Annotated in this window: 42 protein-coding genes and 3 tRNA genes; 29 read left to right on the top strand and 16 right to left on the bottom strand. The window is 38.6% G+C overall.

Going from position 1 to position 49,860, the window contains the following annotated elements:
- Positions 1 to 23: 23 nt before the first annotated feature.
- Together ACHWSC_RS04645 and ACHWSC_RS04640 are read right to left on the bottom strand one after the other, a co-directional pair.
- Positions 24 to 108 (bottom strand) — tRNA-Ser (locus tag ACHWSC_RS04645).
- Between the two features lie 95 nt (positions 109 to 203).
- Positions 204 to 1,088, bottom strand: a complete 885-nt coding sequence (locus tag ACHWSC_RS04640) for a bestrophin family protein (RefSeq protein WP_075994039.1) — start codon at positions 1,086 to 1,088, stop codon at positions 204 to 206.
- A 67-nt stretch (positions 1,089 to 1,155) separates the two neighbouring features.
- Between ACHWSC_RS04640 and ACHWSC_RS04635 the strand changes: the two genes are divergently transcribed.
- The 3 genes from ACHWSC_RS04635 to trxA are packed head-to-tail and all read left to right on the top strand — an operon-like array spanning position 1,156 to position 3,040.
- Complete coding sequence (locus ACHWSC_RS04635; RefSeq protein ID WP_394675928.1) at positions 1,156 to 2,004, top strand: GH25 family lysozyme; 849 nt, start codon at positions 1,156 to 1,158, stop codon at positions 2,002 to 2,004.
- Between the two features lie 8 nt (positions 2,005 to 2,012).
- The gene (locus ACHWSC_RS04630) at positions 2,013 to 2,744 is read left to right on the top strand and encodes a rhodanese-like domain-containing protein (RefSeq protein WP_394675927.1); all 732 of its coding nucleotides are present in this window, start codon (positions 2,013 to 2,015) and stop codon (positions 2,742 to 2,744) included.
- A complete protein-coding gene (gene trxA / locus ACHWSC_RS04625) occupies positions 2,744 to 3,040 on the top strand; it encodes a thioredoxin (RefSeq protein ID WP_075994036.1) in 297 nt (98 codons plus the stop codon). The genes ACHWSC_RS04630 and trxA overlap by 1 nt, the downstream gene beginning before the upstream one ends.
- 104 nt (positions 3,041 to 3,144) lie before the next feature.
- On the opposite strand, the gene ACHWSC_RS04620 is transcribed toward trxA, so the two are convergent.
- The 3 genes from ACHWSC_RS04620 to mqnC all read right to left on the bottom strand — a co-directional run bounded on the left by ACHWSC_RS04620 (position 3,145) and on the right by mqnC (position 5,154).
- Positions 3,145 to 3,306, bottom strand: a complete 162-nt coding sequence (locus tag ACHWSC_RS04620; RefSeq protein ID WP_167450446.1) for a hypothetical protein — start codon at positions 3,304 to 3,306, stop codon at positions 3,145 to 3,147.
- A 153-nt stretch (positions 3,307 to 3,459) separates the two neighbouring features.
- On the bottom strand, positions 3,460 to 4,020 hold the full coding sequence (gene scpB / locus ACHWSC_RS04615; RefSeq protein ID WP_120333330.1) for an SMC-Scp complex subunit ScpB: 561 nt from the start codon (positions 4,018 to 4,020) through the stop codon (positions 3,460 to 3,462).
- 9 nt (positions 4,021 to 4,029) lie between these two features.
- On the bottom strand, positions 4,030 to 5,154 hold the full coding sequence (mqnC, locus tag ACHWSC_RS04610; RefSeq protein WP_075994034.1) for a cyclic dehypoxanthinyl futalosine synthase: 1,125 nt from the start codon (positions 5,152 to 5,154) through the stop codon (positions 4,030 to 4,032).
- Between the two features lie 431 nt (positions 5,155 to 5,585).
- On the opposite strand from mqnC, the gene ACHWSC_RS04605 reads away from it, so the two are divergent.
- From ACHWSC_RS04605 to ACHWSC_RS04570, 8 genes are all read left to right on the top strand, one after another.
- Positions 5,586 to 8,888 carry a SusC/RagA family TonB-linked outer membrane protein gene (locus ACHWSC_RS04605; RefSeq protein ID WP_394675926.1) on the top strand — a complete coding sequence of 1,101 codons (3,303 nt, stop codon included), beginning with the start codon at positions 5,586 to 5,588 and terminating at the stop codon, positions 8,886 to 8,888.
- A gap of 33 nt (positions 8,889 to 8,921) precedes the next feature.
- Positions 8,922 to 10,637 (top strand): RagB/SusD family nutrient uptake outer membrane protein, encoded by a 1,716-nt coding sequence (locus tag ACHWSC_RS04600; RefSeq protein ID WP_394675925.1) that lies wholly within the window; start codon positions 8,922 to 8,924, stop codon positions 10,635 to 10,637.
- A gap of 122 nt (positions 10,638 to 10,759) precedes the next feature.
- Entirely contained in the window at positions 10,760 to 12,079 is a 1,320-nt protein-coding gene (locus tag ACHWSC_RS04595) for a D-alanyl-D-alanine carboxypeptidase (protein WP_394675924.1), read from the top strand.
- Between the two features lie 10 nt (positions 12,080 to 12,089).
- Positions 12,090 to 13,388: an MFS transporter gene (locus tag ACHWSC_RS04590; protein WP_120333333.1), complete on the top strand. Its 1,299-nt coding sequence runs from the start codon at positions 12,090 to 12,092 to the stop codon at positions 13,386 to 13,388.
- Positions 13,389 to 13,408: 20 nt separating this feature from the next.
- On the top strand, positions 13,409 to 14,137 hold the full coding sequence (locus tag ACHWSC_RS04585; RefSeq protein ID WP_394675923.1) for a (Fe-S)-binding protein: 729 nt from the start codon (positions 13,409 to 13,411) through the stop codon (positions 14,135 to 14,137).
- A 22-nt stretch (positions 14,138 to 14,159) separates the two neighbouring features.
- Entirely contained in the window at positions 14,160 to 15,050 is an 891-nt protein-coding gene (locus ACHWSC_RS04580) for a TIM barrel protein (protein WP_394675922.1), read from the top strand.
- A 275-nt stretch (positions 15,051 to 15,325) separates the two neighbouring features.
- Positions 15,326 to 16,900, top strand: coding sequence for a peptide MFS transporter (locus ACHWSC_RS04575; protein WP_394675921.1), 1,575 nt, complete (start codon positions 15,326 to 15,328; stop codon positions 16,898 to 16,900).
- An 83-nt stretch (positions 16,901 to 16,983) separates the two neighbouring features.
- On the top strand, positions 16,984 to 18,573 hold the full coding sequence (locus ACHWSC_RS04570) for a peptide MFS transporter (protein WP_075994030.1): 1,590 nt from the start codon (positions 16,984 to 16,986) through the stop codon (positions 18,571 to 18,573).
- Positions 18,574 to 18,663: 90 nt separating this feature from the next.
- On the opposite strand, the gene ACHWSC_RS04565 is transcribed toward ACHWSC_RS04570, so the two are convergent.
- Positions 18,664 to 19,956: a hemolysin family protein gene (locus tag ACHWSC_RS04565; protein ID WP_120333336.1), complete on the bottom strand. Its 1,293-nt coding sequence runs from the start codon at positions 19,954 to 19,956 to the stop codon at positions 18,664 to 18,666.
- A 144-nt stretch (positions 19,957 to 20,100) separates the two neighbouring features.
- The gene (locus ACHWSC_RS04560; RefSeq protein ID WP_394675920.1) at positions 20,101 to 21,447 is read right to left on the bottom strand and encodes a Gfo/Idh/MocA family protein; all 1,347 of its coding nucleotides are present in this window, start codon (positions 21,445 to 21,447) and stop codon (positions 20,101 to 20,103) included.
- 230 nt (positions 21,448 to 21,677) lie between these two features.
- On the opposite strand from ACHWSC_RS04560, the gene ACHWSC_RS04555 reads away from it, so the two are divergent.
- The gene (locus ACHWSC_RS04555) at positions 21,678 to 22,784 is read left to right on the top strand and encodes a phosphotransferase enzyme family protein (RefSeq protein ID WP_394675919.1); all 1,107 of its coding nucleotides are present in this window, start codon (positions 21,678 to 21,680) and stop codon (positions 22,782 to 22,784) included.
- A 79-nt stretch (positions 22,785 to 22,863) separates the two neighbouring features.
- Complete coding sequence (locus tag ACHWSC_RS04550) at positions 22,864 to 23,508, top strand: carbohydrate-binding family 9-like protein (protein ID WP_394675918.1); 645 nt, start codon at positions 22,864 to 22,866, stop codon at positions 23,506 to 23,508.
- 23 nt (positions 23,509 to 23,531) lie between these two features.
- On the opposite strand, the gene ACHWSC_RS04545 is transcribed toward ACHWSC_RS04550, so the two are convergent.
- Complete coding sequence (locus ACHWSC_RS04545; RefSeq protein ID WP_088162808.1) at positions 23,532 to 23,870, bottom strand: DUF2853 family protein; 339 nt, start codon at positions 23,868 to 23,870, stop codon at positions 23,532 to 23,534.
- 226 nt (positions 23,871 to 24,096) lie between these two features.
- Between ACHWSC_RS04545 and ACHWSC_RS04540 the strand changes: the two genes are divergently transcribed.
- From ACHWSC_RS04540 to ACHWSC_RS04505, 8 genes are all read left to right on the top strand, one after another.
- Complete coding sequence (locus ACHWSC_RS04540; protein WP_046671774.1) at positions 24,097 to 24,345, top strand: type B 50S ribosomal protein L31; 249 nt, start codon at positions 24,097 to 24,099, stop codon at positions 24,343 to 24,345.
- A 78-nt stretch (positions 24,346 to 24,423) separates the two neighbouring features.
- Positions 24,424 to 25,590: a putative sugar nucleotidyl transferase gene (locus tag ACHWSC_RS04535; RefSeq protein WP_394675917.1), complete on the top strand. Its 1,167-nt coding sequence runs from the start codon at positions 24,424 to 24,426 to the stop codon at positions 25,588 to 25,590.
- Positions 25,591 to 25,601: 11 nt separating this feature from the next.
- Positions 25,602 to 26,369: a triose-phosphate isomerase gene (gene tpiA / locus ACHWSC_RS04530; RefSeq protein WP_120333340.1), complete on the top strand. Its 768-nt coding sequence runs from the start codon at positions 25,602 to 25,604 to the stop codon at positions 26,367 to 26,369.
- A 9-nt stretch (positions 26,370 to 26,378) separates the two neighbouring features.
- Positions 26,379 to 27,218 carry a 50S ribosomal protein L11 methyltransferase gene (gene prmA, locus ACHWSC_RS04525; protein ID WP_394675916.1) on the top strand — a complete coding sequence of 280 codons (840 nt, stop codon included), beginning with the start codon at positions 26,379 to 26,381 and terminating at the stop codon, positions 27,216 to 27,218.
- 7 nt (positions 27,219 to 27,225) lie between these two features.
- Positions 27,226 to 28,596: a Mur ligase domain-containing protein gene (locus ACHWSC_RS04520; RefSeq protein ID WP_394675915.1), complete on the top strand. Its 1,371-nt coding sequence runs from the start codon at positions 27,226 to 27,228 to the stop codon at positions 28,594 to 28,596.
- A 66-nt stretch (positions 28,597 to 28,662) separates the two neighbouring features.
- Positions 28,663 to 28,992, top strand: coding sequence for a helix-turn-helix domain-containing protein (locus ACHWSC_RS04515; RefSeq protein ID WP_046671770.1), 330 nt, complete (start codon positions 28,663 to 28,665; stop codon positions 28,990 to 28,992).
- A 137-nt stretch (positions 28,993 to 29,129) separates the two neighbouring features.
- A complete protein-coding gene (locus tag ACHWSC_RS04510; protein WP_088162803.1) occupies positions 29,130 to 30,902 on the top strand; it encodes a peptide MFS transporter in 1,773 nt (590 codons plus the stop codon).
- A 54-nt stretch (positions 30,903 to 30,956) separates the two neighbouring features.
- Complete coding sequence (locus tag ACHWSC_RS04505; RefSeq protein ID WP_394675914.1) at positions 30,957 to 32,486, top strand: peptide MFS transporter; 1,530 nt, start codon at positions 30,957 to 30,959, stop codon at positions 32,484 to 32,486.
- A gap of 80 nt (positions 32,487 to 32,566) precedes the next feature.
- Here ACHWSC_RS04505 and ACHWSC_RS04500 read toward each other — a convergent pair whose 3' ends face one another.
- On the bottom strand, positions 32,567 to 33,559 hold the full coding sequence (locus ACHWSC_RS04500) for an acyl-ACP desaturase (RefSeq protein ID WP_075994021.1): 993 nt from the start codon (positions 33,557 to 33,559) through the stop codon (positions 32,567 to 32,569).
- A 190-nt stretch (positions 33,560 to 33,749) separates the two neighbouring features.
- Here ACHWSC_RS04500 and ACHWSC_RS04495 point away from each other — a divergent pair, with 190 nt between their 5' ends.
- Positions 33,750 to 34,973: a SufS family cysteine desulfurase gene (locus ACHWSC_RS04495; RefSeq protein WP_394675913.1), complete on the top strand. Its 1,224-nt coding sequence runs from the start codon at positions 33,750 to 33,752 to the stop codon at positions 34,971 to 34,973.
- Between the two features lie 13 nt (positions 34,974 to 34,986).
- Positions 34,987 to 35,406, top strand: coding sequence for a SufE family protein (locus ACHWSC_RS04490; protein WP_075994020.1), 420 nt, complete (start codon positions 34,987 to 34,989; stop codon positions 35,404 to 35,406).
- Positions 35,407 to 35,481: 75 nt separating this feature from the next.
- On the opposite strand, the gene ACHWSC_RS04485 is transcribed toward ACHWSC_RS04490, so the two are convergent.
- From ACHWSC_RS04485 to ACHWSC_RS04470, 4 genes are all read right to left on the bottom strand, one after another.
- Positions 35,482 to 36,306 carry a VOC family protein gene (locus ACHWSC_RS04485; RefSeq protein WP_394675912.1) on the bottom strand — a complete coding sequence of 275 codons (825 nt, stop codon included), beginning with the start codon at positions 36,304 to 36,306 and terminating at the stop codon, positions 35,482 to 35,484.
- A gap of 23 nt (positions 36,307 to 36,329) precedes the next feature.
- Complete coding sequence (locus ACHWSC_RS04480) at positions 36,330 to 37,259, bottom strand: DUF1801 domain-containing protein (RefSeq protein WP_394675911.1); 930 nt, start codon at positions 37,257 to 37,259, stop codon at positions 36,330 to 36,332.
- Positions 37,260 to 37,267: 8 nt separating this feature from the next.
- A complete protein-coding gene (locus ACHWSC_RS04475) occupies positions 37,268 to 37,696 on the bottom strand; it encodes a DUF1801 domain-containing protein (protein ID WP_088162799.1) in 429 nt (142 codons plus the stop codon).
- Between the two features lie 92 nt (positions 37,697 to 37,788).
- Positions 37,789 to 38,241: an SRPBCC domain-containing protein gene (locus tag ACHWSC_RS04470; RefSeq protein ID WP_394675910.1), complete on the bottom strand. Its 453-nt coding sequence runs from the start codon at positions 38,239 to 38,241 to the stop codon at positions 37,789 to 37,791.
- A gap of 380 nt (positions 38,242 to 38,621) precedes the next feature.
- Between ACHWSC_RS04470 and ACHWSC_RS04465 the strand changes: the two genes are divergently transcribed.
- The 4 genes from ACHWSC_RS04465 (at position 38,622) to ACHWSC_RS04450 (ending at position 44,774) form a co-directional block, all read left to right on the top strand.
- On the top strand, positions 38,622 to 40,520 hold the full coding sequence (locus ACHWSC_RS04465; protein ID WP_394675909.1) for an alpha-L-fucosidase: 1,899 nt from the start codon (positions 38,622 to 38,624) through the stop codon (positions 40,518 to 40,520).
- Between the two features lie 295 nt (positions 40,521 to 40,815).
- Entirely contained in the window at positions 40,816 to 42,453 is a 1,638-nt protein-coding gene (locus ACHWSC_RS04460) for a sensor histidine kinase (protein ID WP_394675908.1), read from the top strand.
- Between the two features lies 1 nt (position 42,454).
- Positions 42,455 to 43,204 carry a LytR/AlgR family response regulator transcription factor gene (locus ACHWSC_RS04455; RefSeq protein ID WP_394675907.1) on the top strand — a complete coding sequence of 250 codons (750 nt, stop codon included), beginning with the start codon at positions 42,455 to 42,457 and terminating at the stop codon, positions 43,202 to 43,204.
- Between the two features lie 217 nt (positions 43,205 to 43,421).
- The gene (locus ACHWSC_RS04450; RefSeq protein WP_394675906.1) at positions 43,422 to 44,774 is read left to right on the top strand and encodes an AcvB/VirJ family lysyl-phosphatidylglycerol hydrolase; all 1,353 of its coding nucleotides are present in this window, start codon (positions 43,422 to 43,424) and stop codon (positions 44,772 to 44,774) included.
- Between the two features lie 534 nt (positions 44,775 to 45,308).
- Here the strand turns inward: ACHWSC_RS04450 and ACHWSC_RS04445 are convergent.
- Both ACHWSC_RS04445 and ACHWSC_RS04440 read right to left on the bottom strand, forming a co-directional pair.
- Positions 45,309 to 45,381: transfer RNA gene (locus tag ACHWSC_RS04445), tRNA-Lys, on the bottom strand.
- A 267-nt stretch (positions 45,382 to 45,648) separates the two neighbouring features.
- Positions 45,649 to 46,602 (bottom strand): acetyl-CoA carboxylase carboxyltransferase subunit alpha, encoded by a 954-nt coding sequence (locus ACHWSC_RS04440; protein WP_394675905.1) that lies wholly within the window; start codon positions 46,600 to 46,602, stop codon positions 45,649 to 45,651.
- A 160-nt stretch (positions 46,603 to 46,762) separates the two neighbouring features.
- Here ACHWSC_RS04440 and ACHWSC_RS04435 point away from each other — a divergent pair, with 160 nt between their 5' ends.
- Together ACHWSC_RS04435 and ACHWSC_RS04430 are read left to right on the top strand one after the other, a co-directional pair.
- Entirely contained in the window at positions 46,763 to 48,949 is a 2,187-nt protein-coding gene (locus tag ACHWSC_RS04435) for a glucoamylase family protein (RefSeq protein WP_394675904.1), read from the top strand.
- 97 nt (positions 48,950 to 49,046) lie between these two features.
- Entirely contained in the window at positions 49,047 to 49,568 is a 522-nt protein-coding gene (locus ACHWSC_RS04430; protein ID WP_394675903.1) for an OmpA family protein, read from the top strand.
- Between the two features lie 168 nt (positions 49,569 to 49,736).
- Here the strand turns inward: ACHWSC_RS04430 and ACHWSC_RS04425 are convergent.
- Positions 49,737 to 49,821, bottom strand: a tRNA-Leu gene (locus tag ACHWSC_RS04425).
- Between the last annotated feature and the right edge of the window lie 39 nt (positions 49,822 to 49,860).

Below are 49,860 nucleotides of genomic sequence, written 5' to 3'. Positions count from 1 at the left end.
TCATTTCTGAAAGGCTTTTTCTGCGGAGAGTGAGGGATTCGAACCCCCGAACCTGTGACAGTTAACGGTTTTCAAGACCGCCGCATTCGACCACTCTGCCAACTCTCCGCGACAAAAGTAGAAATTTCGAATAGATTTACAAAACTTATTTTCTATAGCTAGTCTTAGCGTTTGAAAATGAGCTAGATTGTTTTTAAAAAAGTCTATGCAGGGATAATCTCATGGCAGTGTTTCCTAATGTTGGCCGCAATTTTGTCGATCGGTAAATCGTCTTGGTCGATACCAAATGGCTCTTCAATGGACTCACCAATTAATTCAAGAGATGCTAAAACATATAAGATGAATGGTACAGCTATCACAACAAAGTAACCGATGGAAAAAACGTAACCTACTGGAAGGGTCATGGTATAGAAGATAATGAACTTCTTGATAAATGCACTATATGCCAATGGTATTGGGGTGTTTTTAATACGTTCACAAGCTCCACAAACATGTGTCATGGTAATAATTTCCTCATTAAGGATAATAAGCTGATCGCCACTTATAGTTCCTTCTTTATATAGATCATTGATTTTGTGGAAGATCATGGTGGAAACTTGGTTCGGACCATGTTTTTTATTGTCTAATGCCTTTAACTCAGGGTGTTCGTTTTCGTCGAGCATAAACTTGGTGTAATCCGATCTTAGAAAATCGTATAGTGTCTCTGCGAACAGGGGGATTGCCTTTCTGAAAAAACTACGATTCACTTTGTCATCTACATCCAGCATGGCATTGAGTTTGTAGGAAAAGGCTCTACTAACATTGGTCAATGTACCCCATTGTTTTCGGGCTTCCCACCAGCGGTCATAGGCCGTGTTTGTTCGGAATACCAGTAAAAGCGATATAACAAAACCGAGAAGATTGTGGACAATGGTAATGTTTTTGACCCAGCTCTTTTCATTTAGTTTGAGGTATTCCAATTCTAGAAAGGCAATCATCCAGGAATAAAACGCTATCAAAACAAGAAATGGCAGTAACTTTTTGAAGGTATCTGATTTATGCAATTTGAAAGTTGCCGAAAGCCAGTCTTTGGGGTTGTATACGATCATACACAAAAATATAAATTGTTGCGAAAATTTTGCGAGTTAATTGCTATTGCCGTAACTTCATCGTGCTATGGCACAACAGCAATCAAAAAGAAAGAAAACAAGTACAAAAGGAAGTCAGGTTCGTGGAACAAGGTGGATTTGGATGATAGCAGGGATGCTGGTGTTTTTCCTCTGTCTTGTTGTGTGGCATTATCGGGCTGGAATTATATACTATTTTCGCGTGGCTACCTCCAAAGACAAGTCTCTGACGAAGGAAGCTAAATATGATATTCGTAATATTGAGATAATGAGCAAGCACGACGATAAGGTGTTTGGCATAGATGTGTCTACCTATCAGGAAGAAATAGATTGGCAGAAAGTTAGCACAATCAATGATCATTTTCCAATAGATTTTGTGTTTATCAGGGCGACAATGGGTGAGAAAGGAATTGATGATAAGTTTAGTCGAAATTGGAGTAAAACGGAAAATAGGCCAGTTTTGAGAGGGGCCTACCATTATTTTAGACCGAATGAGAACTCGGTAAAGCAAGCGAAGAATTTTATTCGTAAGGTTAAATTACAATCTGGCGATCTTCCACCGGTCTTGGATATTGAGGAGCATCCAAAGCAACAATCGATGGATAGCTTGAAAGTTGGGCTAAAACGTTGGCTTGAAGAAGTCGAAGCCCATTACAAGGTAAAACCCATTCTTTACTCCGGAGATAAGTTTTATAGTGATTTTTTGGAAAAGGAATTTGCAGCTTATACGTTGTGGATTGCAAATTATAACTTCTGGATTGAGAACCCCAAAGAGCATTGGGCCTTCTGGCAATTTTCTGAAAAAGGTACTGTTAGAGGGATTCAGGGCAATGTGGATTTAAATATATACAATGGTAAAATTGAGGAATTGGAAAAGCTGCTTATTCCTTTTAAATAGTAAAATATATGCGTAGAGTTTTTATCACATTATGTGGAGTCTGTATTGCACTGTTCAATGGTCAAATGCAATTGTATTCAGCATCGAAGAGTCATCGGGTCGAGATGTCGCAACCCGCTTCAGATTTACCACGATTAACATTGAAAGAATTTAAAAAACTGCGTCGTGAAACAGCTATTCAAGTTCTTGATACGCGACCTGGCGATATATTCCTACAAGGATTTGTACCTAAATCAATAAATATAGGCTTTAAGGGCCCTTTTGATCACTTTTTGGCGCAAGTGTTTCCCAATAAAGCTCAAAAGCTTTTATTGATTACAGACGGAGATAGTCAAGATACGGTTTATCATCATTTATTAAAGCTGGGTTATACTCATGTTATTGGGGTTTTGGAAGGCGGCATTGAAACTTGGAAAGCTAGCGAAGATGTAGTCTCGTTGCGTAATATCAGTGCAGGAGAATTCAGGAAAAGATCAGATCAAGGTCATATTATGGATGTAAGAACAGATAAAGAATTTGGTAATGGACATATTGACAATGCAATGAATATTCCATTAACAGATTTCGTTAATTTTGGTTCTACGCTTAAAAAAGACAATCAACAGCTGTATGTACACTGTCAATCAGGTTATAGGAGTGCAGTGGCTGTATCGATTTTGAGTGCTAAAGGATTTAAACATATATGCAATATCCAAGGTGGGTATAAGGCATTGCAAGAAGAAGTAAAGGAGAATCAATAATGGCTACTTTTGACCAGATTATTCAATCAAATTCGCTGGTTTTGGTGGATTTTTTTGCGACGTGGTGCGGTCCCTGCCAGACTATGGCGCCGATTTTACAGGATGTAAAGGAATTTTATCAAGATGATTTGTCTATCATTAAAATTGACGTGGATAAGAATCCGAAAATTGCTTCGATTTATAAGGTAAGTGGCGTGCCTACTTTCGTGTTGTTCAAAAATGGCCAACAGGTATGGCGACAAAGCGGCATGATTCCCAAGATGGAATTACATAAATTGATCGATCAAGTAAAGTAAAAAATCAAGCAAAGTAAAAAATAAGGCGTTCAATCAAATTGAACGCCTTATTTTTTAATGATACTCTGGTGTTTTAATAGGTAGTGTTATATCGCACTAAAATATTAAAATTCATCGTCATCATCGAAGTCATCCAATCCTCCAATTGAGTCGATTTCAGGTAAATCGAAATCGTCATCGAAATCATCATCATCGTCATCAGGACCGTTGAAAGATGCGAATTTTACTTCTTCAAGATCTTCGTTAGCTAAAGTTGCCGTGTTCATAAAATAATACTTTATTGTTTCTTATTCAATGTTGTAAAATTAGAGAAGAAAACTATTTTTTAAAACTTTTTTTTAAAAAAATATTAAGCTTTATTTTTCTGTTAATCAGTATGTTGAATTGTATTTTGAAAATAAAAATTTATTTTATTTTATTTATTCATTTGTTTCGCCAATCGCATTGTCCTCGGTAACGATGTCTTTCAATTGTGGGAGATCTCTCACACCATTGATTCCGAAGTGATCCATGAACTGCTGGCTTGTTGCATAAAGTAAAGGTTTTCCGATACTATCTGCTTTTCCCGCAATTTTGATCAGTTTCTTTTCCAGTAACCGTTGAATAGAGTAATCGCAGCTGACACCTCTAATCTGCTCCACTTCTAATTTTGTTATCGGTTGTCTGTAGGCAATGATTGCGAGGGTTTCTAGCGCTGATTGACTTAGTTTTCGCTTGTTATTGTGATTTTGGAGCTGTTGTATCGATTCATGGTAAACAGCTTTTGTCAAAAACTGATAGGCGTTGTTGATATAGCGTAATTCGAGTACATAGTCTTCGTCCTGGTACTTTGTTTCAATTTTTTTAATCAAGTCACGTAGCTCTTCCCTGGATACTTCGATGGCTAAGGATTCCTGCAAAATCTGTTTGATATCGGCAAGATCTATTCCTTCCGCAGAAGCAAATATAATTGCTTCAATATTTCTTATGACGTCTTTCAATGTATCGTATTAATAGTTAATGACCTGTTCGACCATATGGGCTGGTAGCTCACGGAACTCATACTTTTGTGTTCGCAGTTGTGGGCTGAATCCAGCTTCCAAAATAGCTTCCTGTATAGATTTTGATGTAAACCGATGTGGTGCACCAGCTGCCGAAACGACATTTTCTTCAATCATAATTGAGCCGAAGTCGTTCGCTCCAGCGTGCAGACATAATTGCGCCGTGCGCTTTCCGACGGTGAGCCAGGAAGCTTGTATATTTTTAATATTAGGAAGCATGATGCGGCTTAAGGCAATCATGCGAATATATTCTTCGCTCGTTACATTATTGGTAATACCGCGCAGTCTTTTCAATAAGGTACCATCATCTTGGAAAGGCCAAGGGATAAACGCAATAAATCCATGGGATTCCTGCGGTTTTTCATCCTGTACTTCGCGAATCCATACCAAATGTTCAAAACGTTCTTCTATCGTTTCGATATGACCAAACATCATGGTGGCAGAAGTTGGTAAATTAATTTTATGGGCTGCCCGCATAACATCTAGCCATTCTTTACCACCGCATTTTCCTTTTGATATAAGACGTCTCACACGATCATTGAGAATTTCAGCTCCCGCTCCAGGTAGCGAGTCTAGTCCTGCTTCTTTCAATTGCGTCAAAACTTCAATATGGCTCATATTCTCCAATTTGGAAATATGCGCAATTTCAGGTGGACCGAGAGAATGTAGTTTTAGCGTAGGATAAAGTTCCTTTAATTGCTTGTAAAGGTTTTTGTAAAACTCAATACCTAAATCCGGGTGGTGGCCACCTTGCAGCAGCAGTTGATCGCCACCGTATTTAAAAGTTTCCTCTATCTTTTGTTTGTAGCTTTCAATATCGGTAATGTAGCTATCTTCATGACCAGGGCGACGGAAAAAATTGCAAAATTTGCAATTTGCAATACACACATTGGTGGTATTGACATTTCTGTCGATTTGCCAGGTTACTTTACCATGTGGCACTTGTATCTTACGCAATTCATTGGCTACGAAAGTCAAATCAGCTGTAGGTGCGTTTTGATATAAAAAAACACCCTCTTCCTTGGATAGGAACTCAAATCGGAGCGCCCGTTCTAATAAATTACTTACATTCATCAACAACAAATATAAGGAGCTTTTAGCTTATTTGGACCTATTTGTGGAATATTTGACAATGGACATTGAATTTTGGGAAAGGTTCGAGAGATAGAAAACAAAAGGATGTGCTTGTGTAACAATAGTATTGCATTTTAGCTTAGTGTATAAAATACAATAACTTGATTTATAGCGCTTTGTGAATTAATTAAGATTTTTCCTTTTTTTTTACATTTATTATTCTTTACATTTATTTAACAGATTTTAACATTTCTGGAAAAATAACCAAATTAGAAAAAAATGAATAACCAAGGGGCCTGAACCTGCCAATAATATAGCATTGTTGTCGTCAGACCTAAAAAAATGACCAAAAACTTAGATAGCAACCAATATCAACTAAAACAACTAAAGCATAAACATAAATTTTTTTAAACCACCTATTTAGTAAAATTATGATGAAAAAAACGGACAAAAATTGCTGTTTTGATCTCATATTGGGCCAAAAGTTCAATAAGAGGTTTCTGATTATGAGTTCTCTTCTCATTGGAGGAGGAATGACCACTCATGGATTTGCCAGTGGATTAACTAGCCATGGCAAAGTTGAAGTCGTTTCATTAATCAAAACAAGAAGCGTACAACAGACGCCTATCAAGGGGGTCGTGAAGGATGCTACTACAGGTCAAGGTATTACTGGTGTATCTGTGAAAGTTAAGGGGAGCAGTAACGGGACGTCGACCGGCGAGAATGGTGCATTTACGATTCAAGCAAAAGTGGGTGATGTGTTGATTATCAGTTATATTGGGTACAAAAGTACTGAAGTCACTGTTTCTTCGAAAGCTGATCTTGCAATTTCATTAAGCGGTTCAGAAGATGCCTTGGAAGAGGTTGTTGTCACAGGTTATTCGGCACAGCGTAAGAAAGATTTAACCGGTGCTGTTGCCGTTGTCAATGTGAAGGAGTTGAAGACTACCCCGGCGGCGAGTGCAGTTGAGGCATTGCAAGGGCGGGCAACAGGGGTTCAGATCGTAGTCGATGGTGCCCCTGGTTCTACACCACAGATCAAAATTCGTGGTTACAGTACGATCAACAACAACGAGCCGCTCTACATTATTGATGGAGTGCCTTACGAAGGAAAGTTAAGCTGGTTGAATCAAAATGATATTGAAACGATGCAGGTCTTAAAAGATGCGTCAGCAGCTTCAATTTATGGTTCACGTGCAAATAATGGTGTTGTCATCATTACCACAAAAATAGGTAAAAGTGGAAAACCTCAATTTAGCCTTGACTCTTATTATGGTGTGCAGGTTCCAAACAGTGGGCGTTTTCCAAAAATGTTGTCTCCGCAACAAACATTGGATATTGAAAATAGATTGGACGGCACAAATAATGTGATGCCTGATTACCTTATCGCTGGACCCAAAGTAGGCGGGAAAGATGTGATTACAGCTGCAGACGTGGATATGTCAAAATATAAGTACGATGCGAGTAGCCGAAGCGATTTTTATCAGATTACCAAAGCAAATAAGGCCGGAACCAACTGGTTTGATGCTTTATCCCAAAATGCCCCTACTCAGTCGCACCAACTTAGCGTTTTAGGAGGTGGTGAAGATGCTTCCTATGCGATTTCGGGCGGTTATCTGAAACAAAAAGGAACAATTATTCATACCGGTTTTGAAAAATATAATCTTCGTTCAAACACACGCTTCTCTGCCTTTAATAATAAACTACGTTTCGGCGAAAATATGCAATATAGTTTTACGGAAGGATTTGGTATGGGAGTAAATACCAATACTGCCGGGGACTATATCGGTGAAGGTAGTGCTTTAGGTTTTGCGTATCGTATTCATAATATCATCCCTGTATATGATGAGGGCGGAAATTTTGCGGGATCTGTTGGCGGACAGTATGGTAATGGAGAAAACCCTGTTGCTATCGCCTATCGTGCCAAGGATAATAAGAATAAGAGCAATATGTTTTTCGGGAATGTCTTTGGAGAATTTGATATTGTCTCAGGATTAACCTTCCGTAGCAGTTTTGGTATGAAGTATGAAAACTACAATGGTGTATCTTATACCTATCCAAACCCTGAGTTTACAGAAGGAAGTTTTAACAATGGAATTAATGAATTTTTTGGACTGAATAAAGAATGGACTTGGACAAATACTTTAAATTATAAAAAAATATTTAATGAGGCGCATACGTTGAGCATTCTCGCTGGTACGGAAGCTATTCAGAATAGAAATAGGCAGATAAGGGGAAAAGGAAACGGCTTTTTTACAATGTCATCGCTTGATTACCTTTACTTGGATGCCGCTTCAACTGGTCGCGTCAGTGAAGGTAGCGGTTCTGTAGGCTCCTTATTTTCGGTATTTGGAAAGGTTGATTATTCCTACAAAGATAGGTATATCTTAAGCGCAACAGTACGTCGTGACGGTTCTTCTAATTTTGGGCCGAACAATAAATATGGAACATTCCCTGGAGCGAGTGCTGCCTGGCGTTTGTCGGAGGAAGAATTCATGAAAGGTGTGTCATGGATCTCGGACCTAAAAATCAGAGCGGGTTATGGGGTGACGGGGAACCAACGTATTCCAGCCAATCAATATCTGAATCGCTATCAGGTCGCTATTAATTCATCGTCATATCCTATTGACGGAAGCTTGACTTCCGGTATGTGGCACAATGCCTACAGTAATCCGGACGTAAAATGGGAACAAGTATCTGCATTAAACATTGGGGTGGATTTTACCCTGGCACAAGGTGATTTTGATGGATCTTTTGATTGGTACAATAAAAAGACGAAAGACATGCTGTACCTGTTGCCTTTACCTGCTGTTGCCGCAGGCCGGGCCGGATCGCCTTATGTAAATATTGGTGATATGCAAAATAAAGGTATCGAGTTTTCATTGAACTATCATTACGGTAGACGTCAAGAAAGTGCATTTAAATTGGATCTGTCTGCAACTATTTCACGTAACGTGAACAAGATTGTTTCTTTGGCACCATCAGTAACCCAACAAGTGTACGGTAGTTTTAGAAGTATGGAAACCTCCATCTTAAAACCTGGAGAACCTCTTGGTGCTTTCTATGGCTATAAAGTAATTGGTATTTATTCGGAAGCGGATATGAACAATGCAAGTGTCGCTAAATATGAGGATGGAAAGTCAAGAGCTGGTGGACTTAAATTTGAGGATGTCAATGGTGATGGCAAAATTGATGCAAGTGACCGTACCGTTATAGGTAGCCCACATCCTGATTTTGTGTATTCATTCAATATCAATGCGGCTTATAAAAACTTTGATTTTATGGCCTACTTCTATGGTTCAAAGGGTAATCAAAACTATGAAGCTACGCGGTATTTTACAGATTTTGGTGTGTTTAGAGGTCAAAAAAGTACGCGCGTATTGGATGAATGGAGTCCAACGAATAGCGGTAGCATGATCCCTTCTCAAGTGAGAAATGCTTCACCCTATGAGTATGCTTCTTCGAGCTATTATGTACAGGATGCAAGTTTCTTGAAATTGAAAAATCTTCAAGTTGGCTATAACTTCGATACCAATCGTGTTTTTGGTAATAATACCGGTATCAAGAAACTCCGTGCTTATGTGGGGGTAACAAATCTGTTTACGATTACTAAATATGAGGGGCTTGATCCAGAAGTTACGGCTACTCCGTCGACTTACCCAGCCTTGGGTGTAGACTTTGGTGTGTATCCACAGGCTCGTCAATATATGTTGGGTGTTAGTCTAGGATTTTAAGAGTTTAGTGATTTAAGTTAAAATTTGATTGAAATGAAAAAAAGAAATATAATTACAGTTTTAGGTATATCATTGACTTTATTAGCCTCTTGTGGGAAATCTTTTTTGGAGCGTGATCCGCAAGCTGAATTACCTGAGTCTCAGATTGTAAATTCAAAAGGTATAGAGGCCTCTCTTATCGGGGCGTATGGTATATTGAACGGCAATGTCAACGGTACCTGGGGGAATTACTCTTCGGCGCCTAGCCAATGGTTGTTTGGTGAAGTTGCAGGAGATAATGCGCATAAAGGATCTGAGGCAACCGATCAACCGAACATGAATATGATTGAATTTCATACGCCAAATAGTTCGAACGACAACCTGAGTCAAATGTGGGAAGTTTATTATGAGGGCGTATTAAGGGCAAATAATACGTTGCGTATTCTGAAGGCCGACCAAGCAGGTGGAAAAACGGTAACGGCCGCACGTGCGAAGGAAATAGAAGGTGAAGCCCGGGTGTTGCGAGCGCATTATTATTTTTACCTTTGGCGTGTTTTTAAAAATTTAGCCTATGTTGATGAGAATACAACAGATGAAGAGGCTAAAACGAAACCGAATAAGGATGATTTACTTCCGAAGATTATTGACGATTTAAAAGCTGGAATAGCGAATTTGCCAGCGACAAAAATCAATAGCCAGGCCGGACGTATGGATCAGAATATCGCGAAAGCTTATCTGGGTAAAGTTTACCTCTACCAAAAAAAATATGCGGATGCGTTAGTTTTGTTTAAGGAAGTTATAGGTGCAAAGGATCTACGTACGATGCCGTACCAAAATAACTTTGATGTACTTACAAAAGACGGCCCAGAGGCATTACTGGTATCGAAGCATGTGATTAATCCAGATGGATCGGGTGATAATGCCAATGTTGGTGATATGTTGTCTGGATTAAATGGAAGTAATCCTGTAGGTTGTTGTGGTTTCTATCAGCCGACCATTGATTTGGTTAATGCGTATAAAGTTGATGCAAATGGATTACCATTGTTAGATGGTTCTTATCGAAATAATCCATATAAATCAGATTTCGGTTTGTCCGATGACGCAAAGAAAACATATAAACTTGATGTTACGCTTCGTTTTGACCCACGTTTAGATTATACGGTTGGCCGTAGAGGTGTGAATTTCTATGATTATGGTGTCATGCCAGGTGATGCATGGATTCGTGAGGTGAGCTCGGGTGGACCATTTGTTGGTATAAAAACAATGATTCCGAAGAGTTTACATGCAACACATACTGCGTCAGGAGCGGCATATATTACTGACTTGGATGTCAATATTATTCGTTTAGCTGATGTTGTTTTAATGGCAGCTGAATGTCAGGTTGAATTAGGCGATTTAGGTGCAGCAATGAATCTGGTAAATGCAGTTCGTGAGCGTGCCGCAAAATTACCTCCTAAAACGACTGGCGATAATGTAGCAGCGGCAGTATATGTTGTTAAACCCTATACTTCTTTCCCAGACCAAAATTATGCGCGCAAAGCTGTTCGTTTTGAACGTCGTTTAGAATTAGCGATGGAAGGACATCGTTTCTATGACCTCGTACGTTGGGGTGAGGCGAAAACTGTATTGGAAAGCTATGCAACGTTTGAAGGTGGTTTTATGGCCCGCTATAAAGGCTTAAACTATAAACCACAAAATGATTACTTCCCAATTCCACAATCGCAGATTGACAGAAGTGGTGGAGCTCTGACACAAAATCAAGGATATTAATTTTTGATAGTTTAAAAAGGAAGGGGGAGACATCGTCTCCCCCTTCCTTTTTAAAGGATTTGTATCTGAATTTTGGCAATAGGCGAAAGGGAGTTCTTGCAGTTTTTTGTATGTTTGAACTGATGAAAAAAATTTTAAGTGCATTGTTGCTGCTTTGGTTTGTGCCGGCGGCTACTTTTGTAGCGAAGGCTCAGAACTTTGAGGATGTTTATCAGCTATTTCAAGAATCTAAAATATTAAATGATCATTTTGTTGGTTTTTCTTTGTATGACCTAAATGCCAATAAATATGTGATGGACATAAACGGCAATAAGCATTTTACACCGGCTTCCAATACAAAAATGTATACCACCTATGCTGCTCTAGCACTGTTGGGCGATTCAATACCTGGTTTGGAGTATGTGGAACGTGGAGACTCGCTGCTTATCTGGGGGACAGGTGATCCTACGTTTTTGCATAATCGGTTAGATACCAGGGTGGTCTACAACTTTTTGAAAAATACGAATAAACGCATTTTTGTTGTGCCAGGGACAATGAAGAATAAATTCTTTGCACATGGTTGGGCTATGGAAGATTTTGAAGCTTACTATCAGCCTGAAATTAGTACATTTCCTATTTATGGCAACGTGGTCACTTTTCGACAAAAAGGTTATAATTATCTATTAACCTCTCCAGCGAGTTTTCAAAATTCACTGAATTTTTTGCCCGAACCTAAGGTAGGTGATTTTGAACTTTCCCGTTCATTTCGTACAAATTCCTTTTGGATGTCCAAACGTCCCGTTCCGAGCGGTTATGTCAATGAAGTTCCATTTATCTATTCTGATAGTTTATTTATTAAATTATTGTCGGATAGTCTAGGTAAATCCGTGACCTTATTGTCTTACCAAAAACCAAGCAATACCAAGATACTCTATTCCGGCAGCACCAAAAATTTAATCCGTGAAATGATGTTGCCAAGTGATAATTTTATTGCTGAACAGTTTTTAATGATGTGCTCGTGGAAACAATTCGGTCAATTTGATACTTACTTGGTGCGGGACTGGATGAAGAATAACGTTTATAAATACTTTTCAGCTGAGGTTGCCATTTTTGATGGATCGGGCTTGTCGTCTTATAACAAGGTGACTCCGCAAAATAATGTCGATCTATTGGTCGTCTTGAAAAATAAGTTGCCGGATGAGAAGGAACGTTTTCGTCTTTTTCCGGCTGGGGGTGTAGATGGTACTCTGAAACGTACCTATAGCAAAGATCTCGGAGAACCGTTTGTTTTTGCTAAAACGGGAACGATTACATCTGTCTATAATCAAAGTGGTTATTTGATCACACGGACAGGAAGGCGCTTGGCATTTTCTTTTATGAACAATAATTATATAGATGATCGAGCAAGTGCAATTCGTAAAGAAATGGCTAAAATAATTACTTATATTCGTCAAACTTATTAAGCCAATTTAAATGGAAGCAATTGTAAAAAACAATAAAAAATTGATTCGTTCTTGGGCCATGTTCGATTGGGCCAATTCTGCTTACAACCTTGTTATTACTTCCACGATATTCCCTGTTTACTATACCGCAATTACTACAACAAAAGAGCATGGTGATGTTGTTAGTTTCTTTGGGATTGAAGTCGTCAATACCGCACTTTCCAATTTTTCTTTGGCTTTTGCCTATCTGTTGATGTCTTTTTCTTTGCCCTTTATTTCTTCGTACGCTGATGCAAAAGGAAAAAAGAAACAGATTATGAAATTCTTCACTTATGTTGGAGCAGTTGCATGTATGTGCTTATTTTTCTTCAAGCTTGAAACTTTGGAAATTGGTATCATCTGTTTTGTGCTTGCAGCGATGGGGTATATTGGCGGTGTTTTGTTTAACAATTCTTATTTACCGCTTTTGGCGACTGTCGATCAACAAGATAAGGTGAGTGCGCAAGGTTTTGCTTATGGTTATATTGGATGTGTCACTTTACAGATTCTTTGTTTTATAGTGGTGCTTAAACCTGAATGGTTTGGTATTACAGATGCTTCACTACCGGCCCGTATATCGTTTCTAATGGTCGGATTGTGGTGGCTTGGGTTTTCAATGATTCCTTTTAAATACCTGCCTAAAATCGATGCAACCGAGAATAACACAGGTAAGAGTTTTGTTCAGAATGTACGGGATGAATTCGGCCATGTTATCCAAAAGATCAAAGGTATTCCTGAAATAAAACAGTTTTTGCCGGCTTTTTTCTTTTATGCAATTGGTGTTCAGACTTTGATGATTGTCGCCTCTTCTTTTGGGGAGAAAATTTTGCATTTAGGCGCGGAAAGGTTGATTGCTACAATTCTTCTCATTCAACTTGTAGCTATCTTAGGTGCATTTTTAATGTCTTATTTATCTACGCTTTTTGGGAATATCAAGGTGTTGATCGTTGTGGTAATGATCTGGATCGGCATCTGTATTTCGGCCTTTTATTTATCTACCCCACTTCAGTTTTATATCATTGCTGCATTGGTCGGTTTAGTTATGGGCGGGATCCAGTCCTTATCGCGCTCAACCTATTCTAAATTAATTCCGACGGATATCAAAGATACGACTGCTTTCTTTTCTTTTTATGACGTCACAGAAAAAGTTGCTATAGTCATAGGATTATTCTCATTCGGGTTTATAGAACAGGTTACACATAATATTCGATACTCGGCATTGGTTCTTTCTTTATTTTTTGTAATTGGATTGTTACTTTTGATCCGGATATTAGTATCCAATAAATCTTAATTTTATTGATTGAATTGCATATGAAAGTAGAACTTTTTGTTCCTTGTTTTATAGATCAGCTTTACCCTGAGACCGCTTTTAATACGGTTCGTTTATTAGAAAAGGTCGGCTGCGAGGTTGTCTATAATCCTGAGCAGACATGCTGTGGCCAGCCTGCCTATAATGCTGGATTTTGGGATGATGCAAAACAGGTCGGACGGAAGTTTTTAGGTGATTTCTCAGGAGATCATGTGATTATTTCTCCTTCGGCGTCTTGTACTGGTATGGTACGACATGCTTATAATGATTTATTCGCAAATTCGGCAGATTCTCATCAATGCCATAAAATACAGCAACAGGTTGTGGAAATCTCTGATTTTTTAGTAAACGTGCTAAAAAAAGAGTATTTTGGAGCTGAGCTGGAGGGTGTTGCGGTGTATCACGATTCTTGTTCGGCTTTGCGAGAGTGCAAGATTAAAGAGGAACCACGGAAATTATTGAGTAAGGTCTTAGGCTTGGAGATGGTGGAGGTGAAAGATAGCGAGACATGTTGTGGGTTTGGGGGGAGTTTTGCCGTTAAATTCGAAGGAATATCCGCAGCAATGGCTGAGCAAAAAGTGCGCAACGCACTTGATCTGAATGCGGATTATATTATTTCCACTGATTCATCTTGTTTGCTACAGCTTCAATCTTATATCGATAAACATAAATTACCCATTCAGACGATGCACCTCGTTGATGTGTTGACTACTGGCTGGGGAAATATTTAAATAACACATTAAATCTAAACACATGAATTCAAGAAGAGATTTTCTTAAAAACCTTGCACTAGCGTCTGCTGGTATAGCATTAGCTCCCTCTTTGGAGAGTTTTGCGGCAGCAAAGAAAGATTGGTTTGACATTTCCTTGGCTGAATGGTCATTGCATAAATCCTTGTTCAAGGGAGATTTGAACAATTTGGATTTTCCGGTATTAGCTGCCAAAAAATACGGTATTTACGGGGTGGAATATGTGAATCAGTTTTTTAAGGATAAGGCTAATGATAATAACTACCTTACTGAGCTAAATATGCGTGCAAAAGATAATGGTGTACGTAATGTACTCATTATGATCGATGGTGAGGGAAATCTCGGTGATGAAGATGAAACAAAGAGAAAACAAGCCGTGCAAAACCATTATAAGTGGATTTCTGCAGCTAATTTCTTAGGTTGTCATGCAATCCGTGTCAATGCGGCTGGAAAAGGGACTCCTGAGGAAGTGAGTAAACGTGTTGTTGAAAGTTTAACAGCACTATCTGATATTGGTAAAAAAGCGGGGATTAGCATTATTGTAGAAAACCATGGTGGTATCTCTTCACATGGTGACTGGTTGGCCAATACATTAAAAGCAGTGGGTAGTAGGTATTGTGGAAGTTTACCTGATCTTGGTAATTTCTATGAGTATGATCGTTATCAAGGTGTAACAGATCTAATGCCTTATGCGCATGGTGTGAGTGCCAAAACACATGATTTTGATGCCAATGGAAATGAAACGCAAATTGACTATGAGCGTATGTTGAAGATTGTTAAAAAAGCAAAATTCAAAGGTTATGTGGGGATTGAATATGAGGGAAGTAAGTTGAGCGAAGAAGAGGGTATTTTTGCTACTAAAAAATTATTGGAACGTTTGCGCCCTTTGATCTAATATTTAACTAGTCGAGTTCTTTTCAGGAAATGGAAAGAACTCGACTAGTTAATAGGTTTTAATTGAAGTGTTGCTTGGATGCAACAACGAAAAAAACTGCCGTCCATTCATTAGAAACCTATTAAAATCTTCACTATCTTGCTTGAGTATATGAAGACGAGTGAACAACCTCTTTCTTTGTGTAGAGGATCATCGGATTTTTCCGTTTACCGATGGTATATTTTATAAATGGAAATCGCACTACCTTATTTTGAAAAATAACGACAAAAAAAAACATGAATTTTGAAAAAAATGCTGTTCTTGAAACCCATTTGCAAAAAGTAGGGGCTGAACATGTATTGGTACAAGGGCATCCTGCCGGCTTGTTTGTATTATTCTTCACAGAGATGTGGGAGCGTTTTAGCTATTATGGTATGCGGGCGCTGTTGGTAAATTTTCTGGTTTCTACCATTGCCCAACAAGGATGGGGTTGGACCAACTCCGAGGCCATGAAGCTTTATGGTTTGTACACCGGGATGGTGTTTTTAACGCCACTGTTCGGTGGGATTATAGCCGATCGCCTAACAGGATATAAAAAATCCATTATGGTCGGAGCTATAATTATGACGCTGGGACATATCGCTATGGCTTTAGAGGGATTTAATAAAAGCTTCTTTTTGGCGGGTTTGGTGCTGATTGTTTTAGGAAATGGATTGTTCAAACCCAATATTTCTTCGATGGTAGGGAAATTATATCCGGATAAAGGAGGTAAAAAGGATGCGGGTTATACCATCTTTTATATGGGCATCAACGGGGGAGCGTTTTTAGGAATGATGCTATGCGGTTATATTGGTGAGAAGATCGGCTGGCATTATGGCTTTGGGCTTGCCGGAGTATTTATGTTTTTGGGAATGTTGCAGTTCTATTTTGCACAACCCATTTTCGGAAAAATTGGAAATACACCCGAGAAACAAGACGAGTTAACCGATATTGCGGCCGGTCAAGAAGAAAATCCAAAGCATATTGTTCGTGATCGTTTGCTGGTAATAGCCATTTTTATGTTGTCAAGTATTGTTTTCCATTTAGCTTTTGAGCAAGCAGGTGGTTCGATGACGATCTTTGCAAAAAATTACACACAACGGGTATTGAGTGGTGAAGTGGCGGTTTTATTTAAATGGTTGGATGCTGCATTGACGGTTTTGCCGATTGTGGTAATTACCGGAGTACTGTTTGTTTTAGCGAAGAAAATCATACGTAAATACCCTATGATCATACTTTTTTCGAGTATTTCTTTTGTGATCATTTGGTCTTTGTGTCTTTGGAAAGTTTATCGGGAATATTATGGTATGAATTCCGAAGTTACTGTATCCTGGTTTCCGATGTTAAATTCTTTCTTTATCATTACGCTGGCCACATCATTCAGTAAGATATGGGAGAAAGTATGGAATCCTTCTGGTCCAATTAAGTTTGCAATGGGACTTACATTGGTTGGAGTTGGTTTTGCAGCTTTATCTATTGGAAGCTCTGAGATTCCTACCGGTGCAAAGACGGCCTCTGTTAGTATGATCTGGCTGGTATTGGCGTACTTTTTTCATACAGTGGGCGAATTATGTATTGGTCCGGTCGGACTTTCTTATGTCAGTAAACTATCGCCAAAAAAATTCCTGGGGTTATTGTTTGGTTTTTGGTTTTGTGCCAATGCCATAGCTAATTTTATAGGGGGCTTTATTGGGTCATACATTGATAAGATTACAGAATCTCATTCCATGTCATATTTCTTTGCTGTATTTACAGTAATTCCTATGGTGGCTGCTGTATTTCTTATTCTGGCCAACAAAAAAATAAAAAAGATGATGCATGGAATTGATTAATTCATAGAAAAATAGTGTATCTTCAAGCGATTTTTATCAAAATAAAAACAAAACCTGAGTTATAAAACAATTATTGAAATTATATGAATCAAGAAAAAGATCAAGTTCTTGTAGCACATCTTGCTAAGCAGGGGATCGATGACAAGATGGTAAATGGGCATCCTGCCGGATTATTTGTGCTATTCTTTACAGAGATGTGGGAGCGGTTTAGTTACTACGGTATGCGGGCATTGTTGACCTTATTTTTAATAAGTTCCCTTGCTGATGGGGGATGGGAATGGAGTAACGAACGTGCCATGAAACTTTACGGTTTGTATACTGGTTTTGTCTATTTAACACCATTGATCGGTGGAATGATTGCGGATAAGCTAACCGGTTTTAAGAAGGCGATTTTGATAGGCGCTTTGGTAATGACATTAGGGCACCTGTCTATGGCATTTGAGGGTGTGAATTCCAATTTCTTTTATCTCGGTCTTGTGTTAATGATTTTGGGTAACGGAATGTTTAAACCTAATATTTCTTCTATGGTGGGAAATCTTTATCCAGATCAAAGTCCTAAAAAAGATGCAGGGTATACCATATTCTATATGGGCATCAATGCCGGGTCATTTTTGGGAATGCTTCTATGTGGGTATATCGGCGAAAAAATTGGTTGGCATTATGGTTTCGGGCTTGCCGGAGTATTTATGTTCTTTGGTATGTTGCAATTCTATTTTGGACAAAAGATATTTGGAATTATCGGAGATTCACCCAAAGCACTTCAGGCTTACCATGAAAAAAAGATCAAAAATCACGAAGAGGAGGAAGAGGTCATTCCTGCACATGTTGTCCGTGATAGGTTAATCGTTGTCACCATATTTATGTTGGCTAGTGTGGTTTTCTTTCTGTCTTTTGAACAGGCGGGCGGATCCATGTCTATCTTTGCAAAGGATTATACGCAAAGGGTCCTGTCTGGAAGTTCAGCAGTGACATTTAAATGGATTGATACTATTTTGACTATTGTGCCTATCGTTATTGTGACGATCGTTTTAACAGCATTGGCTAGAAAAATATATAAACAGTATCCATTGACTATTTTATTTACCGCTGTCTCATTTGGTATCATTTGGTGCTTGGGCTTATGGAAAGTATTTCGAGAAATTGGAATAACCGGATCGGAAGTTGGAGCCTCATGGTTTCAAATATTGAATGCATTCTTTATTATTTCACTTGCATCGTCATTTAGCAAATTCTGGGAGAAGGTCTGGAATCCTTCGGGACCAGTTAAGTTTGCACTAGGTTTAATATTGGTAGGAATTGGATTTGCAGCATTAGCTTATGGGGCGAGCGAGATTCCTCAAGGAGCAAAGACAGCGTCTGTGAGTATGATTTGGTTGGTGATCGCCTATTTCTTTCATTCAGCAGGGGAGCTTTGTCTTTCGCCTGTCGGCTTGTCTTATGTTAGTAAGCTTTCCCCAAAGAAATTTTTAGGGCTTCTTTTCGGTTGCTGGTTCTGTGCTTCGGCAATTGCTAATTTTATCGGTGGATTTTTAGGTTCATATATTGATCGCATTACAGAAGAACATTCGATGTCCTATTTCTTTATGATATTTGCAATAGTTCCTGGGGTTACGGCATTGCTATTAATTGTCTTCAATCCAATATTGAAAAAAATGATGCATGGGATCAACTAATCAGGATCGATAGCATCATAAAAATAAGGGCTAATCAATACACTGATTAGCCCTTATTTTTTATACTTTATTGTTGATACTTATCTATGTTTATTCTTCAATTTTTAAAAGCAATTTATCGATGCGGTGTCCATCCATATCGAGCACCTCAAAAATTAGGTTTTTAAATCGCACGCGTTCACCTTCTTCGGGTACGTGATCTAATCTTAGGAATACCAGGCCTCCTACGGTGGTTACATTGTTGATCTCATCTTCATCTTCTTCAGAAAGACCGATTTCAAATTCATCCAAAAGATCCTCAATCTGATATTGTCCGTCGACAACATAATCGCCGTTTTCCAATTGACGTATTGTCGGACGGGCACTTAGGTCGCTTTCTGTGATGTTGCCAACCAAATCGCCAACGATATCCCGTAACGTAATAATTCCCTGTGGTGAGCCATACTCATCAATGACAACCGCCTGATGTATACTGGAGGTACGTAAGGTGTTCATAATGCTATAAGATGAACTGAATTCGTTAACAAACTTGATCGGTAACATAAGTGTTCTGAGATCAAATGCTTCGTTCTGGAGACATTGATGGAGTAATGATTTTACATGAACAACACCTTTAATATTGTCGAGACCACCTTCACAAACTGGGTAGATGGAATGATCGTTGTCTAAAATGATCTTTCTGTTTTCTTCAAAGGAATCTTCCAGATCCAAAAAAACAATGTTTTTGCGGTGAGTCATTAGGTTGACCGCTTTTTTGTCACCTAAACTCAACAAACGGTCGACGATATCGTGCTCAATACCTTCGATGACGCCACTGTCAACACCTTCGTCTACTAATGCCTTAATTTCTTCTTCTGTGACACTATTGCCGCTACTCTTGATATTGAGTATTTTGACAATAAACTCCGTCGACATACTGAGTAGCCATACAAATGGCCGAACGATTTTGCTAAGCAGGTTCATCGGGTAAGCAATCAGCATGGCGTACTTCTCCGGAATAGCCATACCGATACGTTTGGGGACCAGTTCACCAAGTACCAACGAAAAGTAGGTGATGATAAAGACGACAATGATGACGGCGAGCTGTTCGCTATAGGGGGCTATGATACTGGATTTATTAAAGATCTCTACGAGGTAAGATGAAATACTGCCGCCGGAAAAGAATCCGGTTAGGATGCCAATAAGGGTAATACCTATTTGTACAGTGGATAGAAAGCTGTTGGGCGATTCTTTTAGGTTTAGCGCTATTTTTGCAGCGGCATTGTTTTTATCGCTTTCAGCTTGTAGCCTTGCCTTTCTGCTGGACACGATGGATATTTCTGATGCCGATAGTATTCCATTTAGAATAATCAGGACTAAAATAATAATTGCTTCGGTAAGCATAATGAGTTGAAAAAGTTGTTTGCTAGGCTAATTTACGGAAAAGACCGGCCAAATAGTAGGATTATTATGATTATGTCAGGAATTCATAAAAAAAGCCGTATATCTTTCAATACGGCTTTTATGATAATAGGCGTGTTTTTTCAATTACATTCCACTGTCATCTAACATAAAAGTGTTTTTCTTGGTTTTCCATTTTCCTTTTGTGAAATCAGGGAATTCCAACGTTTTATTTCCTTTTGCAATAGACTCGGTAGATAATGGGAATACAGCACTCATGGTTACTGAATCATACACGTCAATTGGAGTCTGTACTTTTTGTTTTACAGCCTGAATGAACGCATTGAATACAAACCAGTCCATGCCACCATGACCAGAACCGTTTGCTACCTCTTCATATTTTTTCCAGATTGGGTGATCATATTTCTTTACCCATTCGTCTGCAGAATCCCAAGTGTGTGGTTTGGATTTACCCTCGATGTGAATACCTTTAGCAACATCCATCCAAATACCGTCTGTTCCCTGTACGCGGAAACCGATAGAGTAAGGTCTTGGTAAGTGTGTATCATGCGTTAATAACATGGTTTCTCCATTCGCACATTGTAACATCGTTTGTGTAATATCACCATTTTTGTAATTGATCTTACCGTTAGGATGTCCCGGGGAAACTTTATTGACATAGGCTGCTAATCCACGGGCTTTACTTGAGTACGAAGTGATATGAGTGAATCTGTTCCCCTTGTTGATATCTGCAAATTGCATAATTGGACCTAAACCGTGTGTCGGGTATAGATCACCATCTTGGTCAATATTGAACTGTGTACGCCACTGTGCCTCAGAAATTGCTTTCGGACCATATTCAACGCCATGGCCATAATAGGCTTTTCCGTCATTGAATAATACCTCGCGTAAATCGTGTTGATAACCGCCTTCCAGGTGCAACAACTCACCAAATAGTCCTTGTCTGTGCATATTCAATACAGCAAGTACATCACGACGGAATGCAACATTTTCTAGGGTCATATAAGGCTTTCCAGTTTCTTCGGATGCTTTCACAATATCCCAGTGATCTTGTAGCGTTAAACCTGCAATAACCTCGCAACCCACGTATAGACCAGCTTTCATTGCATCAATAGCTTGGTTTTTGTGGAATTGCCAAGGCGTTGCAATAATGACAGCATCTAATTTTTCATTGCTTAACATCTTTTTGTAAGCATCAACTCCACCAATATACTCTTTTGGGAGTTTGGTGCCTTTTGCATTGAATTGTTTACGGCATTGTGTTAGAGATTCTTCCTGGGTGTCACAGACAGCCACAATTTCTAGATCATCTCTGTTTAGGGCAATTTGAACGTGATTACGTCCTCTAAGGCCTACGCCAATAAAACCGATTTTTATTTTCCCATTTGTTTGAGCAAATAATTCTGTACTTGAAAGGACACCGATTCCAGCTGTAGTGATGGCAGTCGATTTTATGAAATTTCTTCTATCCATTGTTTTGAGATATAAGGAGTTTGTATATTAGTTATTTACTTGTTTGAAAACAGTCCTTAAGACTGGCTACTATTAACAAATATATTATTTCATTTGGGATAAATGAAAGTGCAAACGTTTGCTTAATTTTATTAAATTTCATGCAAACGTTTGATTGAAATAAAAATTATCATTTATTAATTCAATTTGTGATATTGCAAGCACATTGATGATTTAAAAAACATAGTTTAATGTCTGATTTTAACCAATTAGTAGTAGAGAGCGCAGCAAAACAATTCACATTAGAAGGAGATATCATTTCAGTGCAACCGTTTGGTTCTGGTCATATCAATGATACTTATCGTGTAGTTACTACTGTAGATAGCGGTATATCGCATTTATTACAACGTATTAACCACCATGTTTTTCCGAACGTGGATGGATTGATGCATAATATTGAGATTGTCACCAAGCATCTTAGTAAGAAAGTTAAAGTCGCTGAAGGAAAGAGAATCAGCGATCATGTATTGACAATTGTTCCTACAAAAGATGGGAAATTATATATAAAAGATAGTCAGGATAATTATTGGCGCATGTTTATCCTTATAGAGGACACCAAAAGTTATGATATTGTAGAGACTGAGGTACAGGCAGCTGAAGGTGGCCGTGCTTTTGGTTTGTTTCAAAAGCAGCTCTCGGATTTAGATGCTTCATTGATCGTTGAGGTACTTCCTAACTTTCATAATATAGAGTTTAGACTCGAAAATCTTCGAAAAGCGATCGCTAAAGATGTCTGTCAACGCGTAGCGTCGGTGAAAGACAAATTGGATTTTATCTTTAGTCGTGAAGATCGAATGAAAACCATTCTTGAACTTGGTAGTAAGGGTGAGCTTCCGCTGCGTATTACACACAATGATACAAAGTTTAATAATGTGCTCTTAGATTGCTACGACAAGATGCAATGTGTCATCGATTTAGATACCGTCATGCCGGGCTATGTGGCATATGATTTTGGGGATGCTATTCGGACGATTATTAACCCCGTTGCCGAGGATGAGAAGGATGTTTCGAAAGTTCTGCTAAATCTTGCTTTATATAAGGCATATGCCGAAGGTTATTTGGAGGAAGCTAATGACTTCTTGACAACTTTGGAGAAAGAAACATTAGTAGATGGAGCCTTCTTATTGCCATATATGCAAGGAGTACGTTTCTTAACGGACTATTTGGAAGGAGATCATTACTACAAGACTAAATATGAGGACCATAATCTGGTGCGTACAAATACGCAACTGAAATTGGTTGAAGAGATGGAAAAGAATGAAGCATTTATGCGGAAGGTAGTTTTTGATTGCATTTAACAATTTTATACCTTTAATCATATTGAGAAGCTTCCATCGCGTAGATGAAGCTTCTTTTTTCTGTAAAAAAAATATTCGAATGAAAAAACTAACCATTTTGCCTATCGCAGCGGAGCTGACCAATTCACTAGATTATCATACTTTGTCGAAGCTCTTGAGTAATCTTGAATCGCATTCTTTGGAGTTTAATAATTGGAGCGAATCTTTCCCGTATAAACCTGAGGTACAATTTAAGATTGGCTACACCCAGGAGTATCTCGTGTTGCAGTACGATGTCGTCGAAGAACAACTTCGGGGTAATTATTCCGAAACAAATCAAAATGTATGGGAAGATAGTTGTGTGGAGTTCTTTATTTCATTTGATGGACGCAAACATTATTATAACCTTGAATTTAATCTAATTGGAACAGGCTTGATCGGTTATGGCCCTGCCGAAAAGGCGAGTCGAAATCGGTTGGACATTGCAACGATAGAACAGGTGCGTACTTACTCTTTAATTGAGCGCAATGGTTCAGATAAGCGATGGAGTATGATTGAGGTAATTCCATTTGCTGTATTTCAGTTTGACGATCTTGTAGAGCTGAAAGGTAAACTGATACATGGGAATTTTTATAAATGTGGTGATCATCTCAAACAACCACATTTTATATCTTGGAATAAAATAGAAAACCCAACTCCTAACTTCCATCTCCCCGAGTTTTTTGGAGAAATGGTCTTTGGCTAGGAGTTGAGTAAAAAAGTTGATGCTTATTGGTAAACAGATTCTTTTTTGAATTTCTTTGCCAATAAAGCATATACTAATACACGGTATTTATTTTTATTGGATTTGCCAATAGCGGTAATCACTTCCTCTAGTGCCTTGTCTAAATCGGGCCCATCTTTTAGGCCTAATTTTTTGATCAAAAAATTTTGTTTGACACGGTTCAGTTCTTCGGGATCTGATGCAGCGACGGTTTCGGAGTCTGCATTGTAAATGGAAGGTCCTATTCCTTTTGTTACTTTTGCAATAAATGCTTCATCTAATGATAAGCCTAGCTTTTTTGATTCTGCAACATATGCAGCAATTTTTTCATCTAATTTGCTCATAATTATGTAAGTGATTTAATTGTAGTTAGTTAAGTTAGGTAAAAAAGTCGATAAACAAAATTATTCTTTGGGTTAGGATAAAGATTGTTACATTTGTACCCTTGATAAGTGCTGTTAACTAAAATGTGGAAAATTTCAACTAATTATTCTTCGTAATTGTTGTAAGTTACATTTTTATAAGTTATCTTTGCACCTCAATAATTGAATATACGTAATCATAATAATAATGAAAAAAGATTTGCATCCTTCAAATTACAGATTAGTTGTATTTAAAGATATGTCAAATGACTATGCTTTTATTACAAAATCTTGTGTTGATACTAAAGAAACTATCACATGGGAAGATGGTAATGAGTATCCAGTTGTAAAACTAGAGATCTCTCATACATCACACCCTTTCTATACAGGTAAAATGAAATTGGTTGATACTGCTGGTCGTATCGACAAATTCCGTAACCGTTACAACAAAAAATAATTGTAGCAGATCTGTATATTACAATATTAAGAACTCGATAAATATAATTTGTCGAGTTTTTTTTGTTATTTTTAATTTGTGAAAATCTTCTTTACAGATTGCTTTGATTCGATCCAATTGTTGGATAAGCTTAGCTCCCCATTAACTACTTTTGATAGAAAGAGTCTTTATCCATTTACTTTCGTAAAATCTTGCTTGGAACTTCGGGTTGGTATACTGACTTTACGGGAGAAATGGCAAAAATTAGCTTTAGAATTTGATGTACACTATATTGCCGCTCATTCGAACGAGGAGGGGATTATTTGGCTGTCTGAGAACGTTATCCCGTCAGTAGTATTATTGCAGGCTATACAGCGCTTGGGTGTAGGAGAGGTCCTTGTACAGGGCGGATACGTTATCGCTTGTTGTTATGCGCGTATGGGCTCTTATCGTGTGCAAGAGATTGATACGTCAGTGGATCTACTAAAGGGGGTAGAAGATCTGTTTTTGCTTACAGGAACTGAAATAACACGTGATTTCAATCTGCTGGTACAAGATGTTCAGTCGTCCAGTATATCTGTGACGAATCAATTGTTAGGAAATGACCTTTATGTAGCCGATCGTGTTAGCGTGGAATGTGCTACGATCAATACCCTCCAAGGCCCCATATATATCGATGAAGATGTTACAATTATGGAGGGAGCGCATTTGCGTGGCCCATTATACCTTGGTAAGGGTGCCGTTGTTAAAATGGGCGCCACGATTTATGGCAATGTTTCGATAGGGAAGCAGAGTGTCATTGGGGGAGAGATCGGAAATTCGGTCATTGGTGATTTTTCGGCCAAGGGGCATCATGGTTATCTAGGGTGCTCGGTGATAGGGGATTGGTGTAACTTAGGGGCTGGTACCTCTAATTCCAATTTGAAGAATAACTTAAAGACCGTGTCAATTTACGATTATGCATTGGACGATGTTCGGGATACAGGTCTGTTAAAATGCGGGACCTTTATTGGAGACTATACGCGCCTTGGTATCAATTCGGCTTTAAATACAGGGACGGTAATTGGAATTGCAAGCATGCTAGCAGATACAAGTTTTTATGCTAAATTTGTACCGTCATTTGCTTGGGTGTTCGACGGAGGTGTGCAAACTTATGAATTTGATAAGTTTATGGCATATTTGGAGACGCTGTATGCATCAAAAGGGGAAGAGCTCACGGAGCAGATTAAAGATAAATTGAATCAACTTAACAAAAAATATAATTAAATCGTAAAATCATGCGTAAAAAAATCGTAGCTGGTAATTGGAAAATGAATTTAGACTATCAATCAGGATTGAGTTTGTTTTCTGAAATTATCAATATGGCCAAAGATGAAGTGATTGGAAACCAAGAATTGGTTGTTTGTAGCCCATTTATTCATTTGTCAAGCCTTGGGCAATTGTCGAAAAATGTTGCAAATGTAAATATTGGTGCACAGAATATTCATCAAGCTGAGTCCGGAGCCTATACAGGTGAGATTTCGGCCTCACAAGTGAAATCAGTAGGTGCTTCACATGTTATTTTGGGGCACTCTGAAAGACGTGCTTATTTTGGTGAGACTGATGCATTGTTGGCATCTAAAGTGGATATTGCATTAAAACATGATTTAACACCAATATTCTGTATTGGAGAAACAAGAGAAGAACGCGAATCTGGAGCTTTCTTTGATGTGATCAAAACACAATTGACAGATGGATTGTTCCACTTGTCTAAAGAAGCTTTTGCATCTGTGGTATTGGCATATGAGCCAGTTTGGGCAATTGGTACTGGCTTGACAGCTAGCCCGGAGCAAGCACAGGAGGTTCATAAATTTATCCGTGAGGTGTTGGCTGATCAATATGGTCAGGAGATTGCTGATAATACAAGTATTCTTTATGGAGGGTCTTGTAATCCAGGTAATGCAAAAGATTTGTTTGCTCAAGCCGACATTGATGGTGGTTTGATAGGAGGGGCTTCTTTAAAATCGAGAGATTTTATTGATATCGCTAAAGTATTTAACGGCTAATTTTTAGAAATGAAATACGTAGAGGTTATCTTTCAAATGCGATCAGGTGAAGAATGGCAGAAGGATTTGTTGATATCTGATTTGGCTGATATTGGCTTTGATACTTTTGAGGATACCGAATCTGGATTTGCAGCTTATATTTCAGCTGCAAATCTTGACTTGCAAGCATTAGAAACTTTGATGCTTCAACCTTATGAAGGCCTAGAGGTCGATTATAAGATACAGGAAATAGAAAACCAGAATTGGAATAAATTGTGGGAAAGTAATTTCAACCCAATTGAGGTGGGGGGGCAATGCTATGTGCGTGCAACTTTTCATGAGGCAAAACCTGAGTTTCCCTATGAAATCATTATAGATCCGAAGATGTCTTTTGGCACTGGCCATCATCAAACAACTTCGATGATGCTTCAGTATATCTTGGAGAACGATTTTAATGGCAAGCAGGTTTTAGACATGGGCTGCGGTACAGGGATTCTAGCCATTTTGGCATCAAAAAAAGGTGCGAATTCTGTGTTGGCTGTGGATTATGATGAAATATGTGTCGAAAGTGTGATCGAAAATAGGGCACTCAATCATGTTGAGCATATTGAGGCGCTCTGTGGATCTTACGAAGTATTAACAGGTCGGGTCTTTGATGTGATTTTGGCAAATATTAATCGTAACATTCTTTTAGAACAATTACATCAGTATGCATTGAGCATTCGTACAGGGGGTGAGCTGTACCTAAGCGGTTTCTATGAGCAGGAAGATTTAGCAATCTTAAGCGATGCGGCGACGTCATTAGGTTTTGAGTTTATCTCCAATAAAGTTTTAAATAATTGGTGTGCAGCCAAGTTTGTGAAGCGATAATTTAGCTATGCGGATTCATTTTATAGCAATAGGTGGTAGTGTGATGCATAACCTTGCTATTTCATTGGCAAAACAAGGGCATCAAGTGACAGGTTCTGACGATCAGATCGTAGAACCTTCCCGTTCCCATTTGATTGAAGCAGGCTTGCTTCCTAATCAATTGGGCTGGTTTGAGGAAAAAGTGACGGAGGATATTGATGCTGTGATCTTGGGTGCTCATGCCCAGGCAGATAATCCTGAATTAAGGCGGGCGCAGGAATTAGGTCTTAAAATTTATTCTTTTCCAGAATTTATACAAGAGCTTTCACAGGATAAAATCCGGGTGGTTATCGCTGGAAGTTACGGTAAGACAACCATAACGAGCATGGTGATGCACGTTATGCGATTTCTAGGAAAAGAATTTGACTATTTGGTAGGGGCTCAATTAAGAGGCTTTGATAAGTTGGTCGATATTACTAAGCATAATAAGATTATTATTATCGAAGGAGATGAATATGTTTCATCCAAGATTGATCCGAAGTCTAAGTTTTTGTATTATAAACCGAATATAGCCTTAATTTCGGGTATTGTATGGAATGAGTTTAACTCGAAAATATCACAAGAGGAATATATTAAACAATTTGAAGATTTTATTGACTCAATTCCGCCTAAAGGTACCTTAATTTATAATAAGGAAGATGTTGTGTTACAGAAGGTTCTCCAAGATACGAAAGATTGTAAGATCAATAGACATGGATATAAGATTCCTGATTATACAATTAATAAGGGGGTAACCTATATCAATACACCGGATGGAGATGTTCCTTTGCAAGTGTTTGGTAAGCACAACCTATCTAATATTGCTGGAGCCTATACGATCTGCGAATGGTTGGGGATCAAAAAGAAAGAGTTCTTTGAGGCTATAAAAAGTTTTAATACTTCGATTCGTTATTTGGAGTTTGTTGCAAGCTCGGAAGGATCCGTGGTTTATCAGGATTATGCTTGTAATGCGGATAAAGTGAAGTCAAGTATTCACGCCGTGAAAGAGCAATTTCCTAATCAGAAATTGGTCACAATTATCGAATTAAACTCGTATGATAGTTTAGATTCTTCCTTTTTGTTACAATATGCAAACTCGATGAAAGAGTCGGATGTCTCTGTGGTCTACGTGAATATAAATTCTTGTAAAGAACTTAATAAAGATATTGAAAGTGTCCCATATAATATTAAGGATAATTTTAATAATCCTGATTTAGAGGTTGTTGTAAGTTTAGACGGACTCTATTCATTTTTAGATGGTGTCAAATCAAAGGGCTACAATTTACTTCTTATGAGTTTAAATAATTATAATGGGGTTAATTTGTCCGTGCTGGCTGATCGGTTTTTTAGAGATTTTTAGAGAAAAAATTATAATTTAATGTAAATTAAATTGTAATTTATTATTTTTGTTTAAAATATCTACCAGATGAATGCATTAGGAAAAAAAATCAGATTACTTAGACACCAAAAGGGGTGGAGTCAAGAGGATGTTGCAAAACGATTGGATATCTCAATCCCAGCATTTTCTAAAATTGAAACAGGGATTACAGATGTGAATTTGTCTCGCCTGAATCAAATCTCAAAATTATTCAATTTGACAGTTGTTCAACTTTTATCTACTTCTGATTCTGAAGAAGACAAAGAGTATGTAAATGAGGTGAATGCTTTGACGCAAAAATTACAACAACGCGATAGCGAAGTAATTGAATTGCAGAAAAAGGTTATTGATCTTTATGAGCAATTGCACAAAAGATAAGGCATATTAAAATTGTTACCGAAAAGGCAATCCAAAGGGTTGCCTTTTTTTGTTTATGCAACTTTATTTTGGTCAAAAGTGATTTTGTTTTTGTTTCTTTGTAAGTATTTTATCAAAAAAATAAAGGTTGATTATTTATGGGGAGATTAAACGGGGATATTACGACTAGCCCGTCGACTGATTTTTTTAAGTCAAATGTATTGGGACAGCGTTCAGGGCTCTTTGTCCTTTTCTTTACTGAAATGTGGGAACGTTTTTCGTTCTACGGGATGCGTGTACTCTTAATGCAGTTTTTAACTGCTGCAGTTATTCAAGGTAGTCCTTTCTCGGGATGGTCCTGGACTGCACAACAAGCTGGAGCACTTTATGGAACCTATGCCATGATGCTCTATTTAACTCCTATTATAGGAGGGATTATAGCGGATAAATATATTGGATCACGTAAAGCTGTGATTATCGGTTCGGCGATTATGACGCTTGGCCATGCTGCCATGGCCTTTGATACTTCGATTATGTTTTTCCTTGGTTTAGTGTGTCTAGTTATCGGAACGGGTTTCTTCAAGCCTAACATGCCATCTATCTTAGGTGAGATGTATAAAGATCTGCCAGAAAAAAAGGACGGCGCTTATACCATATTTTATATGGGGGTCAATGCAGGCGCTTTCTTTGGTATGATGCTATGTGGATATATTGCCGAAACTTATGGCTGGCATTGGGGATTCGGTTTGGCTGGTATCTTTATGCTTTTGGGAACACTACAGTTTGTTTTCGCAAAACCACTCATGGGAAATCTTGGTGTTTTAAATAAGTCCACCTCTGGGGAGCATAAAGTTATCGCTGAGGATACGGATACAAGAAATCCATTTACCATACGGGATTATGTATTGATCGCGATAGTTTCTATTATTGGTTTTGTATATGCTTTTAATGACCCTTTATCTAAGAATGGTATTGTTGATGTGTTTTCTCGTTTGGATACGCCGTTTTTAAGAGGGCAGTATATAATGGTCATTGTGGCGTTGATTCTCTTCATATATCTTATTGTTACACGGATTATGCGTTATGACAAGGTTGTAAGGGATCGGATGTTCGCAGTTGTGCTGTTGGCTTTTTTCTTGGTCTTCTTTTTTATGAGCTTTGAGCAGGGGGCAACTTCATTAGTTCTTGTGGCTAGAGATAATATTGATAGATCACTTACTGGTGCAGCATTGACAACCTTTAATGTGGTAAATGGTTTATTGACGATTGTACCGCTTTCGATTATCTCTTGGGTTCTGATTAAATTGGCGAAAGTAACCTGGAACAAAATTGCCATTTCAAATATCGTATTGTTTATCTGTTTTGGGTTGATTTGGGGAGCAGTAATCTGGATGTTGTACAATGAGTTCAATAAAGAAGCATCGGAAATCAAAGTTTCTTGGTTCTCTATCTTAAACTCATTTTTTATTATTGCACTTGCCTCTTCGGTATCCAAAATTTGGGAGTCGAAGTATAATCCATCAGCAGCCTTTAAATATGGCTTTGGTCTGATCTTGGTTGCGATAGGATTTTTCATTATTGGATTAGGATCAATAGGAATAAGTCAGGGGGCTAAAATCTCGATGGTATTTTTGGTGCTGACCTATTTGTTCCATACATTGGGTGAATTATTTATTTCACCGGTAGGCCTCTCTTACGTATCGAAATTGGTGCCGGCTCGCATGCTCGCATTTATGTTTGGAATCTGGTATTTGGCGATTGCTATTGCACAGAAGGTTGCAGCGGTATTGGGGGGACAAGTGGAGACCATTCAAGAGGAACACTCCTTGAGTTACTTCTTCTTCTTATTTACAGCAATTCCTGCCTTAGCAGGCCTGTTAGTAATGCTGTTTAATCCATTGATTAAACGATTAATGCACGGAATTAAATAACAAATATATAAGCTTCTTTTACGAAAGAAGCTTTTTTGATTAATATAAATTAGTATGGAGGTTAGTACAAGGGAATCGCTAGAAGAGATTCAAAATTTTGACGGAAAGTACCCAAAGCAAATCTGGAGTTTGTTTTTTTCCGAGATGTGGGAAAGATTCTGTTTCTATGGTATGCGCGGTATGTTGGTGTTCTTTATGATCACACAACTAAACTTTGCTGAAAAGGATGCCAATTTACAGTATGGAGCGACACAGGCATTTGTTTATGCGTTTACATTCATAGGTGGGCTGTTTGCAGACAAAATTCTTGGTTTTAGAAAGTCTTTATTCTGGGGTGGCTTATTGATGATCGTAGGGAGCTTATTTCTTGCAGCAGATCCGCATAAGTATTTCTTTTTTGGTTTATCATTTATCATTATAGGTACCGGTTTTTTTAAACCCAACATATCGACGATGGTAGGCGAGCTGTATAAAAAAGGTGATGTTCGTCGTGATGGTGGTTTTTCGTTGTTTTATGCGGGAATAAATTTAGGTGCATTCTTAGGCGGATATATCTGTGTTGCGATTGGTAAAGGATATATGCTGACGTCAATTATTTCTGAGGGACATCGTTGGAATGTTGCTTTTGGTTTGGCGGCGGTAGGAATGTTGGTTAGTTTAGTGAATTTTCACTTTACCAAAAGGCATTTAGGGCCAATAGGACTTCAGCCAGGGGATCCTGAGGCCATAGTAAAGACGAAGGCATTACCGAAATGGGTAGAATATGCTGTATATATTGCCACGTTGGTTTTTATCCCTATTATTCAGATCATGGTGTCAAAAACACAGTATACAGACTATTTTATGTACACAATTGGCCCATTGACGCTGTTGTATCTTTTCTATGAAATGTCTAAAGTGACTGCTGAAGAGCGGAAGAAATTAATTGCTGCCCTGGTGTTTATTCTTTTCTCGATTATCTTTTGGGGAATATATGAGCAAAGTGGCGGTTCCTTAAGTATCTTTGCTGCTAAGCATTTGAATGATTCTTTATTGGGCGTTATGACGCTCGATCCAAACGGTGTTAACAATTCAGGTGGAGCGTTATTTATTATTGCATTAGCACCTCTTTTTGGCCTTTTTTGGATTTGGTTGGGCAAGCGTAAACTTGAGCCAAATACCATTATTAAGTTTGGTCTTGGTTTTGTTTTCTTGGGATTAGGTTATTATGTTCTATTTGCTACGCGTTTATTCGCTCACGATGGTATGACCTCATTGGATGTCTTTACCCTTGCGCTGCTTGTGATTACCGTTGGGGAGCTTTGTCTATCACCAATTGGTCTTTCCATTATGACGAAATTGTCTCCGGCGAGATTGCAAGGTATCATGATGGGAATGTGGTTCTTGGCGAGTGCTTACGGTCAGTATGTAGCAGGTTTGATCGGTGCTAGTATGGCCGAAGCTAAGGAAGGAAGTTCATTGGCGGATAAATTGGTGACTTATACGGAGAGTTATAAACAATTAGGCTTATATTCTTTGATTGCTGGTGTGGTGCTTATAGCCTTGTCGCCTGTTGTGCGTAAATTGATGGGTAACGTGAAATAAGCGTTAATAATTTTGATACAGTAAAGTTATTCTTTCAACATAAAAAAAAGCTTGATTATTAAATCAAGCTTTTTTTTATATCAATAAATCCATTTGAATTTATAATCTTTTTCTGGAACCTTCATCCGATCAGCCAGTCTAGCCAAACGATCTGGTAGTTTTAGTAGATAATCTCTCGCTTTCTCACCTTTATCATTCAAGCCAGTAACTTGATCTATTTTCCACTCACTATTCAGCTCTTTCAAGATATCCACGTAGTCCAAAGCAGTATATACTCCCAATCGTTGGGCCGCGTCCGAGAAATGTGCAAATGCTTCTCCTTGGGGCTCGCCTGCTTCTCTTAAGAACTGGGCTGGCATAACGATTTTTTTACGCATCATATCCTCAAATGCAATCATGACTTCACTCGGGTCTACTGTGATTGCTTTTGAAATAAATGACATATAAGCTTTGGCATGGCGTGCTTCATCAGATGCGATGACACCACACATTTTTGCCAAAAGTTTATCACCGCTTTTTTTAGAAAGCCCAGATACACGACGGTGGGAAACGTTGGTTGCCAATTCCTGAAATGAAGTATAAATAAAATTCCGGTAAGGGTCTGCACCAGTACCGATATCAAAACCGTCTTGAATAAGATATTGTGTAGACATTTCAAATTGACGCATGTCTATTCTGCCTGACAAATAAAGGTATTTGTTCAACAGGTCGCCGTGACGGTTTTCTTCAGCCGTCCAAGCGCGTACCCATTTCATCCATCCACCCTGTTCGTTTTTGTCAACATCTTCTACCATGGTCAACCATGATTCGTACGTTGGAAGGGCCTCTTCGGTGATGGTGTCACCAACTAATACTGCGACCAAATCATAAGAGAGTTCTTTTGCACTTTCCTGCAACTCTTTTACTTCCTCAAAAAAAGTGTCCCTAGAAGAATCTGGAAGAAAATCGGCAGGTTGCCACATGTCTTCAACAGGCTTCAGGTATTCGCTCATCTCATTGAGCATGAACGGTTCCAAATAGGCCATCACTTCTTTACGTGAGCCTTCTGGTAAATTTAGAGGTAATTCTTGCATATCATTACAAAGGTAACTAAATAGCATCAATAAATTATAAAAGCGAACTATAATTGTTTAAAATGCCAGAAATTACTTTTTTGGCTGAGGATACCTTCGAAAACCGACATTGATAATGACATAAAAAACAGATTGGCCAGCCTGTATTCGATAAAATACTATTAACTTTGTATAAATTATTTAGACGACGTTGGAAAAATTTAATATAGATAAAATACGTGCCGATTTTCCGATTCTGAAGAGAGAGGTCAATGGTAAACCATTGGTTTATTTGGATAACGGCGCGACAACACAGAAGCCGAGTTCTGTTATCAATTCGATTGTACATTATTATACAGATATGAATAGTAATGTGCATCGGGGCGTACATTATCTTAGTCAGATATCGACGGATGCTTTTGAGGTGACTCGGAAAAAAGTTCAGGCTTTCATCAATGCTGCTGAAGATAAAGAAATCATTATCACCAAAGGAACAACAGATGGAATTAATCTGATTGCAACTTGTTATGGCAGAGCTTTTATCCACGAAGGTGATGAGATTATTATCTCAGCGATGGAACACCATTCTAATATTGTGCCTTGGCAGATGCTTTGTGATGAAAAGGGCTGTAAAATTCGGGTTATTCCGATGAATGATAAAGGTGAGCTTGATATGGATGCCTACAGCAGTTTGTTTAATGAGAAAACCAAATTAGTTGCTGTAACCTATGTTTCAAACTCCCTCGGGACAATCAATCCTGTGCGTGAGATGATTTCAATTGCTCACCAACATGGTGCTGTTGTGTTAGTTGATGCTGCACAGGCGGTTCAACATATACAGATTGATGTTCAAAAGCTTGATGTAGATTTTTTGGTATTCTCCGGGCATAAAATGTACGGCCCTACTGGAGTTGGGGTGTTATACGGTAAAGAGGACTTATTGAACGCGATGCCGCCTTATCAAGGTGGTGGAGATATGATTAAAGAGGTTACTTTTGAAAAAACGACCTATAACGAACTGCCCTTTAAATTTGAGGCGGGTACGCCCAATATTGAGGCTGGTATCTGTCTGAACGAGGCTATCGATTATATCAATTCAATAGGTCTGGAAAATATCGAGGCCTACGAACACGATTTGTTGCAGTACGCTACGGAGAAGTTGGCTGAAATTCCAGGTATGCGGTTTATTGGAACGGCCGAGAAGAAATGTTCCGTTATTTCATTTGTAATCGACGGCACGCATCCTTATGACGTTGGTGTGATCTTGGATAAATTAGGAATCGCTGTGCGTACAGGCCACCATTGTGCCCAACCTGTCATGGATAGGTTCGGCATCCCGGGAACTATTCGTGCTTCTTTAGCCGTATATAATACAAAAGAGGAAATAGATATTTTGGTCGCCGGTATCCAACGCGCGGTCAATATGTTGGTTTAATAAAAAAGTAGGTATGACCATTAATGAAATACAGGATGAATTAATTGAGGATTTTGCTTTCTTTACGGATTGGATGGAAAAATATGAGTACATCATCCAGCTGGGAAAAGAAGTGCCTCTAATTGATGAACAATACAAAACGGATGAATATATCATCAAAGGATGTCAGTCCAAAGTATGGCTTTTCCCGGAAATAAAAGATGGAAAAGTGTATTTTACGGCAGATAGCGATGCGATTATCACAAAAGGCTTGGTGAGTTTAATGGTTAAAGTGCTATCTGGGCATAGCGCCAAGGAGATCGTTGATGCCGATTTATATTTTGTAGATAAAATAGGGTTAAAAGAACATTTGTCACCGACAAGGGCAAATGGCTTGCTATCCATGATTAAACAGATGAAATTGTACGCATTGGCATTGCAAGTGAAAGCTTAAAAGGGGATTATTCATCCCCTTTTCTTAATACTATTTTACATAGCTCTTATCCTCAGCTTGAGGTTCCTCTTGAAATTATCCTATGAGCTCCTGGATAATGATTTTTTTCATTTTCATGAGCGCTTCATTCGCCCCCGGTCGCTGTAGTAATGTTGCAATTTGTTCGGGTACGATCTGCCAGCTTACGCCGAATTCGTCTTTACACCAGCCACACATGCTCTCTTTACCTTTTTTCGTGATATTATTCCAGAAATAATCAATTTCCTGCTGATCTTTACAGAGGATGGTGAGTGAAATACCTTCGTTAAACGTGAAATTTTGAGGAACTCCGCTATCCATTGCCATGAGCGTAAAATCCCGGACTAAAAATTGGGTATGTTGGATTGATCCGATATATTCACCTGCTGTGTATTTCATGATCCCATTGCTTCGAAAATCATGAAATAATTCTGCATAAAATGCTAAAGCTTGTTCGCAATTTCCCTGTTGCTCTCCGCAATACATTAAGGTTGGTACAATTGCCTGTTGGTTGGTGTCGCTTAGTTTACCGAGGTATAATTGCCAATTGACACCAAACTTGTCGGCCAGCCAGCCGTAGTAAGGGCTCCAAGGGTAGGAGTTTAGTGGCATTAAGGTATTGCCGCCCACAGAAAGAGAATTCCAGATACGATCAATTTCCTCTTTGCTTTCGCAAATGGCCATAAATGATATGGAGGGGTTGGGTTTGAATATGGGACCTCCATTTATTCCAATAAATTTTACACCGTTTAGGACAGCTTCAACAACGATGGGAGACCTATTACTAATATGGCTTTCGGGGAAGATGCGACAGTAAAGATCAAAGGCTTCCTGCGCGTTTTGATCGAACCAAATGGATGGGATAATTGAATTATTCATCATTTTCTTTTTGTTTTAGCGTTCACCTATTTGTATTTGTCGTTCAAGCCCTTTTTAGCGAGGACCAACGGCTTAATTTTTTCAAGACGGGATTGTTTCGTTTTTTCTTGCTTGGCCTCATCGATGTACTCGATGTATTCTTTCTGTTTTCCTGGTGTTAAAGCCCGAAAACTTTCCCCGAAGATCGGATCTGCCTGTAGCGATTCTAATAATAGGCCAGTGGGGGGCTTCGTTGGAGATTTCGTTGGTTTGAGCTCTTTTCCCTCGTCAATGGTTTGGATGGATTCTTGGATATAGGCGGCTATTTTTTCGACATCCATATCCATAACGTCTTCAAAGCGCCATTGTCGTAATGCTTTCGTTTTTCCTTCGGAGGCACTGATGAGATGTTTATCCGGATCGGCTAAGAATACACCATTATAAAACCAAAGGGAAAAGAAATTTTTAAAGCCGCCCCAACCGATGACATTTTTTCCTTTATGAGTATAGATGTAACTCCCCCATTTGAATTCCTTTTTTAAGGAAGTTCGCAGGATGATTTGCTGCATGAGTTCTTCGACCTCCTGCCAGTTCCCTCGGCTTTGGTACCAATTAGGGCCTTGTTTGTCTTTAAGCTTATCAATATTAAAATTGACAATATCGGTAATTATTTGTGTTGGAATCGGTTGATCCAAGGGGATTTGTATCGCACCTTTTGTGGTTTTAAAATTTTTGAGTTCTGCAGCGAAGTGCGCTATAGCAGCTGGTCCTGGATAGAGGCCCAAATGGTTTTTGTTCATCGCAAAATGGATGATATTACCCTTGTATCTGAAGGTCGGCATTTGATAAGAGATCGTTTCATCTGCAGAAGGAGGGATTAGGCCAGCAATAAGCCGTCTCACCTTGATCAGATATTCCTTTTTCTCCTCTTCAAATTGATTGATATATTCGTCTATTGTTGCGATGCTCGTTGCCATAATTTGTGTTATTCTTTGATTCTCGTATACTTATTTTCAATAAACTGTATCGTTTCGGACATAAGCTGATGGAGTATCTCTATATTGATGTCGCTTAATTTCTTGATGTATATGCAGGCTTTGCCTATTTTGAATTTCCCTAGCTGATCGACCAAATGTCGGTGCTCATCGGCGCCGGTAAATACATAAAGGGAGATTGCTGATTTTCGGGGACTAAATCCGATCAAAGGAGCATAGCCTTCATGCCCACTTGCATAGGTATAATGATAGTTTCCAAATCCGATGATAGTTGGCCCATACATTTTAGCCGGCTCACCCGTTGTGGTTTCCATAAGTTGTATCAGTGTTGCACTATCGATTTGTTTTTGTGGGTCGTCAACTGTTTTTATAAAGTCTTGGACAGATGCTTCGGTATATGCCGTTTTATTTTTTGCCATGTATAGTTGAAGTCTTTGCCGGATATTCGGATAACTTTAATTGAATATATTGTATTTGAAGTAATTCGATGGGCAGCTATTTTTAGATAGCACTATTTTTGGAACATAAAATCGAAAGCTCCAGTTCTCAAATTGATACCATATTCTAGATACGCTTTCATACACGCTAAAAAGTTGGCCCAACCTTCTGTTTGTCGCATCATAATCAGAATTCCATCTGCATCGTTGTTCATCTCGTGTTCTGTAATCTTTATGACCGTCGCGCTTTCTCCGAATGTGGATAGTGCGATTTCTACCAGTTGATTGGGAAGTCCCCCGCTCCAGTCAAAAGAGATATAAGAATTGGGGCTGATGGTTTTTCCTGTCACGGGAAAACTGTCGGGAAATTCTGGAAATGTCCATTCTACCGTTTTATCTGTCTCTAGACGTCCAGTTGAAGATTTTATAAAATAGTGATTCATTTTATTAGGATCTACAATGGCCTCAAAAACTTCGTTGATTGGTTTCTGAATTTGGATGCTGGCTTTGGCGGTTAGTTTTTCCATATTAATTTAAAGTTTTAGACAAATATTCAATAAATACAGATAGCTTGTATCTGATTATGTTAAAAATATTTAAAGATCTTTTGGTGACCATGGAGCAATCTATTGCTTAGATCACTGTTTATTTATTTTAAGATGTATATACGATATAAACATCCTATTAAAGAATAGGTTTTCTTTTTTGGGACTCGGATCAATATTTCCCCTAAAACGAACGAATTGTACACTTATAAAATGTAGTTTTAGATTATTTTTGATTATAGTTAAAATCGATCCTGTATTCCTTCCATTAGGTCGCTAGGAACGATAATTCAATAAATTTAGAAAGGGTGTCTGCCTGAAATCCTTCAGGTTGGATTTGCCATCTTCATAAAACCAAAGTTATGTTTAAAATCAAGTGTTTTTTTCTTCTTATGCTTTCTTCGGGAATATTGTTTTCGAGCGCACAGATTAAAAATGTAAATGAGGGCAATGAGGCTTCAAATATGTTTAATGATGCGACAGCACGTGATAAAAATGCGATTGTTGAAGCAGAAACTGGTTGGTGGAAACAAGCTGCATTAACTCGTGAACAACGCCTAGAAAAATGGAAGGTAGCCTCATTTGGTATGTTTGTTCATTGGGGTGTTTATTCTCAATATGGAAATATTTGGAAAGGGAGGCCGGGAGGGAGCTATGCGGAGCATCTGATGCGTGTGATGAAAATCCCACGTACTGAGTATCTTGATTCTGCACGTAGATTTAATCCTTTAAAGTTTGATGCAGAGGAATGGGTATTGTTGGCAAAAAATGCAGGGATGAGATATTTTATCATCACGGCTAAGCATCATGATGGTTTTGCGATGTACCCTTCTGCATTTTCAAGTGACTATTCATTGTCAAGCACCGCATTTAAAAGGGACCCATTGGCGGAATTAGCTGCAGCCTGCCATAAACATGGGCTTTTGTTTGGATTCTATTACTCGCATGCTTTTGATTGGGAGCATCCGGATGCTCCGGGTAATGACTGGGATTACAGTAATCCAGGTGGGGATAAATTGCTGGGTGGTACAAATTGGTTTGACAAACATCCCGAATGGTTGACAAAGGCCAGGCATTATGTAGATCAAAAGGCGATTCCACAGATTGAGGAGCTTATTCAACGCTATCATCCGGATTTGTTGTGGTTTGATACACCTCATAAGTTGCCGCTATCTGAAAACCTGAGAATTTTAAAGGCTATTCGAACAGCAGATCCGAATATCATAGTCAATGGTCGACTGGCCCGTACAGAGGAAAAGAATTATGGCGATTATCTGAATACGGCAGATCGACCTGAGGAGTATTATCCAGTTGCTTCTGGCGCTTATTGGGAGGCCATACCAACTACAAATGAATCTTATGGCTATTCGTCGACCGATAAGAGCCATAAACCGACCGCTCATTTTATAAAACTCTTAGCGAAGGCTAAGGCCATGGGTGGGAATATTCTAATGAATATTGGCCCAAAAGGTGACGGAAGCATCGACAGTGCTGACGTCGAAATTTTAAAGGGCTTAGGACAGTGGATGCGGGGGAATAGTGAAAGTGTCATTGCTGTTGGACCATCTCGTTTACCTCGTCAGCCCTGGGGAGTCATTACACAGCGCAAAAATACCCTGTATTTACATATTTTCGAACTCCCTCTACGGAATGATCTTATTGTCGGCGGACTGATTGCTAAGGTTAATTCTGTTTCGTTATTGTCGGGAGAAACGATCAGAAAATATAGATCCGAAAAAGATGGACTGCATTTTCCTATAGATCAAATTACGTCTCAGAAGGATGACCTGGTTGTGGTGGTGCAATTGAAGGATACGATAGCTAATCCAATAAATCCTGATTTAATGTATGTGGATCATAATATCAATAAAAATCGGCTACTGACCTTTTATGCAAAACAGATAGGTAGTCCGATGAAGTTTGGGGATGGTAAAAGGAATCGCTACTATGTGACGGGGTGGACTAGTTTAAGTCAAGGTTTGAGATGGGAAACGAATGTGTTAAATGGTGGACGCTTCAAGGTGGCTATACGGTATGTGAAAGATGTTGCAGGTACGGGAGGGAAGCTCGGCTTAAATTTAGGGGGGAAGAATATGGATTTTACAATAGATCCGTCGTCTGCTGTCAGTTTGCATGACAATCAACTGGAATTGGGTACGGTGCTATTACCAAAGGGCAAGCAAGTGATTGAATTACGTGCCCATACTATAGCGGGGGCAGAAATGGCGAAGTTTTTGGAAGTCATATTGCTGCCCGAATAATTTGTATTGAGCTTAGTGAGCATCTGTCGATCCTTTGTTTAAATCTATCTAGGTTTAATACCAAGAACAGCTAGTCGAAAGATTAGCTGTTCTTGTGTTGACTGGTACGAAATTCGAATCAAAAAAAACGATATAAATTTTTCACTTGTTATGGACTAATGCTGTGTCTGATTTAATGATTAAAAGTAACTTTTTTGAGAACATTCAAATACTGTGCAAAACTATACATTTACTAATTCAAACACTACCTTTGCTATTTTATGGTTTTAGTTTTGCTATCATTGTGGCAAGTTTGATGAAAATTAAACCAGACAAAATGAAAAAGATAATCCTTGCATTGCTAAACTTCGTTATTATGCTATCTGCTGCAAATGCACAAAATGGCATTAACTTTTATCGCTCGTACGCTGCTGGCGGAAGATTAGCTATGTTTGTTGATAGTGCAGCCAAAAACGTTTATTATGGAAATATATTTCCAAATCAACCGCAGACCTCTTTTAATTATTTAAAAGGAATTAACGATATAAGTGTCCAAATCTATTTTAGAAAGACAGAACGTGTACAGGATTATCGGTATACAATCTTGGTGGATAACAAACCTTTAGCGATAAATAAGTTGATCGACACTGCACGGCTGAAAAATGCCGATCGAGGGGAGGATGAAATACGACGCTCAGCTACGCTGGGTAGCTTCTCAATAAAAGATAAAATCATTACAATACTCACCTATGACATCCAAAGACCGCAAGATGTTTACAAAAATGTGTTTTACGGTAGACCAATTCCGAAAGCGAAAATTAAAACTTTTGCAAAACGCTTCGCTACTAAAGAAGGTATTGATTACAGCTATATCACAGATCCGAAAGAAAAGACAAGCATTATTTTTACCCGCAAGGACGATGAATTAACGATCGTAAAAGACAGGTCGGATATTGATTATCTCTACTATACCTCCATAAAAGATAAAAAATCAAATAAGATCATCTTCGAATCAACAGCTTGGCAATATGGGGGCTACCTTGATGAAGCCTATAAACTTTCACCTTATATAAAGATTGATAAAAGCATTTTCAAAAAATCGGGAGATTATGAAATTATCATTCAGCCATTGATCAAATGGGATAGATACTCAGATTTTGATATTTCATCAGAAGAAATAGAAAAATATGTGACCCGGCATACGCTTTCTATAACGATAGATGAAGAAAGTTATACCAAATTAGAGCTTTTTACTTACGCGGCAATTGGAACATTTTCCATTGGATTCGTGTTTCTTGTTATCCTCTATCTCACCAAAAAAAGTAACAAAAAAAAGCTGGCAGAAAAAGAACAGGAAGGAAGCATGATAAAGCTACAGCTTAACTCCATTCGTTCCCAATTAAATCCTCATTTTTTGTTTAATGCACTTTCTGGTATCCAAAATCTGATAAACAAGAATGAAATAGACAGTGCGAATAAATACCTTTCTAAATTCGCTCGCTTAACGCGTAACGTGCTTAAGGATAATGAGCGGATTAGTTTATTACAAGAAAAATCTCTATTGGATGATTACCTACAAATGGAGCAATTGCGATTTGGCTTTCAGTACACCATCAATCATTCTGGAGACTTAGATTTGGCAAACATAGAAATACCAAGCATGTTACTGCAGCCTTTTGTAGAAAATGCAGTGAAACATGGGATGGAGCAAAAAACTACTTCTGGCAAAATTATGATTGAATTTATGAAGCAAGCAGATAACTTGATCCTAACCGTTACCGATAATGGAACTGGATTTGACACGGAAAGAAAGTACACTGGTTTGGGCCTTCAATTAAGTGACAGTAGAGTAGCACTTTTAAATAGAGTTTATAAAGAAAATCGTTTTATCTTAGTTATACAATCAAGCATTAATGGCACTAAAATATGTTTAACATTAACGGATTGGCTATAATATGATGAGAGCGGTTTTAGTAGACGACGAAATCTCCAATTTAGAAAACCTACAGGCTTTGCTAGAAAAACACTGTCCGCAGGTAAGTGTAGTTGCGATGGCGCAAAGCGTGGGAGATGCTGTTGATGTTATTGGAAAATATTTGCCTAATCTAGTGTTTCTTGATATTCAAATGGGCGATAAGACAGGCTTTGATCTGTTAAATCTGCTGCCATGGCGTGATTTTGAAGTTGTTTTTGTTACCGCTTACGACCAATATGGAATACAAGCTGTAAAATTTGCGGCATTAGATTATCTTTTAAAACCTATAGATATTGAAGAATTAATGGATGCGGTAAATAAAGCTGAATATAAATTGGCTACGCAGAAACAAAATTCACAGCTCGAATTTTTACTACAGCAACTAAAGAAACCCGAAAAGAACGTTGGCAAGATTGCTCTACAGATGCAAAGCGAAATCAGGTATGTCACTTTATCCGAAATCATACGTTGTGAAGCAGATAATACTTACACGCACTTTATCCTTGCGAATGGTGAAAAAATTTTGGTTTCTAAATCGCTTAAAGAATATGCGGATCTACTACATCCCAACGGATTTGTAAGAACTCATCAAAGCCATCTGGTAAATCCAAAATACGTGAAAAGCTGGTTAAAAGAAGACGGTGGTATTTTACTCTTAATGTCTGGTGAAAAAATACCTATTTCTAAGCCCAACAGAGACATGGTGAAACAAGCCTTGCAGCAGCTCTAATCTAGTCTATTGTAATCCCCGATTTATAATCTGACCGCCTACATGATCCAGGTTGGTGCTATATGATCAGGAAGCTTTTAAGGTAAAATACCGTAGAAATATCTTTCATAATCCATTCGTATTTTATTAAATTACACTAGTAAATATTAACCGCTATCGAAGGATTGCCATGGATCAAACCGCTAAAAGATCATCTCTTATTTTATATTTCTTTATCATGTTGTTTTCGCAATGTGCCATCGCCCAACAGACTTTCTCCTATGGAAGTTTCGGCAAGCTGAGCATGTACGCCCCGAAAGGTAAACCAAATGCCTTGGTGTTATTTGTTTCCGGAGATGGAGGTTGGCAGTTTGGGGTAATTAATATGGCTAAATTTCTAGCTGCACAGGGGGCGCTCGTCGCGGGTATCGACGCGAAGCATTTTGCTACTTCAATGGCACGTTCAAAAAAGGATTGTTATTATCCAGCTGCAGATTTCGAGCAACTCAGCATGGCCCTCCAAAAGAAATATAAGTTTGAAAGCTATCAGAAACCCATATTGGTAGGTTATTCCTATGGGGCAACCCTGATCTATGGCTTGATTGCCCAGGCTCCGGCAGGTACTTTTCGTGGAGGGATTGCCTTAGGCTTCTGTCCGGATATCAATATTGCTAAACCACTCTGTAAGGGCAGTGGATTATCTTCCCATATCTTAAAGCCAGGGAAAAGTTATTATCTGGATCGTAGCGAAAAGTTGGCCGCTCCGTTTTGGGTACTTAATGGTGTAAAAGATCAGACCTGCCCCTTTAACGCCACAGCAGATTTTCTTAAAGGGATAGAAAATGTCCAATTGATCAGCTTGCCCAAAGTAGGGCATGGTTTCTCCATTGCCGATAATTGGCTGCCCCAGTTCCGGATGGCTTTTCAGAAGTTGCAGGTGGCGGGCCAGCCTAGCCAAAATGCGGGTGTACTCAAAACGGATATGCCCATTGAGATATTGGAACCCAAGGGCTCTACAAAGGAATTGATGTTTATGATTTCTGGCGATGGTGGTTGGACCAGTTTCGACAGGGAGTTGGCCAGTGCTTTTGCGACAAAGGGGATCAAAGTGATTGGCCTGGATGCACAGAAATATTTTTGGAATGCAAAGACACCAGAACAGACGACAAAGGAAGTGTCCGAGATCTTGACCTATTTTCAGGAAAGGGAACCTAATATCACTTTTTCGATAATGGGATATTCATTTGGGGCATGTGTGATACCCTTTATCGCCAACCGCCTTCCCGAGAAGTTGAGAAAAGCGACCACTGGATTGGTTTTGTTATCGCCAGATGATCAGGCTGATTTTGAGATCCATGTGGCAGATATGCTAAGTTTAGGTGATGGTAGCGAACCTTATGATGTAGTTGCGGAGCTGAAAAAAGTAAGTCTGCACAAACTGTGTATTTTTGGTTTTGGGGAAGATAGCGAGATTGCAGCGAAGTTTAGAAATACAGGAGCACCTGTAGAAATTTTGCCTGGAGGGCACCACTTTGATAACGATTATGAGGCCATTGTGGCTAAGGTGATCAGCTCCATAGCGATCAAATAACCAAGTTTAGTCATATACCCAGCCTAATGGTGAAACATGCACTTCAGGCTAATGATTATTATTTCAAGGAAATTTTGGCTTTTCTATTCTTTTACTAACGGTATCTTCTTGGAGGGCTTGCCGTGCTAGAGGTCTCGCTGATCGATGTATTGAGGTCTTTTGGCATGAGCAATATTGATTCGATCACTGTGATGGTGCTTTACCCGGCCTATTTCTGAGCCTTGAGAAGATCAATTTTTAGACAGTAATTAGTCAGTCATTATTCAGTTTATACTGAACTATCATTGAGCCACTGAACGAGAACTGAACAAACACTGTAATAAGCCCTACTTTCGTCCCTATTTGATCCTAATTTGTTGCAGCTAAAAATTAAAAAAGAACTACGCTTAGATAATAAAACGATCGTTATTGTGGGTTAATAGAATATTTTGGGATGTAGATTAGCATGTTCCGATCAAACCCTGTCTACACTTCTTTCGGGTTCAAATACTGTTAAAGCAAAAAAAGCTAATCGTAAGATTAGCTTTTCTTTTGTGATCCCGCTGGGATTCGAACCCAGGACCCATACATTAAAAGTGTATTGCTCTACCAGCTGAGCTACGGAATCCTTTCTGTTTTTGAAAGTGATGCAAAGGTAGGAAAATAAGTTATTTGTGCAAAATGTTTTTGTCTTTTTTATTGATTGAAGTTGTAACTATTTAAAAATTACCGAATTATTTTTTGTTAAAAGAGCCTTTTAGAAAACTTGTGGATAGGATTGGTTCATATAGAGGCTGTTTTTTGGAACTAGGAGGTGTATTTTTAATGCAGGATAGCCACAAAAAAAGTCAGCTAATTGCTGACTTTTTTATTTTTTAGGGTTGTATTGATAACATTATTCGGTTACCACTCCCATTTTACTAAACTTATCAATTCTTTCAGTAATTAATGTATCGCTATCTTTAGCCGTCAATTCAGCAAGATCTTTCAACAGCTGGCTTTTTAGATTAGCCGCTGCTGCCGCGGGATCTTGGTGAGCACCACCTAGCGGTTCAGGGATAATACCATCAATCAAGCCGTTGCCCAACATGTCTTCTGAAGTCAATTTTAATGCCTCAGCGGCTTTTTCTTTATGATCCCAGCTTCTCCATAGGATAGAAGAACAAGATTCAGGCGATATGACCGAATACCAGGTATGTTCCATCATGTAGACTCTGTTTCCAACGCCAATACCCAAAGCTCCACCTGAAGCTCCTTCACCAATAACAACGCAAATGATCGGAACTTTCAATACAGCCATCTCCATGAGGTTACGTGCAATCGCTTCACCCTGTCCGCGTTCTTCAGCTTCAAGTCCTGGATAAGCACCCATCGTATCAATTAACGTGATCACAGGTTTATTGAACTTTTCCGCCATTTTCATCAAACGTAATGCCTTTCGGTAGCCTTCAGGGTTGGCCATTCCAAAGTTGTGGAATTGACGCTCTTTGGTATTTTTACCTTTTTGATGACCGATGATCATAACGGCATTACCATCAATAGAAGCCATACCACCGACAATCGCTTTATCATCCTTAACGGTTCTATCACCATGCAACTCGATAAATTCGTCGCAGATAGCTTCTATATAATCATAAGTTTGAGGGCGATCCGGATGGCGTGACATTTGAACGTTCTGCCAGCCTGTTAAATTGCCGTATATTTCTTTTTCAGTAGAAGCAAGCTTTTCTTCAAGCTCACGAACGGTTGCGCTCATGTCAACTTGAGTTTTTTCGGCAACTTGAGTTACCTTTTCAATTTGCAATTGCAAGTCTGCAATTGGCTTTTCAAAATCAAACGTGGTTTTCATATATCTATTTTATGAAAATATTCAGAGGGCTAATTTAGCGCATTTTTTCTGAAATTAAAATTAGGGACGATAATATCATTGGAATTCCTTTGTTACATTTGCGTTATAATCGTACTGGTGGCTTAGTTTTTGATTGTACGCCTGTGAAAAATGTTGACTTATGCTGAAAAAATATTTTTACTTTCTTTTGTTAATGATCTTACCTACACTTGTTCGATCAGAAAGTTATCCTGAGGTTTTATTTGACAATAGTGTTATCAACGGGAGTTATGCCAAGAGTATCGCTCATTATACTGGTGAATCATGGATCCAAAATGTGAGCTATAGCCTACCGGTTTCCGATAGTTTGTTTTTTACGCCAGGCAATTCGCTTTCTTTGCGGTACGTTTCTTCTCCTAATGGTAAATGGGAGGCAAGTATTTTAAACGATAAACAGAAATTTCCCTATTTAATTGCCAAGGATGATCAGCTAACTTTTAAGCTTTTTATTCAAAGCAATACTGAAAAGGGACAATTGCCAAAAGTCGCCTTACAGCAAAATGATACGAGGACAAATACTGTGGATATCGCAAATTATATCGATGATTTTGCTTATGATACTTGGCTTAATGTTTCCATTCCAGTCGCTAAATTTGTAGGAATTTCATTAGGGAAGCCTGTTTCGGCTTTAATTTTGGAACAGAATGGAGCTGCTCTGCAGACAAATCAATTATTTATAGATCAAATAGAGTTTTTGCCAAAAAACTATCCAAAAGTAAGACTGTCATCAGCAGCTATCTTATCTAAGATCAGTTCCGTGGATAAACAAGTCGAGTTGGTCTGGCAATTGCCGCTAACACCAAGTATTCGCTATGTGAAAATCTATCGTTCGGAAGATAAACTCAATTTTCAGCCGATAGCAATTTTACCCATCTATGTACAGAAGTCGCTAGATAGGGTAAATGAATATAACAAATCTTATTATTATAAGATCGCTTGGGTAGACTATAATTATGTTGAATCTCCTTTTTCTGAGGTTAGGGAGGTACAGACAAAAAAAGGTACAGATATGGAGATGTTGAATTTTATCCGGAATGCTCATGTGAATTATTTTATAGACAACTATGATGTGAATAGTGGTATGTTTCTGCCTGATCGAGGCAATCGGCAGGCTATTGTATCTACAAATGAAACTGGCTATGCGATCTTGGGCTTACTTGTGGCAGGAGAGAATAACTTGATTTCGCGACAAGCCCTTTTGGTCAGGTTAACACGGATTGTAAAATTTTTGAGCAGCGCACAACAACATCAAGGGGTCTTTACAGCGCTTTACGATGGCCGGTCGGGGGTGCCTTATTATCGCGATTCAATTCCAACGTACGATTTGCGCGGAACCTCCCATATCATGGAATCGCTTTTAATCGCCCGGCAATATTTTTCTAAAGAGGATCCTGAGGAACAGACGTTGAGAAATAACATTACGAAGCTCTGGGAACGCATAAATTGGAACTATTTTACCGACGCACAGAATCCTGATGTACTCTGGAATAAGTGGTCACCTGTAGACAGTACAGCTAGATCGAGGCCTTTGGGGGGATTTAACGAGAGTTTGGGTGCCTATTTACTGGCGATGTCTTCACCTACCCACCCTTTAGCTATTTCAGCTTATATCAATGGATTTGCAACCAAACATCAAGGCAACGAATTGTATTTTGGGGATGACTCCGGTGATTTGGCTCCTGAACTCAAAATGAAATTAAATGATTCTTTGGCGCGTTCAATTAGTGCAAACCCTTTAATTGGCGATAGGGGAAATACCGGAATTTCGATCTACTCCGACGACAAAGTTATTTTTGCCAAGAGTATTGCAGGCGGCAGTTTAAATGAATCATTGATGTCTGTCTATCGTCCCTTTTTGATTATGGATCCTAAAGGGAAAGTAGATGATTTTGTAGATTACAAAAAATATTTATCGAATTATATTCTTGCCTATAAACGGAGAGATAATGAAATGAGTATAGGGACACGATTTACCGATATTTGGGGAGTGGAAAATGTGGAAGATACCTATCAGGGGTATTTGGTGAATCCTGCAATAGCTATTGCAGCTTACCCATTTGAAAAGGAGATTGGTCTAAAAGCATTACGTAAATTTTACGAAGAATACGCTGATGTGTTATTTACACAATATGGTTTCAGAAGCTGGATTGATATTAAAAACAACGATGTTTCTGAAAGTTATCGTGCGAGGAATCAGGCAACGATTGCTGTGATGATCGAGAATGCAAATTCAGGCATGATTTGGAAATTGTATGAGAATATTCCTGAGGTAAAAAAGACTTTAGAAAAAGTATATACCAAGAAATAGATTTGTTACGTTAGATATGACGTAGAAGGGATGTCATATTGGACTTTTTTCGCTATATTTACTTGCTTAAATCGATATTAAATACGTTAGAAACGACATGCTTAGAAAAATTAATTTGGGAATTTTAACCTTATGTGCAAGTTTATCGTTATTTTCCTGTAAACAACAAGCTATTGTAGTCAATCCAGGTGCAGTTGTAACAAAAGATGGAACTGATGATGGTTTGAAAAATGTGAAGAAGGATTTTAATGACGCGAAAAGAACTGATGAAGGGATTAAGTTTAGTATATCGTCTGATTTATTGTTTCCAACAAACTCTTCTTACCTATCTGAGAAGGCAAAAACTGAAGTTAGTAAATTGGCGTTGATCTTGAAGGAAAGTAATAATAGGATCAAAGTTGATGGGTATACTGATGCTACGGGTACTGTTGAGTATAATCAGTGGCTTTCCGATAAAAGAGCGGCGTCTGTTAAGAAGTTCTTGGTAGATTCAGGGGTTGCTGAATCGCGCATCACAGCAAAAGGTTTCGGTCAGTCAAATCCAGTTGGAGATAATAAAAGTCCGGAAGGACGTCAAAAAAATAGAAGAGTGGAAGTTACTATTTTAGATAAAAAATAGTTTATCAGACCAATTCTTAATGTAAAAAAGCGAGATATCTTAAATATCTCGCTTTTTTTATGAAGTTATATAGCGGTTTTATACTGCTGTATATGGTTTCCCGAAATAAGGTGTTTTAAAACAGGGGACATAAAACAAGAAAAGCCCATCGTTAGATGAGCTTTCTTGTACCTAGGGCGGGAATCGAACCCGCACTCCCTTAACGGGAACAGGATTTTAAGTCCTGCGTGTCTACCAGTTCCACCACCTAGGCAGGTGAGCGAAAAACGAGATTCGAACTCGCGACCCCAAC

The sequence above is a fragment of the uncultured Sphingobacterium sp. genome (assembly GCF_964277905.1).
In the GTDB taxonomy this organism is placed as follows: domain Bacteria; phylum Bacteroidota; class Bacteroidia; order Sphingobacteriales; family Sphingobacteriaceae; genus Sphingobacterium; species Sphingobacterium siyangense.
The sequence above is the reverse complement of the archived record's forward strand: the minus strand, read 5'-3'. Positions and strand labels throughout refer to the sequence as shown.

What these genes read in the sequence shown, in the direction of transcription:
- ACHWSC_RS04640 (WP_075994039.1), bottom strand. Translation starts at nt 1,088, where the DNA reads ATGATCGTATACAACCCCAAAGACTGGCTTTCGGCAACTTTCAAATTG.
- ACHWSC_RS04635 (WP_394675928.1), top strand. Translation starts at nt 1,156, where the DNA reads ATGGCACAACAGCAATCAAAAAGAAAGAAAACAAGTACAAAAGGAAGT.
- ACHWSC_RS04630 (WP_394675927.1), top strand. Translation starts at nt 2,013, where the DNA reads ATGCGTAGAGTTTTTATCACATTATGTGGAGTCTGTATTGCACTGTTC.
- trxA (WP_075994036.1), top strand. Translation starts at nt 2,744, where the DNA reads ATGGCTACTTTTGACCAGATTATTCAATCAAATTCGCTGGTTTTGGTG.
- ACHWSC_RS04620 (WP_167450446.1), bottom strand. Translation starts at nt 3,306, where the DNA reads ATGAACACGGCAACTTTAGCTAACGAAGATCTTGAAGAAGTAAAATTC.
- mqnC (WP_075994034.1), bottom strand. Translation starts at nt 5,154, where the DNA reads ATGAATGTAAGTAATTTATTAGAACGGGCGCTCCGATTTGAGTTCCTA.
- ACHWSC_RS04605 (WP_394675926.1), top strand. Translation starts at nt 5,586, where the DNA reads ATGATGAAAAAAACGGACAAAAATTGCTGTTTTGATCTCATATTGGGC.
- ACHWSC_RS04600 (WP_394675925.1), top strand. Translation starts at nt 8,922, where the DNA reads ATGAAAAAAAGAAATATAATTACAGTTTTAGGTATATCATTGACTTTA.
- ACHWSC_RS04595 (WP_394675924.1), top strand. Translation starts at nt 10,760, where the DNA reads ATGAAAAAAATTTTAAGTGCATTGTTGCTGCTTTGGTTTGTGCCGGCG.
- ACHWSC_RS04590 (WP_120333333.1), top strand. Translation starts at nt 12,090, where the DNA reads ATGGAAGCAATTGTAAAAAACAATAAAAAATTGATTCGTTCTTGGGCC.
- ACHWSC_RS04585 (WP_394675923.1), top strand. Translation starts at nt 13,409, where the DNA reads ATGAAAGTAGAACTTTTTGTTCCTTGTTTTATAGATCAGCTTTACCCT.
- ACHWSC_RS04580 (WP_394675922.1), top strand. Translation starts at nt 14,160, where the DNA reads ATGAATTCAAGAAGAGATTTTCTTAAAAACCTTGCACTAGCGTCTGCT.
- ACHWSC_RS04575 (WP_394675921.1), top strand. Translation starts at nt 15,326, where the DNA reads ATGAATTTTGAAAAAAATGCTGTTCTTGAAACCCATTTGCAAAAAGTA.
- ACHWSC_RS04570 (WP_075994030.1), top strand. Translation starts at nt 16,984, where the DNA reads ATGAATCAAGAAAAAGATCAAGTTCTTGTAGCACATCTTGCTAAGCAG.
- ACHWSC_RS04565 (WP_120333336.1), bottom strand. Translation starts at nt 19,956, where the DNA reads ATGCTTACCGAAGCAATTATTATTTTAGTCCTGATTATTCTAAATGGA.
- ACHWSC_RS04560 (WP_394675920.1), bottom strand. Translation starts at nt 21,447, where the DNA reads ATGGATAGAAGAAATTTCATAAAATCGACTGCCATCACTACAGCTGGA.
- ACHWSC_RS04555 (WP_394675919.1), top strand. Translation starts at nt 21,678, where the DNA reads ATGTCTGATTTTAACCAATTAGTAGTAGAGAGCGCAGCAAAACAATTC.
- ACHWSC_RS04550 (WP_394675918.1), top strand. Translation starts at nt 22,864, where the DNA reads ATGAAAAAACTAACCATTTTGCCTATCGCAGCGGAGCTGACCAATTCA.
- ACHWSC_RS04545 (WP_088162808.1), bottom strand. Translation starts at nt 23,870, where the DNA reads ATGAGCAAATTAGATGAAAAAATTGCTGCATATGTTGCAGAATCAAAA.
- ACHWSC_RS04540 (WP_046671774.1), top strand. Translation starts at nt 24,097, where the DNA reads ATGAAAAAAGATTTGCATCCTTCAAATTACAGATTAGTTGTATTTAAA.
- tpiA (WP_120333340.1), top strand. Translation starts at nt 25,602, where the DNA reads ATGCGTAAAAAAATCGTAGCTGGTAATTGGAAAATGAATTTAGACTAT.
- prmA (WP_394675916.1), top strand. Translation starts at nt 26,379, where the DNA reads ATGAAATACGTAGAGGTTATCTTTCAAATGCGATCAGGTGAAGAATGG.
- ACHWSC_RS04520 (WP_394675915.1), top strand. Translation starts at nt 27,226, where the DNA reads ATGCGGATTCATTTTATAGCAATAGGTGGTAGTGTGATGCATAACCTT.
- ACHWSC_RS04515 (WP_046671770.1), top strand. Translation starts at nt 28,663, where the DNA reads ATGAATGCATTAGGAAAAAAAATCAGATTACTTAGACACCAAAAGGGG.
- ACHWSC_RS04510 (WP_088162803.1), top strand. Translation starts at nt 29,130, where the DNA reads ATGGGGAGATTAAACGGGGATATTACGACTAGCCCGTCGACTGATTTT.
- ACHWSC_RS04505 (WP_394675914.1), top strand. Translation starts at nt 30,957, where the DNA reads ATGGAGGTTAGTACAAGGGAATCGCTAGAAGAGATTCAAAATTTTGAC.
- ACHWSC_RS04500 (WP_075994021.1), bottom strand. Translation starts at nt 33,559, where the DNA reads ATGCAAGAATTACCTCTAAATTTACCAGAAGGCTCACGTAAAGAAGTG.
- ACHWSC_RS04490 (WP_075994020.1), top strand. Translation starts at nt 34,987, where the DNA reads ATGACCATTAATGAAATACAGGATGAATTAATTGAGGATTTTGCTTTC.
- ACHWSC_RS04485 (WP_394675912.1), bottom strand. Translation starts at nt 36,306, where the DNA reads ATGATGAATAATTCAATTATCCCATCCATTTGGTTCGATCAAAACGCG.
- ACHWSC_RS04480 (WP_394675911.1), bottom strand. Translation starts at nt 37,259, where the DNA reads ATGGCAACGAGCATCGCAACAATAGACGAATATATCAATCAATTTGAA.
- ACHWSC_RS04475 (WP_088162799.1), bottom strand. Translation starts at nt 37,696, where the DNA reads ATGGCAAAAAATAAAACGGCATATACCGAAGCATCTGTCCAAGACTTT.
- ACHWSC_RS04470 (WP_394675910.1), bottom strand. Translation starts at nt 38,241, where the DNA reads ATGGAAAAACTAACCGCCAAAGCCAGCATCCAAATTCAGAAACCAATC.
- ACHWSC_RS04465 (WP_394675909.1), top strand. Translation starts at nt 38,622, where the DNA reads ATGTTTAAAATCAAGTGTTTTTTTCTTCTTATGCTTTCTTCGGGAATA.
- ACHWSC_RS04460 (WP_394675908.1), top strand. Translation starts at nt 40,816, where the DNA reads ATGAAAATTAAACCAGACAAAATGAAAAAGATAATCCTTGCATTGCTA.
- ACHWSC_RS04455 (WP_394675907.1), top strand. Translation starts at nt 42,455, where the DNA reads ATGATGAGAGCGGTTTTAGTAGACGACGAAATCTCCAATTTAGAAAAC.
- ACHWSC_RS04450 (WP_394675906.1), top strand. Translation starts at nt 43,422, where the DNA reads ATGTTGTTTTCGCAATGTGCCATCGCCCAACAGACTTTCTCCTATGGA.
- ACHWSC_RS04440 (WP_394675905.1), bottom strand. Translation starts at nt 46,602, where the DNA reads ATGAAAACCACGTTTGATTTTGAAAAGCCAATTGCAGACTTGCAATTG.
- ACHWSC_RS04435 (WP_394675904.1), top strand. Translation starts at nt 46,763, where the DNA reads ATGCTGAAAAAATATTTTTACTTTCTTTTGTTAATGATCTTACCTACA.
- ACHWSC_RS04430 (WP_394675903.1), top strand. Translation starts at nt 49,047, where the DNA reads ATGCTTAGAAAAATTAATTTGGGAATTTTAACCTTATGTGCAAGTTTA.